At 68.4% G+C, this 57,671-nt stretch carries 14 protein-coding genes and 2 pseudogenes (1 of these 16 running past the window's edge); 6 read left to right on the top strand and 10 right to left on the bottom strand.

What is annotated here, in order from left to right:
* From JWN03_RS04630 to JWN03_RS04620, 3 genes are all read right to left on the bottom strand, one after another.
* Positions 1-26,281, bottom strand: part of the annotated coding region (locus JWN03_RS04630) for a non-ribosomal peptide synthase/polyketide synthase (protein ID WP_297610171.1) (this coding region is incomplete at its 3' end). Its footprint begins 7,924 nt before the window's first position; 26,281 of its 34,205 annotated nt are in view.
* A complete protein-coding gene (locus JWN03_RS04625) occupies positions 26,281-44,355 on the bottom strand; it encodes a non-ribosomal peptide synthase/polyketide synthase (protein WP_297610169.1) in 18,075 nt (6,024 codons plus the stop codon). The genes JWN03_RS04630 and JWN03_RS04625, both read right to left, overlap by 1 nt.
* Positions 44,356-44,869: 514 nt before the next feature.
* A complete protein-coding gene (locus JWN03_RS04620) occupies positions 44,870-46,219 on the bottom strand; it encodes a GAF domain-containing protein (protein WP_297610166.1) in 1,350 nt (449 codons plus the stop codon).
* Between the two features lie 167 nt (positions 46,220-46,386).
* Between JWN03_RS04620 and JWN03_RS04615 the strand changes: the two are divergent.
* Positions 46,387-47,278 (top strand): annotated as a pseudogene (locus JWN03_RS04615) (cytochrome P450).
* Positions 47,279-47,280: 2 nt separating this feature from the next.
* Here JWN03_RS04615 and mftF read toward each other — a convergent pair.
* Positions 47,281-48,681 carry a mycofactocin biosynthesis glycosyltransferase MftF gene (gene mftF / locus JWN03_RS04610; protein WP_297610163.1) on the bottom strand — a complete coding sequence of 467 codons (1,401 nt, stop codon included), beginning with the start codon at positions 48,679-48,681 and terminating at the stop codon, positions 47,281-47,283.
* A gap of 226 nt (positions 48,682-48,907) precedes the next feature.
* On the opposite strand from mftF, the gene mftR2 reads away from it, so the two are divergent.
* Both mftR2 and JWN03_RS04600 read left to right on the top strand, forming a co-directional pair.
* Positions 48,908-49,531, top strand: a complete 624-nt coding sequence (mftR2, locus tag JWN03_RS04605) for a mycofactocin system transcriptional regulator MftR2 (protein WP_297610160.1) — start codon at positions 48,908-48,910, stop codon at positions 49,529-49,531.
* 84 nt (positions 49,532-49,615) lie between these two features.
* Positions 49,616-50,671: a ferredoxin--NADP reductase gene (locus JWN03_RS04600; RefSeq protein ID WP_297610156.1), complete on the top strand. Its 1,056-nt coding sequence runs from the start codon at positions 49,616-49,618 to the stop codon at positions 50,669-50,671.
* Between the two features lie 79 nt (positions 50,672-50,750).
* Here the strand turns inward: JWN03_RS04600 and JWN03_RS04595 are convergent, their stop codons facing one another.
* Both JWN03_RS04595 and JWN03_RS04590 read right to left on the bottom strand, forming a co-directional pair.
* Positions 50,751-51,287: a transglycosylase SLT domain-containing protein gene (locus tag JWN03_RS04595; protein ID WP_297610154.1), complete on the bottom strand. Its 537-nt coding sequence runs from the start codon at positions 51,285-51,287 to the stop codon at positions 50,751-50,753.
* A 226-nt stretch (positions 51,288-51,513) separates the two neighbouring features.
* On the bottom strand, positions 51,514-52,251 hold the full coding sequence (locus JWN03_RS04590; protein ID WP_297610152.1) for a DNA alkylation repair protein: 738 nt from the start codon (positions 52,249-52,251) through the stop codon (positions 51,514-51,516).
* A 127-nt stretch (positions 52,252-52,378) separates the two neighbouring features.
* Here JWN03_RS04590 and JWN03_RS04585 point away from each other — a divergent pair, with 127 nt between their 5' ends.
* The gene (locus JWN03_RS04585) at positions 52,379-52,669 is read left to right on the top strand and encodes a DUF3761 domain-containing protein (RefSeq protein ID WP_297610149.1); all 291 of its coding nucleotides are present in this window, start codon (positions 52,379-52,381) and stop codon (positions 52,667-52,669) included.
* 25 nt (positions 52,670-52,694) lie between these two features.
* On the opposite strand, the gene JWN03_RS04580 is transcribed toward JWN03_RS04585, so the two are convergent.
* From JWN03_RS04580 to JWN03_RS04565, 4 genes are all read right to left on the bottom strand, one after another.
* Positions 52,695-53,630: a hypothetical protein gene (locus JWN03_RS04580; RefSeq protein WP_297610147.1), complete on the bottom strand. Its 936-nt coding sequence runs from the start codon at positions 53,628-53,630 to the stop codon at positions 52,695-52,697.
* A gap of 92 nt (positions 53,631-53,722) precedes the next feature.
* On the bottom strand, positions 53,723-54,940 hold the full coding sequence (locus tag JWN03_RS04575) for a lipase family protein (protein ID WP_297610144.1): 1,218 nt from the start codon (positions 54,938-54,940) through the stop codon (positions 53,723-53,725).
* 101 nt (positions 54,941-55,041) lie between these two features.
* A complete protein-coding gene (locus tag JWN03_RS04570) occupies positions 55,042-55,662 on the bottom strand; it encodes a TetR/AcrR family transcriptional regulator (RefSeq protein ID WP_297610174.1) in 621 nt (206 codons plus the stop codon).
* A 5-nt stretch (positions 55,663-55,667) separates the two neighbouring features.
* A complete protein-coding gene (locus tag JWN03_RS04565; RefSeq protein ID WP_297610141.1) occupies positions 55,668-56,021 on the bottom strand; it encodes an SPW repeat protein in 354 nt (117 codons plus the stop codon).
* A gap of 156 nt (positions 56,022-56,177) precedes the next feature.
* Between JWN03_RS04565 and JWN03_RS04560 the strand changes: the two genes are divergently transcribed.
* Together JWN03_RS04560 and JWN03_RS04555 are read left to right on the top strand one after the other, a co-directional pair.
* Positions 56,178-57,425 (top strand): NAD(P)/FAD-dependent oxidoreductase, encoded by a 1,248-nt coding sequence (locus tag JWN03_RS04560; protein ID WP_297610138.1) that lies wholly within the window; start codon positions 56,178-56,180, stop codon positions 57,423-57,425.
* 138 nt (positions 57,426-57,563) lie between these two features.
* Positions 57,564-57,671 (top strand): annotated as a pseudogene (locus tag JWN03_RS04555) (glutamate racemase); the annotation flags it as partial.

Here is a 57,671-nt window from a genome sequence, read left to right as displayed (position 1 = left end):
CGAAAAGGTCGGTGGCATAGGTGATCTCGACGGCCAGATGACCGTCCGCGTCGAGGTTCTCACCGATGGTGAAAAGCAGATCGAACTTCGACATGGTGTCGCCGGAGTCGACGGCCTCCATCACCAGACCCGGGACCGCGCGGGCGCCCGATTCCAGGTCCATATAGCTGAGGGCCACCGTGAACAGCGGATTCCGGCCCGGTGCGTGTTCGACGCCGAGTTCGGTCACCAAACGTTCGAAGGGCACCGTGGCATGCGCGAACGCGGCCAGGTCCACCTCCTTGGTCTGCGCGAGCAATTCGGCGAAGGTCCGGCTCGGAGCCGGAGTGGTGCGCAGCGGCAGGGTATTGACGAACATGCCGATCAGGTCGTCGAGCGCCGCGGCTTCGCGCCCGGCGACCGGGGTGCCGATTGCCACATCGTCGGAACCGGACATCCGGCCCAGCAGCACCGCCAGGGCCGCATGCAACACCATGAACGGAGTCGCGTTGTGCCGCTGCGCCAATGCGGTGATGCCCGCACCGATGCCGCCGCCGAAGCGGCCGCGGACGATGCCGCCGCGCATGGAGGCGATGGCCGGACGCGGATGATCCAGGGGCAGCGCAAGTTCGTCGGGCAGGTCCGCGAGTGCAGTACGCCAGTAGGAGATTTCACGATCGGCGTGCAGGGCCAGCACCTGTTGCTGCCACAGGGTGTAGTCGGCGTACTGGACCGGTAGCGGCTGCCACTGCGGCGCCGTGCCGATCACCCGCGCCAGGTAGGCCGCCACCAGATCGCGCAGCAGCGGGTTCATCGAAACACCGTCGCCGGCAATGTGATGCAGCACGATCACGAGCACATGGCTGGTGTCTGATTCGCGCAGCAGCAACGCGCGGACCGGGACCTCGGTGGTGACATCGAAACCGCGCGTGACGGTTTCGGCGAGCCGGCGCTCCAGCGGCCCGGTGAGCGACTCCACCTCCAACTGCATGGCGGTGTGCGGCGGCAGGATCACCTGGTGGCCGGCGCCCTCGGCATCGACCGGATAGACGGTGCGCAGCACCTCGTGCCGGGTCACCACATCGGTAAAGGCCAGTCGCATTGCGGCGTAATCGATCTCACCGACAATGCGGACCGCGATCGGAATATTGTGTGCGGCGGAATCCGGATCGAGCCGGTTCATCAGCCACATGGCCTGCTGCGGAGCGGAGAGCGGAATCCGGTCCGGGCGCGGGCCGGCGACGAGTGCGGGCAGTGCGGGAGTCGTGTCCTCGCCGCCGAGTCGCGCGGCCAGGGCGTGCACCGTGGCGGCCTCGAAGAGCAGGCGCACCGGAATGCGCTGTCCGAGGCGCTCGCCGATACGGGAGAGCACCCGGGTGGCGATGAGCGAATTACCGCCGAGCGCGAAGAAATCGTCGTCGAGGCCGGCCCGGTCGAGGCCGAGGACCTCGGCGAAGACCGCGGCCACGGCCTGTTCAGCGGCAGTGACGGGCGCCCGGTAGGCGGTGGCCTCGAACACCGGGGCCGGCAGCGCCGCGTGATCGAGCTTGCCATTGACGGTCAGCGGAATTCGGTCCACCGCCACAATGGCCGACGGGATCATGTACTCGGGCAGTCGCAGTGAGACGGCCTGGCGCAGCACGGCCGGATCGAGATCGCCGGTGGCGACCACGTAGCCGACGATGCGGTCCTCGTCGAGGGCCTCGTCGTGCCGCACGATGACGGCGGCCTCGCGAATACCGGCCTCGGCCAGCAGGGCCGCTTCGATCTCGCCGAGCTCGATGCGGAAGCCGTGCAGGTTCACCTGCTGGTCGGCGCGGCCGAGGTATTCCAGATCGCCGGTAGCCGTCCAGCGCGCGATGTCACCGGTGCGGTAGGCCAGGGATCCGGCAGGGCCGTACGGGTCGGCGACGAAGCGGACGGCGGTCAGGTCGGGACGGTTCAGGTAGCCGCGTGCCAACTGCCCACCGGATACATAGAGCTCGCCGGGCACACCCGCCGGAACGGGGCGCAGCCGCGAGTCCAGCACGCGCACCGTCAAACCGGGCAGAGCTCCGCCGATCACGCTGGCGGAACCGGTCTCGGCGGTGATCGGGCGGTACGAGACGTGCACCGTGGTCTCGGTGATGCCGTACATATTCACCAGCGCCGGAGTCTGCGGATGCCGGGCGAACCACGCCCGCAGGCGCTGCGGTTCGAGCGCCTCGCCACCGAAGATCACAGTGCGCAGTGCGAGGTCGTCGCCGGCCTCGGCATCGGCGGTGATGAGCTGATAGAAGGCCGACGGGGTCTGGCTGAGCACCGTGACCCGCTGCGCGGCAAGCAGTTCCCGGAATTGCTCGGGCGAGCGCGAGGTGAAGTAGTCGACCACCACCACGCTGCCGCCGTAGAGCAGGGCGCCCCACAGCTCCCACACCGAGAAGTCGAAGGCGTAGGAGTGGAACATGGTCCACACGTCCGACGTGCCGAATCCGAAGTGCTGCTGTGAATTGTCGAAGAGCCGCACCACATTCCGGTGCGGAATCACGACGCCCTTGGGGCGGCCGGTCGAACCCGAGGTGTAGATGACGTAGGCGGTATTGCCAGCGGCCAAGGGCGCCAGGCGATCCGCGTCGGCGATCGGTGCGGCATTATCGCCGTCGAGGTCCACGGTATCGAGATCCAGGACGAGGCCGTCGAACCAGTCGGCGGGCAGATCGGCCGCCGCGCTGCTGATCGCGCACACCGGGCGGGCGTGGTCGATCACGTACGCAATGCGATCGGCCGGGTAGTTGGGGTCGATGGGCAGATAACCGCCACCGGCCTTCACCACCGCCAGCAGCGCGACCACCAGATCAGCGGTGCGCGGAAGGGCCACGGCTACCAGTGATTCCGGGCCGACACCCGATGCGATCAGCCGGCGTGCGAGACGGTTGGACCTGACGTCCAGCTCGGCGTAGGTCAGGGTGACCGCACCGGCGCGTACCGCCACCGCCTGCGGATCGATCAGCGCGGCGGCGGCGAAGCGGTCCGCGAGAGTGCCGTTTCCGGCGATATCCACACCGGCACTGGACCATTCGTACAACGCCCGCTGCTGCTCCGCGCTGCTCAGCAGTTCGATATCGCCGACGATGACGGCGGGATCGGCCGTGATGGTGGTCAGCACCAGTTCCAGCCGGCGGGCCAGTACCTCGATGGAGGCGGCGTCGAAGAGATCGGTGGCGTAGGTGAAACGAATGGCGTCGTCCGCCACCGTCACCTGCAGATCGAATTTGCTGCTCTCGTAGTCGAAGTCGTAGCCGCCGACCTCGATGCCGGGCAGGCGCACGGTGATCGGGTCGAAGTTCTGCAGGGCCAGCACCACCTGGACGAGCGGGTGCCGGGCCGCCGAACGCGGCGGATCCAGCACCTCCACCAGGCGCTCGAACGGCACCTCGGCGTGATCGAAGGCTGCCAGATCGGTGGTCCGGGCCCGGCCGAGTACGGCGCTGAAGGGCTCCGATTCCGAAACCTGCAGTCGCAACACCAGGGTATTGACAAACATGCCGATCAGCGCGTCGAGGGCCGCCTCACCGCGACCGGCGACCGGTGCGCCGATGGCGATATCGCCGCTGCCCGAAAGGCGAGCCAGCAGTACCGCGAGGGCGGCGTGCAGCACCATGAATTCGGTGGCCTCGTGCCGGTCGGCGACCGCCGCGATACCGGCGCGCAGGGCCGGATCCAGCGGCACGACAAGCGCGCCCGCCGCATTGGAGGCGACCGGGGGGCGGGGCCGATCGGTCGGCAGTTCGAGCTGTGCGGGCAGCCCGCCGAGGGCTTCCCGCCAGTAGTTCAGCTGCTGTGCCGCAACCGATTCGGGATCGTCCTCACGGCCGAGCAGCTGTTGCTGCCAGAGCGCGTAATCGGCGTACTGCACAGTCAGCGGCTGCCACTGCGGCTCGGTGCCGGTGGTGCGCGCCAGGTAGGCCAGGGCAACGTCCTCGGCCAGCGGGGCCATGGAGAAACCGTCGGCGGAAATGTGGTGCACCACCAGGGCTAGCACATACTCCCGCTCGGACAGCGTGCCGACACCGATGCGCAGCGGCGCTTCCGAGGTCACGTCGAACGGTGTGGCCGCCAGCGCGGCCAGTTCGGCCGCGAGATCGGCGCCGGCGAAGCGGGTGACCGCAGGCATGAAGCCGCGCGGCAGTACCCGCTGGTAGCCGATGCCGTCCACCTCCGGGTACACCGTGCGCAGGGTCTCGTGCCGGTCGACCACATCGAGCAGGGCGGCGCTGAGGGCGGCGGTATCCACCTCGCCGGTGAGCCGCAGCACGATCGGGATGTTGTTGACCGTCTCCTGCGGATCGAACCGGTTCAGGAACCAGATGCGGCGCTGCGCCGGCGAGAGCGGCAGCAGATCCGGGCGCGCGGCCGCGACCAGGATCGGGCGCTCCGAGCCGCCCTGGCGCTGCGCGGCCCGGGCCGCCAGCGCGGTGACCGTGGGCGCCTCGAACAGCAGGCGCATCGGAATATCGGCGTCCAGGGCGGCACCGAGGCGGGCCACCAGGCGGGTGCCCATGAGCGAATTGCCGCCGAGGGCGAAGAAATCGTCGTCCGCGCCGACCCGCTCGATACCCAGCAGGTCCGCGATGATCTCGGCGACCGCTCGTTCGGCCGCCGTGGCGGGAGCCCGGTAGGAGGTGGCCTGGAACTCCGGTTCCGGCAGGGCCTTTCGATCCAGCTTGCCCGAGGAGTTGAGCGGGAAGGCGTCCAGCGCCACGAAGGCGGCGGGGACCATGTACGGCGGCAGCACATCGGCGAGCTGCGCGCGCACCTGATCCAGGGCCAGGTTCGCGCCCTGGTCGGAGACCAGGTAGGCGACCAGCTGATCGCCCAGCCGCTCGTGGCTGCGGGCCACCACTACCGCCTGGGTGACGGCATCCATGGCGATGAGGGCGGTTTCGATCTCGCCGAGTTCGATGCGCTGACCGCGCAGCTTCACCTGGAAGTCGGTGCGGCCGATGTACTCCAGGCGTTCGGAGCGCTCGCCGTCGGCCGCACGCCACACCACCAGGTCGCCGGTGCGGTACATACGCACACCGGGCTCGAAGGGGTTGGCCACGAAGCGATCCGAAGTCAGATCCGGTCGGCGCACATAGCCGCGGGCCAGTTGATCACCGGCCAGGTAGAGCTCGCCCGGTACCCCGGCCGGGACCGGACGCAGGCGCGAATCCAGCACGTACACCCGGCTGTTCCACTGCGGCAGGCCGATCGGGACGGTGCGGGCGTCGCGGCCTTCGGACGGCCAGTAGGTGATCGAGACCGCGGCCTCGGTGGGGCCGTACAGGTTGTGCACCCGCACCTTGTCGCCGAGCGTCAGCACCGAGGTCACGGTTTCCGGCGGCAGCGCCTCACCGATGACGAACACATCCCGCAGGGTCGGCAGGGTACCGGCGGCGGTCTGCGCAGCGAACACCGTCAACATCGAGGGCACGAAGTCGGTGACCGTCACTCCCTGGGCGGCAATGGTTTCCGCGATGTAGTCGGTGTCACGGTGACCGTCGTGCGTGGCGACCACCAGGGTCGAACCACTGCGCAGGGGCATGAAGTAGCCCCACAGCGACACGTCGAACGTGGTGGCTGTCTTCTGGAAGTACACATCCTCCGGGCCCATCGGGTACTCGGCGAGCATCCAGGTGGTCTGGTTGTGAATCGCGCCGTGCGAGACGGCCACGCCCTTGGGGCGGCCCGTCGAGCCGGAGGTGAAGATCGCGTACGCGGGGTTGTCCGCACGGACCGGGCGCAGCAGCTCGGCATCGGCGACCGGCGAGGCCGAGAAGCCCTCCAGCGCAAGCGTGTCCAGGAACAGCACCGGTGTGCCGTCGCTGACGGTCACCGCATCCGTGGTCGTCGACAGCACGCAGGCGGGCTGCGCGGTGTCGAGAATGTGGGCAATGCGCTCGGCCGGGTGATCGGGATCCAGCGGAACCCACGCGCCACCGGCGGTGACGATCGCGTACATGCCGACGACCAGATCGAGTGAGCGGCGAATAGCCAAGCCCACCAGGGATTCCGCGCCGACCCCCTGCGAAATCAGCAGGCGTGCCAGTTGATTGACCCGTGCGTCGAATTCGGCGTAGGTCAGCTGTGCGCCCTCGTAGCGGACCGCGACGGCATCCGGGTACTGCGCGACCGCACGCCGGTAGCCGTCGAGCAGCAGCTCGGGCGCGACCGGGTAGCGGGTCTCGTTCCAGTCCAGCAGCATTCGCGAGCGCTCGGAGTTTTCCAGCAGTTCGATCTCGCCCACGGGCACGGCCGGATCGGCGACCGCGGCGTGCAGAATGCGCGTGAACCGGTCGGCGAATTCCCGCATGGTGGCGGCGTCGAAGAGATCGGTGGCGTAGCGCAGGACCGCGTACAGCGCGGTACCGCCGTCCGCCGCACCCTCGGTCAGGGCCAGCGAGATGTCGAACTGGGCGGTCACGCTGTCCATCGGAAATGCCGCGACCTCGAGTCCGGGCAGCACAAGCACGCCGTCGTCGCGGTGCTCGAAGGTGAGCATCGCCTGCACGATGGGCGAGTATGCCTGCGAACGCACCGGATTCAGCTCGTCGACCAGGCGCTCGAACGGCAGGTCCGCATTGGCGAAGGCCCGCACATCGGTCTCGCGGACGGTGCCGAGCAGCTGGGCGAACGAGGCGTCCGGCGCGACCCGGGTGCGCAGCACCAGGGTATTGACGAACATGCCGACCAGCTCGTCGAGGGCCTGTTCGGAGCGACCCGCGATCGGGGTGCCGATGACGACGTCCTCGGTGCGCGCCAGGCGCGAGAGCAGGGCGGCATAGGCGGCGTGCACCACCATGAAGGTCGAAACACCCTGTCGCCGGGCCAGTTCCGCAATCGCGGCGGTGGCGTCGGCGGGGATTTCGAAGGCGTAGGCGGAACCGCGACCGCTGGCCACCGCCGGGCGGGGGCGATCGGCGGGCAGCTCCAGCAGCGGATCCAGCCCGGCCAGCTCATCGCGCCAGTGCACGATCTGCTTGCCCAGCACCGATTCCGGATCGGCGGCATCGCCGAGCACCTCGTGCTGCCAGAGCGTGAAGTCGGCGTACTGCACGGGCAACGGCGCCCACTGCGGGGCCTGGCCAGCCGAGCGAGCGGCGTAGGCGACCATCAGATCGCGAGCCAGCGGCGCGGTGGAGACACCGTCGGCGGCAATGTGGTGCGTCACCACAACCAGCGTGTACTCCGGAACCGACAGCTCCGGATCACCGGCGCGCAACGGCACCGTATTTGCTGCACGCAGCAGGGCGACTCGCACCGGCGCCTCGGTGCGCAAATCGAAACCGCGGTCCAGGAATTCGGCGACCGCGGCCGCCATATCGGTGGTGTCGAGCGCGGTGAGGTCCGGCAGGTTCAGCTCCGCGACGGAGTGCACGACCTGCCGCGGACCGTCGGCATCCTCCGGGAAGCGGGTGCGCAGCGACTCGTGCCGCTCGAGCACATCCAGGAAGGCGTCCCGCAGGGCGGGCACATCGAGATCGCCGAAGCGCGGGTCGACGGAGCGCAGCTTGATGGCGGACGGGATGTTGTAGACCGGTGATTCCGGATCCAGGCGATTGAGCAGCCACATGCGGGTCTGCGCCAGCGACAGCGGGATTCGCTCCGGACGCGGGCGCGGGGCCAGCGGCACGGTGGCCGCGCCCGGCCGGGTGGCACGGACGGCCAGCTCGGCGACGGTCGGTGCCTCGAACACCTCGCGGACGCTCAGCTCGCAGCCGAGCGCCGCATTGGTGCGGGCGACCAGGCGCATGGCCAGCAGCGAATTGCCGCCGCGGCCGAAGAAATCGTCGTCGGCGCCGATCGGGCCACTGCCGAGCAGATCGGCGATGACGGTGGCCAGCACCGCTTCCGCACCCTCGCGCGGCGCCCGATAGGGCACCGTGGCGGCGGTGAACTCGACCTGGGGCAGCGCCTTGCGGTCGAGCTTGCCGACAGTGGTGAGCGGCATGCGGTCCAGGACGACCAGATGTGCGGGCGTCATATAGGCGGGCAGCCGGGTGCGGGCCTGGGCCAGCACGGTCTCGGCGGTGAGCGGCGCGGGGGAATCCGGTGCGCCGGAGATGTATCCGACGAGGCAGTCGGTGCCGGCGCTGTCCTTGGCGAGCAGGACGGCGGCATTGGCGACACCGTCCGCGGCCAGCAGGGCCGCCTCGATCTCGCCGAGTTCGATGCGCTGGCCGCGCAGCTTCACCTGGAAGTCATTGCGGCCCAGGTACACCAGATCGCCATTGCGATTCCAGCGCACCAGATCGCCGGTGCGGTACATGCGGGTGCCGGGTACGCCGAACGGGTCCGCGACAAAGCGTTCCGCGCTGAGCGAGCCGCGACCCTGGTAGCCGCGGGCCAGCTGATCGCCGGCCAGATAGAGCTCACCCGTGACACCGGTCGGCACCGGACGGCAGCGGGCGTCGAGCACGTAGGCGCGGGTGTTCCAGTTCGGGCGGCCGATGGCGACCTCGAACTCCGGATCCGCGTCCGAGAACTCGTGGTAGATGGTGGAAATCGCCGCTTCGGTGGGGCCGTACGCATTGTGCACGGAACCGCCGACATGGGCACGCAGCTGGCCGAGCAGTTCGGCGGGCAGCGCCTCACCACCGGTGTGCAGGTGCCGGAAGGAACGCAGCGCGTCGCCCCTGCCCTCCGCTACCAGCGCGGCCAGCACGGACGGCACGTGTTCGGCGATGGTGACGCCGTACTCGCGCATGAGATCGGCCAGGTAGTCCAGATCCTGATGACCGCCGGGGCGCGGAATCACCAGCGGCGCACCGACGAGCGCGGGCAGGAAGCACTCCCACACCGAGACATCGAAGCTCAGCGGCGCGCGCTGCATGATGCGGTCCGCACCGGTGACCTCGTAGCGGGACTCGAGCCAGCGCAGCTGGTTCATGATCGCGCGGTGGCTGGTGGCCACACCCTTGGGCAGGCCGGTCGAGCCGGAGGTGAACAGAACGTAGGCGAGATTGTCCGGGCGCAGTCTGCCGAGCCGGTCGGCATCGGTGAGCGGGGCGGCGGACAGGTCCGACAGCGCTCCACCTCCCTGCGCTTCCAGCCCGTCTACCTCGACCACGCGCACGCTTTCGAGCTCGGGCAGCATCGCGCCGCCGACCGAGAGCACCAGGGTGGTGTTCGAGGTGTTCAGCACGTGCATCAGGCGATCGGCCGGATACGCCGGGTCGACCGGGACGTAGGCCGCGCCGGCCTGCACCACGGCGAACAGGGCGACGACCATATCGAAGGATCGCTGTGCGGTGACGCCGACGATGGCGTCCGGGCCGACGCCTTCCGAGATGAGGTGGCGCGCAAGACGATTCGCCCGGTCGGCCAGCTCCGCGTAGGTGCGGGTCTCGCCTTCGAAGATCAGGGCTACGGCGTCCGGGTCCTGCGCTGCCCGGGCATCGAGCAGATCGGCGAGCGTCCCGCGCCGCAGCGGGCGGGCGGTGGCATTGCGGTCCACCAGCAGCACGCCACGCTCGGTGGTCGACATGAGTTCGACATCACCGGTGGCGACGCGGGTATCGGCTACGAGCGCGCGCAGCACCCGCTCGTAGCCGGTCAGGAACTCGGCGGCGGTGGACTCGTCGAACAGATCCAGCGCGTAGATGAGCTGCACATCGAGACCAGCGGGCGTGCCGTCGGTTTCCGTGTTCTCCCACAGCGTCCAATCCACATCGAATTGCGCTGTGGTGACGTCGATTTCGATGGCTGCGATGACCAGCTGGTCCAGGTGGAAGTCGGGCCGGGCGGTGTTCTGCAGCGTCAGCGTCACCTGGGTGAGCGGCGAATGCGCCTGCGAGCGAACCGGATTCAGCGCATCGACCAGGGTTTCGAAGGGCACCGCGGCGTGATCGAAGGCGGCCACATCGGTATCGCGCACCAGCTCGAGCAGCTCGCCGAGCGGCGTATCGGGCCGCACCTCGGTGCGCAGTACCAGGGTATTGACGAACATGCCGACCAGCTCGTCGAGCGCCTCCTCACCACGACCCGCGACCGGAGTGCCGATGACGATATCGCTGGTACCGGACAGTCGTGCCAGCAGTACGGCCAGCGCGGCGTGCAGCACCATGAACAGGGTCACCCCCTGCGCGGCGACGAATTCCAGGACGGCGGCGTGCAATTCGGCGTCCAGGTGGCCGCTGACGGTGCCGCCGCGACCGGTCGCCACGGGCGGCCGCGGGCGATCCGCGGGCAGGGCGAGCAGATCCGGCATACCGGCCAGGCCGGCGGTCCAGAAGCGCAGCTGCTCGGCCAGTTCGGAATCCGGGTCCGCCACGCTGCCGAGCGTCGCGCGCTGCCAGATGGCGAAGTCGGCGTACTGCACCGGCAGGGCCGCCTGATCGGGCGCACTGCCCGCGGAGCGAGCCACGTAGGCGGCGGCCAGATCTCGGGTGAGCGGAGCCAGGGACCAGCCGTCGGAGGCGATGTGGTGCACCACGAACAGCACGACGTGCTCGTCTTCGGTCAGACGCAGCAGCCGGATCCGCAGCGGCACCTCCACCGTCACATCGAAGACGGTGTTCGCCACGGCATCCACCACCGTGGGCAGTTCGGCGGCGGTGACGGTTTCGGGCGCCAGATCCACCAGCCGGGTTCCGGCGGGCAGCACCAGCTGGGTGGCCTCGCCGTCGCGCTCCGGGTAGAGGGTGCGCAGGGTTTCGTGCCGTGCGATCAAATCCGCGACCGCGGCCTGCAGGGCGGGCACATTCAGCGTGCCGGTCAGGCGCAGCGCGAAGGGAATGTTGTAGGAGGTGGCGGCACTGCCCACGTCGAAACGATTGAGGAACCACATGCGTTGCTGGGCGATCGAGAGCGGGATGGCATCGCCGCGCTCCTGCGGGACGAGCGGCGCCACCGCCGGGGCGGCATTCGCGGCCAGGTCGGTGAGCCGCACAGCCAGGGCGCGCACGGTGGCGGCCTCGAAGATGGTGCGCAGCGGGACTTCCACGCCGATCAACTTGCCGAGACGGGCGGCCAGCTGGGTGGCGATGAGCGAGTTGCCGCCGAGCTTGAAGAACACATCGTCGGCGCCGACCGGCTCGTCGAGGCCGAGCAGCACGGTGAAGGTATCGGCGATCAGCTGCTCGGTCGCGGTGAGGGGAACCGTGACTTCCAGCGGGGTGAACACCGGTGCGGGCAGCGCGCCGCGGTCGAGCTTTCCGTGGGGGGTCACCGGCAGCTCGTCCATGACCACAATGGCGTCGGGAACCATATCGCCGCTGAGGAATTCGGCCAGTCGGTCGCGAAGCCCGAGGGAATCGAGCAGAACACCGGTGTCGGGTACTGCGTAACCGATGAGCCGATCACCGATCTGCTCTTCCGATCGCACCACCACAACGGCCCGGCTGACACCCGGGCAGCGCAGCAGCGCGGACTCGATCTCCCCGAGTTCGATCCGCAGACCGTGCAGCTTCACCTGGAAGTCGTTGCGGCCCAGGTATTCCAGTTCGCCGGCCGTGTTCCAGACAGCGAGGTCGCCGGTGCGGTACATGCGGGCGCTGTCACCGAAGGGGTTGGCCACGAATCGATCCGAGGTCAGATCGACTCGCGCGACGTAGCCGGTCGCGAGCTGATCACCCGCGAGATAGAGCTCACCCACGACGCCCACCGGAACCGGGTTCAGTCGCGAATCCAGCACGTACACCTGGGTATTGAAGACCGGCGCACCGATCGGCACCGAGGTGACGTCGGCAGCTGTCACCTCGTGGTAGGTGACATCGACGGCGGTTTCGGTCGGGCCGTACAGGTTGTGCAGCTCGGCGCCGGTGATCTCACGCAGGCGATGCGCGGGCTCGGGCAGGAGCACCTCACCGGAGGCGAAGACCATGCGCAGCTGTGTTTGATTTGCCTCCGCTTCGCTCCGGCGGGTCCGCGGCCCTGGAGTCTCGTTCTTCCCTCCCTCCGCTCCTCCGCTTCGCTCCCCCGCTCCACTCAGTCCAGAACGAGACGGGCCACGAACCATCAGGGTTTCCGCCGCCGCATCGAGAGCAGCGATGAAGGCCGAGAGCATGGACGGCACGAAGTGTGTGACCGTTACGCCTCGGCGGGCAATGAGTTCGGCCAGGTAGGCCGGGTCGCGGTGGCCGACCGGGTCGGCGAGGACGAGCTTCGCGCCGATCTGCAACGGCCAGAAGAACTCCCAGACCGACACGTCGAAGGTGGCCGGGGTCTTCTGCAATACGACGTCGGCGGCGGTCAGCCCATACTCGGACTGCATCCACACCAGCCGGTTGACGATCGCCGAATGCGGCACCGCCACACCCTTCGGGCGCCCGGTAGAGCCCGACGTGAAGATGACGTACGCGGTATTCGAATCCCGCAGCGGCGCGCGGCGATCGGTATTGTCCAGCGGTTCGCCGGAGTAGCCGGCCAGGTCGAGCAGGTCGATGCGGACCTGCGCGGTGTCGACGTCCAGATCCTCGCCGGAGGTCAGCACACACACCGGATCAGCGGTGGCGAGAATGTACTCGGTGCGCGCCGCCGGGTGCTCCGGATCCAGCGGCACGTATGCCCCGCCGGCGACGGTGACCGCGTACATGCCGACCACCAGATCGATGGAGCGCCGCATGCCCAGCGCCACCACGGATTCCGGCCCGACACCCTCGGCGATCAGCCAGCGGGCCAGGCGGTGCACCCGCCCGGCGAACTCACCGTAGGACAGAGCTCTCCCGCCGAATTCGAGAGCAGGTGCATCGGGGCTGGTCAGCACCTGTGCCTCGAAGAGCGAAACCAGCGTCGCGGCAGCGGAATTGCGCTCGGCGAAGACCGAATCCCAGTGCACGGCGGTGTCGTTCCAGTCGGTCACGACCAGTTCGCGTTCGGCGGCGTCGAGCAGTTCGATATCGCCGATCGATACCAACGGGTCGGCGGCGACGGCGGTGAGCAGCCGCACGAAGCGCCGGCCGAAGGCGGTGGCGAAATGATCGTCGAAAAGATCGGCGGCGTAGATGATTTCGGCCGCCATGCCCGCGTCTGCTTCCGACAGGGTCAGCTGCAGGTCGAACTTGGCCGACTGCTGGTCCAGGCCCACGCCGGAGACGGCGAGACCGGGCAGCTCCAGGGCGGGGACGCTCTGGTTCTGGAAGGTCAGCATGACCTGGAAGAGCGGATGCCGGGCCTGCGAGCGGGGCGGGTCGAGCACCTCGACCAGTCGTTCGAAGGGCACCTCCGCATAGGCGAAGGCCTGCAGGTCGTGCTCGCGCACCCGGGTCAGCAGGTCGGCGAAGGACTCACCGGGCCGCACCTGCGCGCGCAGCGCCAGCGTATTGACGAACATGCCGACCATATCGTCGACCGCGCGGTCACCGCGGCCCGCGACCGGGACGCCGACGGCAATGTCCGCGCCGCCGGAGAGTCGGGCGAGCAGGGCGGCGAAAGCACTGTGCACCACCATGAACAGCGTCGCTCCGTGCTGCTGCGCCACCCGATTCAGGTCGGCCAGCACCTCGGCGGGCAGTGCGAAAAGGTGTGCGCCGGCGCGGTAGGAGGCGACGGCCGGACGCGGCTGGGTGGTCAGCCGCAGCTCGTCCGGCAGCCCCGTCAGGGCCTGCGTCCAGTAGGCGAGCTGACGGGCGGCCAGCGATTCGGGATCGTCCTCGGAGCCCAGCACCTCTCGCTGCCACAGCGCATAGTCGGCGTACTGCACCGGCAGCGGATTCCACTGCGGCGCCCCGCCTTCGGTACGGGCGGCATAGGCGGTCATCAGATCGCGGGTCAGCGGACCCAGCGACCAGCCGTCACCGCTGATGTGGTGCAGCACGAACACCAGAATGTGTTCAGCTACCGCATTGCCGGCGTCCGCGAGGCGGAAAAGCGCCACGCGCATCGGAATCGCGGTGGTGAGATCGAATCCGACGGTGACCAGTTCGGAAATACGCTCGGCCAGTTCGACTTCCGTGACCGTGACCGGTTCCAGGCCCGGAAGACTCTGGCCGGTCGGAAGCACCACCTGGGTACTGCGGCCGTCGGCGGTGGCCGGGTAGATGGTGCGCAGCACCTCGTGCCGGTCCACCACATCACCGATGGCGCGGCGCAGGGCCGCCACCTCGAGATCGCCGGAAAGACGTACGGCCAGCGGAATATTATTGACCGCCGAATCCGGGTCGAGGCGGTTGAGGAACCACATGCGCTGCTGCGCCGGAGACAGCGGCAGCAGTTCGGGACGCGGACGCGCGACCAGCGGCGCACGGCCACCGGTGCCCGCCGCTTCCTCCGCGCGGGCGGCCAGCGCGGCTACGGTCGGCGCTTCGAAGAGCACGCGCACGCCGAGATCGGCGTGCAGTGCGGCTGCCAGGCGGGCGGTGACCTGGGTGGCGACCAGAGAATTGCCGCCCAGTTCGAAGAAGTCGTCATCGAGGCCGACGCGCTCGAGGCCGAGTACATCGGCGAAGGTGCCCGCCACGATCTCTTCGATCGGGGTGGTCGGCGCGCGGAAGACCTTGGCCTCGAAGACCGGTGCGGGCAGGGCATTTCGATCCAGCTTGCCCGAGATGTTCAGCGGGAAGGCATCCAGCACCACGAAGGCGGCCGGAATCATGTAGCCAGGCAGGGATTCCGCCAGCTGCGCTCGTACCTCGTCGATATCGACAATGTGTCCGGCGGCCGGAATCACGTACGCGGCAAGCTGATCACCGAGTCGCTCATCGGTGCGCAGCACCACGACGGCCTGGGCGATGGCGTCCTGTGCGGTGAGCGCCGTCTCGATCTCGCCCAGCTCGATGCGCTGACCGCGCAGCTTGACCTGGAAGTCGGTGCGGCCCAGATAATCCAGCTCGCCGGTGGCACTCCACTGCACCAGGTCACCGGTGCGGTACATGCGCTCGCCCGGGTGGAAGGGGTCCGCGACGAACCGATCGGCGGTGAGGTCGGCGCGGCGCAGGTAGCCGCGCGCCAGCTGCACGCCGGACAGGTACAGCTCACCCGGAACACCGAAGGGCGACGGATGTAAACGCGAATCCAGCACGTACACCCGGGTGTTCCAGACCGGGCGGCCCATGGGTACGAAATCGGCGTCGCCGAGCATGAATTCGCGGAAGGTGACCTCGACCGCGGCCTCGGTGGGGCCGTAGAGGTTGTGCACCCGCGCGCCGGTCAATTCCCACATGCGGCGGGCAGCCGCGGCGGGCAGCGCCTCACCGGAGCAGAACACGTGCCGCAGTGAATTGCACAGGGGCACGATTCCGTCCCGAGCTCGTGACCTGCCCAATTCGAGAGTGGCGACGAACACCGCCAGCATGGACGGGACGAAATGGGCGGAGGTGATGCCTTCGCGGCGAATCAGTTCCGACAGATAGACCGGATCGGTATGACCCTCGGGGCGGGCCAGCACCAGTCGTGCGCCGACCTGCAGCGGCCAGAAGAACTCGGGCACCGAGACATCGAAGGTGACCGGCGTCTTCTGCAGCAGTCGATCGTTCTCGTCGAGAGCGACATGCGCGTGCTGCAGCCAGCGCAGCCGGTTCACGATGGATGCGTGCGATACCGCTACGCCCTTGGGCCGGCCGGTGGAACCGGAGGTGAAGATGACGTAGGCGGTGTTGTCCGGGCGCAGCGGTGCGATGCGGTCCGCATCGCGCAGCGGCCCTGCGGCGTATTCGGATACGTCCAGCAGGTCGATTCGCAGCTGCCGCTCGACGCTCGGGTCCAGATCCGCGCCGGAGGTCAGCACGAACACCGGGCGGGCGGTATCGAGGACATGGCCGATGCGATCGGCCGGATGATCCGGATCCAGCGGCACATACGCCGCACCGGCCGCGACGACGGCGTACATGCCGACAACGAGGTCGATGGAGCGCCGCATGCCCAGTGCGACCAGGTGTTCCGGGCCGACACCCGCGGCGATCAGGTGCCGGGCCAGCCGGTGCACCCGCCCGGAGAACTCGGCGTAGGTCAGCTCCGCACGTGCTTCGCCCCGCTCGGGCGTGCCGTCGAATACCACCGCGGTCCGCAGCGGAGTGCGCACCGCCTGCTCCTCGAACAGCGACACCAGGGTGGCGGAATCGGCCCACTCGTGTGTGGTGGCATTCCAGACATCCAGCAGCAGCGCGTACTCGGCGGCATCGAGCAGTTCGATATCGCCGACGACGGACGACGGATCGGCGGCCACCGCATCCAGCATGCGGACCAGGCGCTCGGCCCACACCGCAATGGTGCCGGCGTCGAACATATCTGTGGCGTAGGTGAATTCGGCGACGAGGCCGCCGGTGGCATCGTCGGTCATATTCAATTGCAGATCGAACTTCGCGGTGGCGGCGTCGAAGGGCACCCCGCCCACCTCGAGGCCCGGCAGTGCGAACGAGGCGGTACCGGTGTTCTGGAAGGACAGCAGCACCTGGAACAGCGGGTGCCGGGCCTGCGACCGGGCCGGGCTGAGAATGTCGACCAGTCGCTCGAACGGCAGATCGGCGTGGCCGAAGGCGGCCAGATCGACGTCCTTGGTACGGGCCAGCAGGCCGGTGAAGCTCTCGGCCGCGTGGAGTTCGGTGCGCAATACCAGGGTATTGACGAACATGCCGATGGCCTCGTCGAGCAGGGCCTCACCACGACCGGCGACAACGGTGCCGATGGCGATATCGGCGGAGCCGGACAGCCGCGACAGCAGGGCCGCGAAGGCCGCGTGCACCACCATGAACCGGCTGGCGCCGTGGGTGCGGGCGAGGCGGTCGAGCGCCTCGGTCAGATCGGCCTCCAGCAGGAACCGGTGCACGGCACCGTGATTGGAGGCCACCGCCGGGCGCGGGCGATCGGACGGCAGATCGAGCTGTTCGGGCAGGCCGTCCAGGCCGCGGGTCCAGTAGTCGATCTGCTGTGCGATAGGCGAGCTCGGATCATCCTCGGAGCCGAGCACCTCGCGCTGCCACAGCGCGTAGTCGGCGTACTGCACCGGCAGCGGGTTCCACTGCGGCGCAGCGTCATTCGCGCGCGCCCCGTAGGCGGTCATGATCTCGCGGGCCAGCGGGGCCAGCGACCAGCCGTCGGCGGCAATGTGGTGCACCACGAAAACCAGGACGTGCGTCGGCTGTCCGGCGTCGGTGACGTGGAACAGGCCGGTACGCACCGGAGCCGCGGCGGTCACATCGAAACCCGCGGTGAGCAGCGGGATCAGCGCGGCCTCGAGGTCGCTCTCGGTGACGTCGACCGGAGCCAGACCCAGGCCGTCGGCAACCGGTCCGGACGGCAGGATGACCTGCACGCCTCGGCCCCGCGCGGTCTGGGGGTAGACGGTGCGCAATACCTCGTGGCGGTCGATGAGATCGCCGACGGCCAGCGCCAGTGCCTGGGCGTCGAGATCACCGGTGAGGCGGACCGCGAGCGGGATGTTGTTGACAGCCGAGGCGGTATCGAAGCGGTTGAGGAACCACATGCGCTGCTGCGCCAGGGACAGCGGAATCTCGTCCGGACGCTCCTGCGCCACCAATTCACGGCGACTGCCGGTACCCGCCTGCGCTTCCATGCGGGCAGCCAGCGCGGCGACGGTCGGGGCGTCGAACAACGTGCGCACCGGCACACGGGTATCGAGTGCCGCACCGAGCCGAGCGACGACCTGGGTCGCGATGAGCGAGTTGCCACCCAACTCGAAGAAGTCGTCCTCCGCACCGACCGGCGAGCGCGGGGAGGCGGAGCGATCGAGACCGAGCACCTCGGTGAACACCGCAGCCACGATCTCCTCGGCATGAGTTGCCGGAGCACGGAATTCGCGAGCAGCGAACTCCGGCTCGGGCAGCGCACGGCGATCGAGCTTGCCATTCGCACTCAGCGGGAAAGCATCCACGACCACGAACGCGGCCGGGACCATGTAGGACGGCAACTGCTCTGACAGATGGGCGCGCACGGCGTCCATATCCACCGAGTCTGCGGAGGGGACCACGTAACCGACCAGCTGATCGCCGATACGGGCGTCCGAACGCAGCACGACGACGGCCTGCGCGACCGACTCGTGTGCGGTGAGCGCCGATTCGATCTCGCCGAGCTCGATACGCAGACCGCGCAACTTCACCTGGAAGTCGGTGCGGCCCAGGTACTCCAGCTCACCTGCGGCGGACCAGCGCACCAGGTCACCGGTGCGGTACATGCGCTCACCCGGAGTGAACGGGTTCGCTACGAAGCGATCCGAGCTCAGATCCGCTCGCGCCACATAACCGCGCGCCAATTGCGCACCCGCGAGATAGAGCTCACCCGCCATACCCGGCGCGACCGGGTGCAGACGCGAATCCAGCACGTAAACCTGGGTATTGAAGACCGGACGACCGATCGGCACAGTGTCGATATCCGCGTCGACGACCTGGTGATAGGTCACGTCGACAGCGGCCTCGGTGGGGCCGTAGAGGTTGTGCAGCGCCGCACCGGTCACCGCGCGCAGCTGCTCAGCGGTGGTCGCGGGCAGCGCCTCACCGGAGGCGAAAACCAGCCGCAGGCTGGTGCATTCGACGGCAGTCGGCTCAGAAACGAACACGGCCATCATGGAGGGCACGAAGTGCGTGGTGGTAACGCCCTCTCCAGCAATGACTTCCGCCAGGTAGACCGGGTCACCATGGCCGTCGGGCTTGGCCACGACCAGGCGCGCACCTACCTGCAAGGGCCAGAAGAACTCCCAGACGGACACATCGAACGTGGCCGGAGTCTTCTGCAGCACAACATCGTCGGCGGTCAGGCCGTACTCGGACTGCATCCATACGAGCCGGTTGACGATGGCGGCATGGCTGACCGCCACACCCTTGGGACGACCGGTCGAACCGGAGGTGAAGATGACGTACGCGGTATTCGAAGGCCGCAGCGGCGCGAGGCGCTCCGCATCGTTCAGCGGCGCATCCGAGTACGCCGACAGATCGAGCGAATCGACCGCGAGTACCGAAACGCTCGGGTGGGTGAACCCATCGCGCTCGGTCGTCAGCACGCACACCGGGTTGGCGGTATCGAGTACGTAGGCAATGCGGTCCGCAGGCTGATCCAGGTCCAGCGGCACATACGCGCCACCGGCCTCGACCACCGCATACATGGCGACGATCAGGTCCAGCGACCGGCGAATTCCGAGCGCCACCAGGATCTCCGGGCCGACACCGGCCTCGATGAGCTTGCGCGCCAACTGATGTACGCGTCCGGCGAACTCGCCGTAGGACAGACCACTCCCCTCGAACGAGAGAGCGGTGGCGTCCGGAGTACGCACGGCCCGCGCCTCGAACAGCGCGACCAGAGTGTTCACGGCATCGCCGACTGTGGCCGACGACTGCGCGGCCGACGACTCCGCACCCGTCGCATCCTTCGTCATTCCGGCTTGCTTTCGGCCGGAATCCACACCTGCGGCAGCGAGATCCCGGCCAAAAGCATGCCGGGATGACGAGGCGGACATATGCCGGGCTGACGGGGCGGGAGCACCCTGGGCTGACGGGGCGGAAGCACCCTCGGATGGCAGTGCGGGCAGTTCGCCGAGGAACGCAGCTACGTCGAAGGCGGTGTTGTTCCACTGCGAGACGACCAGTGCGCGCTCGTCGTCGTCGAGCAGGTCGATATCTCCGAGGGCGCGATCCGGCTGTGCCGTAACGGCTTTCAGCAGGCGTTCGAAGCGCTGGGCGAAACTCGCCACGGCGGCGGCGTCGAACAGGTCGGTTGCGTAGATGAGTTCGGCGGTGATGCCGGACGGGGTGCCGCCGAAACCATTGCCGAACACGGTGTCTGCGGCGTTCTGCTCGGTGAGGACCAATTGCAGGTCGAACTTGGCGGTATCGAGTGGCAGGTCGACGCCGCTGACGGTCAGGCCGGGCAGTTCCGTTTCGGCGGGGCTGGTGTGCTGGAAGGACAGCATGACTTGGAACAGCGGGTGCCGGGCCTGCGAGCGGGCCGGGTTGAGGATCTCCACCAGGCGCTCGAACGGGAGGGTGGCATGCGCGAAGGCGGAGAGATCGGTTTCGCGGGTGCGGGAGAGCAGTTCGGTGAAGGTGTCGCCACCCTCGACCCGGGTGCGCAGCACCAGGGTATTGATGAACACGCCGATCAGATCGTCGAGATGCTGTTCGCCGCGGCCGGCGATCGGCGTGCCGACGGCGATATCCGCATCGCCCGACAGCCGGGACAGCAGCACCGACAGCACCGCGTGCATGAGCATGAAGACGGTGACGCCCTCGGCACGGGCCAAGGCCGTGGCCGCCCGGTGCAGGTCGGCATCGATGGTGAAACCGGTATGCCCACCCCGGTAGCTGGCCTCCTGCGGCCGGGGGTGACTGAGGGGAAGGTTCAGCTCTTCGGGCAGTTCGGCGAGAGTGTGCTGCCAGTAGGCGATTTCGCGGGAGAAGGTGGAGTCGGGGTCGTGTTCGTCGCCCAGCACGGCGCGCTGCCACAGCGCGTAGTCGGCGTACTGCACGGGCAGCGGGCTCCACTGCGGCGCTTCGCCGTTCGCTCGCGCCAGGTACGCCGCGCTCAGTTCGCGCACCAGCGGACCGAACGAGAAGCCGTCCGCCGCAATGTGATGCACCACGAAGACGACCGCAAACTCATCGGCGGCGACCTGGTAGAAGCGCACTCGGAGGGGCAGCTCACGGGAGACGTCGAAACCGCGCGCGGCGAATTCCGCCACCGCCGCGTCCAATTCGGACGCGGAGACCGGACGCACGATGAGATCGAGATCGATTTCCGTCATCGGCAGCACCACCTGGTGGCCACCGTCGCCGGATTCGGGGAACAGGGTGCGCAGCGATTCCTGACGCTGCACCACGTCCAGCACGGCGGCGCGCAGCGCATCCAGATCCACGCGGCCGCGCAGGCGGACCACGAAAGGCAGGTTGTATGTCGTTGCGGCGGTGTCGAACTGGTTGAGGAACCACATGCGCTGCTGCGCCGGGGACAGCGGCAGCAGTTCCGGCCGCGGCTGTGCGGCCAGCGGGGGCCGCTGGTCGGCGGGGTGTTCGGCGGTCGTGGCGCGGGCCGCGAGACCGGCCACGGTCGGGGACTCGAACAGGGCGCGCACCCCGATCCGGGCGCCGAAGGCCGCCGATACCCGGGCCACCACCAGGGTGGCGACCAGTGAGTTACCGCCCAGGGCGAAGAAGTCGTCGTCGACGCCGATGCGCTGCACACCGAGCACATCGGCGAAGATGCCGGCCACAATCTCTTCGGCCGGGGTGCGCGGAGCCCGGAAGCCCGCGTCGTCACCACCGAATACGGCTTCCGGCAAGGCCTTTCGATCCAGCTTGCCCGAGGAGTTCAGCGGGAACGCGTCCAGGGTCAGCACGGCGGCCGGGATCATGTAGGACGGCAGGTGGTCGGCGGCGGAGCGGATGAGCTCGGCGGTATCGACCGTCCGGCCCGGCGCGGGCACCACGTAGCCGACCAACTGCTGGCCGGTGGCGGTATCGGCGACCAGCACCACGGCCTGGCTCACCGCCGGATGGGCCAGCAGGACGGTCTCGATCTCACCGAGTTCGATGCGCTGGCCGCGGAACTTGACCTGGAAGTCGATGCGGCCCAGGTAGACCAGTTCGCCCTCGGCGGACCACTTGACCAGGTCGCCGGTGCGGTACATGCGCTCACCGGGAGTGAACGGATTGGCGACGAAGCGGTCGGAGCTCAGATCGACCCGGCCGACGTAACCGCGGGCCAGCTGCACGCCCGCCAGGTAGAGCTCACCGGCAACGCCGATCGGGGCCGGGCGCAGGCGCGAATCCAGTACGTAGACCTGCGAATTCCACTCGGGCTCGCCGATCGGGACCGTCGCGGTGTCGGTGTCGAGAGCTTCGCGGAAGGTGATGGACACCGCGGCCTCGGTGGGGCCGTACAGATTGTGCAGACCGGCGGCACTGACCGCACGGAAGGCCGCCACCGTCTCCGGCGGCAGCGCCTCGCCGATGACGAACACATCGCGCAGCGAATCGAGCTCGGCGCGCTGCGCGTGCATGGCGAAGACCGTCAGCATGGACGGCACGAAATCGGTGAGCGTAACACCGTGCCGGGCAATGGTTTCCGCCACATAGCGAGGGTCACGGTGCCCGTCTGGCGTGGCAAGCACCATGGTAGCGCCGGTGCGCAGCGGCAGGAAGTAGCCCCACAGCGAGACGTCGAAGGTGGTGGCGGTCTTCTGCAGGTACACGTCGGCACGGCTGATGCCGTATTCGGCCTGCATCCAGGCCAGCTGGTTGGCAATGGCGCGGTGAGTGACCGCGACGCCCTTGGGCTTGCCGGTGGAGCCGGAGGTGAACAGCACGTACGCGGGATGCTCCGGGTGCAGCGCGGCACGGCGGGCGCGATCGTCGATGCGGGTGGCCGGGTAACCGGAGAGCGCTCCACCTCCCTGCGCTTCCAGCTCGTCCACGTAAAGCAGTGGGACGTCGGCGGTTTCGGGCAGCGTCAAGCCGTCGGCGCGGGTGGTCAGCACGACGTGCGGGCGGGCGGTGCCGAGGATATGACCGATGCGCTCGGCCGGGTGGCTCGGATCGATGGGCACATAGGCGCCACCGGCGCGCAGTACCGCGTACATGGCGACAATGAGCTCGACCGAGCGGGCCATGCCCAGCACGACCTGCGATTCCGGGCCGACGCCGGACTCGATGAGCAGGCGGGCCAGCCGGTTTGCACGCTCGGACAGCTCGGCGTAGGTGAGCTCGGTGTCGCCGAAGATCAGCGCGGTGGCCTTCGGGGTCCGGCGCTCCTGGGCGTCGAAGCCCTCGTGCAGGAACAGGTCGGACGCCCGGTGGCCGCTGGCATTCCAGCTCGCGGTCACATAGTCGAATTCGCCGGCGTCCAGGAGTTCGATATCGCCCACCGGGCGATCGGCGGCCGCGGTGGCGGCGGTCAGCAGCCGGGTGAATTTGGCCGCGAACTCGTGCACGGCGGCGGCGTCGAACAGGTCGGTCGCGTAGGTGAAGGCTGCGCTGTACGCCTCACCGCGGTCCGAAATCGTCAGCTGCAGATCGAATTTGGCGACACCGGGATCGAAATCGAAAACCTCGGCGTCGACACCCGGCAGCAGCAGGCTCTGGTCGCCCAGGTTCTGCATGAACAGGGCCACTTGGAACAGCGGATGCCGGTTCTGCGCGCGGGCCGGGTTGAGCACCTCGACCAGTCGCTCGAACGGCACCTCGCGGTGCGCGAAGGCGCTCAGATCGCGCTGGCGGGCGTGCGCGACCAGGTCGGTGAAGGAGGCCGCGCCGTCCACGTCGGTGCGCAACACCAGGGTGTTGACGAACATGCCGATGAGGTCGTCCAGGGCGGCATCGCCGCGACCGGCGACCGGAATGCCGATGACGATATCGGCGGAGCCGGAGAGCCGGGCCAGCAGCGCGGCGAGCGCGGCGTGCAGCACCATGAACGGGGTCGCCTGGCCGGCGGCCGCGACCCGGTCGACGGCCGCGCGCAGCTCGGCGGCGATCTCGAATTCGATGGTGGCGCCGCGGTAGCTGGAGGCGGCGGGGCGGGCGTGATCCAGCGGAAGTTCCAGCTGGGCGGGCAGTTCCGCGAGTTCCCGTGCCCAGAACTCGAGCTGGCGGGCGACCAGCGAGTCCGGATCGGTCTCGTCGCCGAGCAGCGCCTGCTGCCACAGCGCGTAATCGGCGTACTGCACCGCGAGCGGGGCCCAGCCGGGCACCGCGCCGGCCTGCCGAGCGGTATAGGCGATGACCAGGTCACGGGCCAGCGGGCCCATGGACACACCATCACCGGCAATGTGGTGCAGCACCAGCACCAATACGTGGTCGGCCGGACCGACCCGAAGTAGTCGCATCCGCAACGGCACCTCGGCCGCGACGTCGAATCCCTGTGCTGCCGCATCGAATACGGCGGCGACAAGATCGTTCTCGGCGACCTCGACCGGGGCCAGATCAATAGCGAGGGATGGCAGCACCACCTGGGCGGGACCGGCCGGAGTCTGCGGGTAGTACGTGCGGAGCGATTCGTGCCGCTCGATCAGGTCGGAGACCGCGGCGGCCAGTGCCGGGACGTCCAGATCACCGCGCAGCCGGAGCGCGAACGGCATATTATCGACCGCCGACTGGTCGAAACCGTCTGCGGCCGTGCCGGATTCGCTGTGCGCGTAGCGGTTGAGGAACCAGATGCGCTGCTGGGCGGGCGAGAGCGGCACCTGGTCCGGGCGAGCGCCGGCGGCCAGCGCCGGGCGGTCGGCGTCGAATTCCGCCGGTCCGATCAGCGCGGCATCGGAATTGTGCTGCGCGACCGGATCTTCCGCGAGCAGGGCGAGCGCGGCGACGGTCGGGCGATCGAAGAAGTCGCGCACATCGAGGGTGATGCGCAGCGCCTCGGCGATCCGGGCGATGGCCCGGGTGGCAATGAGCGAATTGCCGCCCAGGGCGAAGAAATCGTCCTCGGCACCGACCCGCTCGATGCCGAGCAGATTCGCGAAGACGGCCGCCACGGCCACCTCCGCGGTGGTCTCCGGCTCGCGGTATTCGGCTGTGCTGTCGGTGAATTCGGGCTCGGGCAGGGCACGGCGGTCCAGCTTGCCGCTCTGGTTCACCGGGAACTCCGGCAGCACCATGAGCAGCGACGGCACCATGTACTCGGGCAGGCGCTCACGCGCCGCCGCCAGCACCGCCGTGGTCTCCAGCTCGCCGGCGGCGGGCACCACATAGCCGACCAGGTGATCGCCGCTCACGGTGCGATGCAGCAGTACGGCCGCCTGCGCCACGTGCTGGTGATCCAGCAGGGCCGCCTCGACCTCACCGAGTTCGATGCGCAGGCCGCGCAGCTTGACCTGGAAGTCGCTGCGGCCCAGGTACTCCAACTCGCTGGGGCCGCCGTCCACGGCGGGGGTCCAGCGCACCAGGTCACCGGTGCGGTACATGCGATCGCCCGGCGCACCCTCGGGATTGGCGACAAAACGCTCCGAGGTCAGCGCCGCGCGGGCGACATAGCCGCGGGCCAATTGCACACCGGCCAGGTACAGCTCGCCGACCACACCGGCCGGGACCGGCTCCAGATTCTCGTCGAGGACCAGCAGATCGGTGTCATCGGCGGCCGCGCCGATCGGCACCTGCACGGTATCGGCGGCGGTGACCTCGTGTGCCGTCACGTCGACGGCCGCTTCGGTCGGGCCGTACAGATTGTGCAGGGTGGCGCCGCTGACATCACGGAAGGCGGCGGCGGTCGCGGCGGGCAGCGCTTCGCCCGAGGCGAAAACCCCGCGCAGGGAATCGGATACGCCGTCGCGCGCGGCCTCGGTCACGAAGACCGACAACATGGAGGGCACGAAGTGCGCGATGGTGATGCCGTAGTCGGCGATGGTGCGTAGCAGGTACGCGGGATCGCGGTGGCCCTCCGGCTCGGCGATCACCAGGCGCGCGCCGACCTGCAGCGGCCAGAAGAACTCCCACACCGAGACATCGAAGGTGAAGGGCGTCTTCTGCAGTACGGCGTCGGCGGCGTGCAGCCGGTACATGCGCTGGCGCCAGCGCAGATTCGCGACGATCGCGCGGTGCGAGACGGCCACACCCTTGGGGCGTCCGGTGGAGCCCGAGGTGAAGATGACATAGGCGACGCTGTCCGCATGTGCCTGCGGCACATCGGGATCGGCGGCGGGCGAGGTTGCCGTACCCGTGGCGGTGCGCTCGAATTCGTCGATGCGCAGCACCGGGACGGCGATGTCGAAGTCCGGCTCATCGGCCGTAGTGGTCAGTACGACAGCGGGTTTCGCCACCGACAGCACGTACGACAGGCGCTCGGCCGGGTGGTCCGGGTCCAGTGGGACGTACGCGCCGCCCGCCTTCACGATGGCGTACATGCCGACCAGCAGCTCGAAGGAGCGGCGCACGGCCAGGCCGACCAGGACCTCCGGTCCGACGCCGGCGGTGAGCAGTCGGCGGGCCAGGACATTGGCGCGGGCATCGAATTCGGCGTAGGTCAGGCTCTCGCCGCCGAACTGCAGCGCCACCGCGTCGGGGGTCCGGCGCACCTGCTCCTCGAACAGCGAGGCCAGCGTCTCGATCGGCGCCAGCTGCGGCGACAGCACCGCGGCCGCCGCCGTGACGGCATCGTTCAGCAGGTCCTCGAGGACCGCGCTGAGCGCACCCTCCGCACCTTCCATGAGAGCGGGCAGCTGCCCGGAGATGACGACCTGGACCAGCGACTCCGGTTCCAGCGCACCACCCATGGCCTCGGCGAGCATGCCGAGTTCCGCGGCCAGCGCACCGTAGCCGACCGAAATATCCCCACCCCGCACCGCGATACGGTCCGGCTCCAAGGCCGCCACCGTCTCGATCAGATTCGGCAGATCGGCAAGACCGTAGGCGCTGCGCAGCGCCGCCTGGTTACCGAACCGGCTGACTGCGACCGACTCCACACCGGACATCAGAGGGCTCCTTCTGACAAAACCAACGCCTGCGCGTCGCCCGAGAGCGTCCGCAGGACTTGGGACAGGCCACCCGCACCGAGGGCGGCCAGGATGCCGGGTACCAAACCGGCCAATGCGACATTCACCAGTGCCTCCGGCTTCGCCGCCGCACCCATGGCACGGGCGACGGTGGCGATCTTGGCGGCTAGGTCGCGGTAGGTGACGCGGTATTCGCCGTGCGAGACGGCGATCGCGTCGGGAGCGAGCTCGGCGGCGGCGGCGATCAGCGCCGGGAGCTCGGCCGGTGGCACCGCGGCGGGCGCCTGCGGGGCGCCGGTGCCGGAGTGCACTGCCGCACCGGAGGACTCCGGTGCGACCGACCGTGCGGACTGCCCACTGCGAGGGCGTTCCGCATCGGTACGAATATCGATGGCGCGCACCGTGATCGCCGGATCGGCGGCGACGGTGCCCAGCACCCGCAGCATCCGTCCCGCCATCAGGCGAATGGTGGCGGCCTCGAAAATATCTGTGGCATAGGCGAACTGCATGCGCAGGCCGGTGATCCGGCCCTGTGCGTCGTAACGCTCCATACCGGTGAGCTGCAGATCGAACTTGGCTTCGGTCAGCTCGGGTTCCAGCACCTCGACCTCGAGGCCGGGTAGTGCCACCGCGGGGATGTTCATGTTCTGGAAGGTGAACATGACCTGGAACAGCGGGGTGTACGCGCTGGAGCGGGTGCGGCCGGAGGTGGACAGCACCGCCTCCACCACGCGCTCGAACGGAACCTCGGCATGGGCCAGGGCGGCCAGATCACGATCGCGGACCTGACGCAGTAGCTCGTGGAACGGGGCGCGGGCATCCACCTCGGTACGCAGCACCACGGTGTTCACGAACATGCCGATCAGATCGTCGAGGGCACGCTCGCCACGACCGGCGACGGGTGCGCCGACGGCGATATCGCGCAGGCCGGACAGCTTCGACAGCAGTACCGCGAACGCGCTGTGCACCATGCCGAACAACGTGCCGCCGTGCTCACGGGCCACCGCCGAGAGACGAGCGGTGAGCTCGGCCGAGACCTCGAAATCGACAGTCGCGCCGCGCATATCGCGGCGGGCCGGTCGGGGGCGGTCGGTCGGCAGCGGGAGTTGCTCCGGCACGCCGGACAGTTCGGCGGTCCAGAAGGCGAGCTGCTCGCTGAGCGGGCTCTGCGGATCGGTGTCCGCGCCGAGCACCGCACGCTGCCAGTCGCTGTAGTCGCCGTACTGAATGGCCAGCGGAGTCCACGCGGGAGCAGCGCCGCCGCGGCGACTCGTGTAGGCCTGCATCAGATCCCGGGTCATCGGAGCGACCGAGTAGCCGTCCGAGCTGATGTGGTGCATGACCACGACCAGGACGTGCTCGGTGGCCGAGACCCGCAGCAGTACGACGCGCACCGGCGGCTGCGCCGTGACATCGAAACCGGCGGCGATGATTTCGGCCATCTTCGCCGTGATTCCATTGGCGGGCACCGGAATCGGGGTCAGGTCGAGGTCCACCTCGTCCACGGTCAGTACGTGCTGTACCGCTTCGCCGTCGATCTCTGGGTAGCTGGTGCGCAGAATATCGTGGCGGCCCAGCAGATCCCGCAGAGCGGCGGTCAGCGCCTCGTGATCTAGCGTGCCGGTGAGGCGGATGGCGGCGGGCACGTTGTAGGCCGCCGAATCCGGATGCAGGCGGTTGACCACCCACATCCGCTGCTGCGAAAGCGACAGCGGCGCAGGGCCTACGGCATTGCGCCGGACCAGAGCGAGCCGGGCGGTGGCCGGGTCGGCCGTCTCCAGCCGCTGCGCCAGCGCGGCCACGCTCGGGGCATCGAATACCGCCGCGACCGGCACCCGCACTCCGAGATCCGCGCCGAGGCGGGCCGCGAGGCGGGTGGCCATGAGCGAATTGCCGCCCAGGGCGAAGAAATCGGCATCCAGACCGGCCACCGGATCGGCGTCGGCACTCGACACCAGGCCGATCACCTCGGCGAAGGCCGCGGCGACCAGGCACTCGACCCGGGTCACCGGGGCACGGTAGGCGGCGGCGGTGAAGCTGGGCTCGGGCAGCCGGGACCGATCGACCTTGCCGTTCGCATTGAGCGGCAAGGCTTCCAGCACCACCAGGGCGGCCGGAACCATGTACTTGGGGAGGTCGGCGGCGAGGCTCGCACGCAATCCGGCCGCCACCTCGTCGTAGCGGGCCGGGTCGGCGCCGGGCACGGCCGCGTAGGCGACCAGCCGGGCTCCGGAGTCGCCGGTGGTGCGGGCCACCGCGACCGCGGCGGTCACTCCGTCCTGACGGCGCAGCGCGGTCTCGACCTCACCGAGTTCGATGCGGAAGCCACCGATCTTCACCTGGAAATCGGCGCGATCGACGTACTCGAGAACACCGTCGCCGCGGCGGCGGACGATATCGCCGGTGCGGTAGAGCCGTCCTTCGCCGAAGGGGTTCGCGACGAACCGATCGGCGGTGAGCGCCGGGCGGCCGTGGTAGCCGCGGGCCAGCTGCGCGCCCGCGAGGTACAGCTCACCCGGTACGCCGATCAGCACCGGCTGCAGGCGGGCATCGAGCACATACGCGCCGCTGTTCCAGGCCGGAGCGCCGATCGGCACGGTCTGGGCGGGCTGCTCGACGACCTCGAAGGACGTGATCGAGACCGCGGCCTCGGTCGGGCCGTAGAGGTTGAACAGCCGGGCGGCGCCCGCGGGATGCTTGTCCAGGAAATCCACGGCGGTCGCGGCGGGCAACGCCTCGCCGATGGCCAGCACGGCCCGCATCGAGGCGGGCAGCGGACCCGTGGTGAGCAGCATGCCGAGCAGTGAGGGCACCGGATGCAGCACGGTGACGCCGTGCCGCTCCATGAGCTCGCGCAGGCGGTCCGGATCGCGCTCGTCGCCGGGCGCGGTCACCACCAGGCTGCCGCCGGTGGTCAGCAGGGACCAGAATTCCCAGACCGACAGGTCGAAGGTGGCAGGGGTCTTCAGTAGCGCACGATCGTTCGCACCGAGCTCGAAAGTGCTGCGCAGCCACTGCAACTGGTTGGCGATGGCGGAGTGCGGCACCGCGACGCCCTTGGGCGTGCCGGTGGAGCCGGAGGTGAAGATGACGTAGGCGGGATTGTGCGCGCGCAGCGGGCTGATCCGCTCCCCCGCGGTGATCGGTGCGGCCGAGAAGGCGGTGTCGTCCAGGCGATCCACCAGGTGCACCGGCAGGACGGTCTCGAACGGGACGCCGTCGGCGGCCGTGGTCAGCACGCACACCGGCGCGGCCGTATCCACAATGTGGGTGATGCGCTCGGCGGGGTGGTCCGGATCGATGGGCACATACGCGCCACCGGCCTTGACCACCGCGTACATGGCGACAACCAGGTCGATGGAGCGGCGCATGACCAGCGCCACGGTGCGCTCCGGGCCGACGCCGCCGGCCAGCAGCAGCCGCGCCAGCCGATTCACCCGGGCATCGAATTGCGCATAGCTGAGGGCGGTTTCGCCATCGGCGCTCAGCAGTGCGACGGCGTCCGGGGTGGCGGCGACCTGGCTGTCGACCAGGTCCACCAGGGTGACCTGGTCGACAGCGCGCTCGGTGGCGTTCCACTCGGTGAGCACCTGGCGGCGCAGGTCCCCGCCGAGCAGATCGATCGCGCCGATCACCGTTTCCGGCTCGGCGGCAATGGTTTCCAGCACTCGGCGCAGGGCCGCGCTGAATCGTGCTGCGGTCGCCTCGGTGAACAGGTCGGTGGCATAACCGAGGGTGAGATCCATTCCGGCGGGCACACCGGCCGGGCCGTAGTGGTCGACCGCGAACAGGTGCAGATCGAACTGCGCGATCGCATTGTCGAATTCGACCTCCGAGACCGACAGGCCGGGCAGCCGCAGCGTGGCCCGCTCATGGTTCTGGAAGGACAGGCCGACCTGGAACAGCGGGTGCCGGGCAGTCGAGCGCTGCGGGTTCAGCACCTCCACCAGGCGCTCGAACGGGACGTCGGCGTGCGCGAAGGCGGCGATATCGGCCGTGCGGACCCGGTTCAGCAGCGCCGAGAACGGTTCGGCGGCAACGATTTCGGTGCGCAGCACCAGCGTGTTCACGAACATGCCGATGAGGTCGTCCAGCGCCGCCTCGCCACGACCGGCGATCGGGGTGCCGACGGCGATATCGGCCGTGCCGGACAGCCGGGCCAGCAGGGCCGAGAACGCGGCGTGCACCACCATGAACAGCGTCGCGCCGTGACCGCGGCCGAGCTGGGCGAGGCGGGCGTGCAGTTCGGCATCGACGGGAACGGTGAGGTGCTTGCCGCGCAGGCTCTGCCGGGCCGGGCGCGGGTGATCGGTGGGCAGATCCAGCTGATCCGGCAGTCCGGCGAGGGTGTCCCGCCAGAACGAGATCTGCTGTGTCGACAGCGATTCGGCATCGTCCTCGGCGCCGAGCAGCGCACGCTGCCAGAGCGCGTAGTCCGCGTACTGCACCGCCATCGGCGACCACACCGGCGCCTGACCCGCCAGATGCGTGCCATAGGCGTGCATGAGGTCACGGACGAACGGCACCACCGAGGAGCCGTCGGCCGAAATATGGTGCAGCGCACCGGCGAAGACGTATTCGGTGCGACGGGCGTCGGTAATGCGGAACAGGCGCAGCCGCACCGGCACCTCGGAGGTGACGTCGAAGGCGGCGGCCAGCTCCAGAATGCGCTGCGGCAGTTCGGCTTCGGTGGAGTCGATCGGCTGCAGGGCCTGCACGGCCCGCTCGGCGGGCAGGATCACCTGTACCGGACCCGCGGCGGTCTCCGGGTAGACGGTGCGCAGGGTCTCGTGGCGGGCGACGACGGCCGCGACTGCGGCTTGCATGGCGGCCACATCCAGTTCGCCGGTCAGGCGCAGCGCCAGCGGAATGGTGTACGCGATCGAATTGCCGTCGAAGCGGTTCAGGAACCACATGCGCTGCTGCGCCGGTGAGAGCGGCAGCTGCTCCGGGCGTACGCCGGCGACCAGTGCTGGGCGCACAACCGAAGCGGCCGCGGTACTTACGCGGGCAGCCAAATCGCCGACCCGGGACGCCTCGAACAGCAGCCGCACCCCGACGGTCGCGCCGAGCAGGCCGCCGATCCGGGCGGCCGCCTTGGCGGCCAGCAGCGAACTGCCGCCGAGCTCGAAGAAGTCGTCGTCCAGGCCGATCGCTCCGCCTCCCCGCGCTTGCTCGACACCGAGCAGGTCGGCGAAGACGTCCGCGATGGTCTTCTCGGCGGGAGTGGCGGGCGCGCGGAAGACCTTGGCCGCGAACACCGGCGCGGGCAGCGCGCGGCGATCCAGCTTGCCGGAAGCATTGAGCGGGAGGGCATCCAGCACAACGAAGGCGGCGGGCACCATATAGCTGGGCAGGGCGGCGGACAGGGCGGCCCGCACCTCGTCGACATCGATGGTCGCGGCGGCGGCGACCAGGTAGGCGACCAGCTGATCGCCGAGACGATCGTCCGAGCGGACCACGACCACGGCCTGGGCGATGGAATCCCGTGCAGTGAGCGCGAACTCGATCTCACCGAGCTCGATGCGCAGACCGCGCAGCTTCACCTGGAAGTCGGTGCGGCCCAGGTACTCCAGCTCGCCCGCAGTACCCGATTCGCCGCTCGCGGCGGTGGTCCACTTGACCAGGTCACCGGTGCGGTACATGCGGGCCCCGGGGGCGTACGGGTTGGCGACGAAGCGATCCGCGGACAGGTCTGTGCGGTCGAGGTAGCCGCGGGCCAGCTGATCGCCCGCCAGATACAGCTCACCCGGGATACCGGGCGCGACGGGGTGCAGGCGCGAATCCAGCACGTACAGCTGGGTATTCCACACTGGGCGCCCGATCGGGACGGACGCGATATCGGCATCTACGACCTGGTGGTGGGTGACGTCGACCGAGGCCTCCGTCGGGCCGTAGAGGTTGTGCAGTGCGGCACCGGTAAGTGCCCGCAGCTGCTGGGCGGTACTCGCGGGCAACGTCTCACCGGAGGCGAAAACCTGCCGCAGGCGCAATCCCCCGTCATCCCGGCGTGCTTGTGGCCGGGATCCAGCGGTGGATCCCGGCCAAAAACGTGCCGGGACGACGGGGGTGGACGTCGCGGTGGAGATATCGCTGAGGGCTGCGACGAAGAGCGACAGCATCGAGGGCACGAAATGGGCTGTGGTGATGCCTTCTTCAGCGATGATTCGCGCCAGGTAGGCCGGATCGCGATGGCCGTCCGGCTTGGCGACGACCAGGCGAGCGCCGGTCTGCAAGGGCCAGAAAAACTCCCAGACCGAGACGTCGAAGGTGGCCGGGGTCTTCTGCAGCACAGCGTCATCCGCGCCGATCGGGTACTCGCTCTGCATCCACAGCAGACGGTTCACGATCGCGGCGTGCTCCACGGCCACACCCTTGGGGCGGCCGGTCGAGCCGGAGGTGAAGATGACGTAGGCGGTGTGCGACGGCCGCAGCGGGACACGGCGTTCCGCATCGGCGACCGGCGTAGCGCGGTAGCCGGTGAGGTCCAGGGCGTCCACGGCGAGCACCGGAGCGATGTCCTCGGTGCGGAAATCGTCGCCGGTGGTGGTCAGGATGACCACCGGGCGAGCGGTGTCCAGCACGTATTCGATGCGGTCGGCGGGCTGGTCGGGGTCCAGTGGCACGTACGCGCCACCGGCCTCCAGCACCGCGTACATGGCGACAACCAGATCGACGGAGCGGCGGATGGCCAGTGCGACAGGCGCTTCCGCTCCCACACCCGCGTCGATGAGCTTGCGGGCCAGGCGGTGTACGCGGTTCGCCAGCTCGGCGTAGGTCAGGGTTGTTCCCTCGAAGGCGACCGCGATCGCCTCGGGGGTGGTCCGCACCTGCGCCTCGAACAGCGAAACCAGGGTAGCGGCAGCGCCTTCCGGTAGTTCGAGTTCGCGAGTGGTGGCATTCCATTCGGTCAGCACCCGGGCCCGCTCGTCGGCGCGCAGCAGGTCGATATCGCCGACCGCGCCGGTGCAGTCGGCGGCTACCGCCGCCAGCACCTGCTCGAAGCGGCGCGACAGCAGGGCAATGCTGTCGGCGTCGAAAAGATCGCGGGTGTAGGTGATTTCGATATCCAGGCCACCGGTGTGCCCGCCGTCGGAGCAGGTCTCGGTGACGGTGAACTGCAGATCGAACTTGGCGACGCCCGACTCGATCTGCGCCGACGCGGCCAGCAGCTCCGGCAGTACCAGGGTGGGCAGCGGGAAGTTCTGAAAGGTCAGCGCGACCTGGAACAGCGGATGCCGGTTCTGTGCCCGCGCGGGAGCGAGCACCTCCACCAGGCGTTCGAACGGCACATCGGCGTGCGAGAGCGCCGCGATGTCACCGGCGCGAACGCCGGCCAGCAGGGTGTCGAAGCCGGCGCCCGGATCGACCTCGGTGCGCAGCACGAGCGTATTCACGAACATGCCGACCAGACCGTCCAGGGCCTGCTCACCACGGCCGGCGACCGGTGTGCCGATGGCGATGTCCGAGGTGCCGGACAGCCGGGCCAGCAGTACTGCCAGCGCGGCGTGCACCGTGCTGAACAGCGTGCTGTCCAGCTTCTGGGCCAGCGCGGCGAGCTCGGCGTGCAGGTCGGCGTCGACCGTGCTGCGGTGGGTGCCGCCGCGCTGCGTCGATACCGCCGGGCGCGGGCGGTCCGCGGGCAGGTCCAGCTGTTCGGGCAGGCCGGAGAGCTGGGTGCGCCAGTAGTCCAGCTGCCGAGCCGATTCCGAGTCCGGATCGGCGTCCGAGCCCAGCACCTCGTGCTGCCAGAGGGCGTAGTCGGCGTACTGCACGGGCAGCGGCTGCCAAGCCGGAGCCGCGCCGTCGTGGCGGGCGGTGTACGCGGTCATGAGGTCGGTGGCGAGCGGGCCGAGCGAATAGCCGTCGGCGCTGATGTGGTGCAGCACCAGGGCCAGCACGTGATCGGTCTCGGACACCGTGAACAGTGCTGCGCGCAGCGGGGTTTCGACGGTCAGATCGAAGCCGCGGGTGGCGGCGGCGACCAGCCGGGCATCCACCTCGGACTCGTCGATGCGCTCGGTGGTCAGTGCCGGAAGGCTCTCCGCGACAGTGCGAATCACCTGTTCCGGTCCGTTCGGACCGTCCGGGTACACGGTGCGCAGAGTCTCGTGCCGCTGCACCAGATCGGCGAGCGCACCCGCCAGCGCGGCGGTATCGAGCGCACCGGAGAAGCGGATGACCAGCGGAATATTATCCGCTGCCGCACCGGGACCGGAGGTCTCCTCGACGGCCCAGTAGCGGTTCAGGAACCACATGCGCTGCTGCGCCGGCGCCAGCGGCAGCCGGTGCGGGCGGGTCCGCCGGGTCAGCGCGAGCCGCGCACCCGCGCCGGAGAGCTCGTGCGCATACGCGGCAAGCGCTGCCACGCTGCGGGTTTCGAAGAGCGCGCGCACCGGGATCTCGCAGTCGAGAGCCACGCCGAGGCGGGCGACCGCCCGGGCCGCCAGCAGCGAGCTGCCACCCAGCGCGAAGAAATCGTCGGCCACACCGACTCGCTCGATGCCCAGCAGTTCGGCGAAGACCCGCGCCACCGCCACCTCGGCGGGGGTGGCGGGCGCGCGGTAGGCCGCGGTCTCGAAGATCGGGGCGGGCAGGGCGGCGCGATCCAGCTTGCCGTTGACGGTCAACGGGATTCGGTCGACGACCACCAGGGCGGCGGGCACCATGTGCTCGGGCAGCCGCCGGGCCACCGCCTGGCGCAGGACCACGGTATCGATCGCGGAATCGGTCACCACGTAGCCGACGATCCGGCCCTCGGCGACGGTGTCGTCGTGGCGCACCATGACCGCCGCCGCACGCACCTGCGGCTCGTCCAGCAGCGCGGCCTCGATCTCGCCGAGCTCCACCCGGAAGCCGTGCAGGTTCACCTGCTGATCGGCGCGGCCCAGGTACTCCAGCTCACCCTGGGTGGTCCAGCGGGCGAGATCACCGGTGCGGTAGGCCGATTCGCCGGGCGCGCCGAACGGGTCGGCCACGAAGCGGGCCGCCGACAGCGCCGGGCGGGCCAGGTAGCCGCGGGCGAGTTGCCCACCGGAGACATAGATTTCGCCGGGGGCGCCGACCGGAACCGGGCGCAGTCGCGAATCCAGCACGCGCACGGTCAGTCCCGGTAGGGCGCCACCGATGGCACTGGCGGAACCGGTTTCGGCGGTGATGAACCGATGCGACACGTGCACCGTGGTCTCGGTGATGCCGTACATATTCACCAGCGCGGGGGTCTGCGGATGACGGGCGAACCAGTCGCGCAGGCGCGCCGGTTCCAGCGCCTCGCCACCGAAGATCACCCAGCGCAGGGCCAGATCGTCGCGGTCGTGCGCCTGATCGGCGGCGATCAGCTGGTAGAAGGCCGACGGGGTCTGGTTCAGCACCGTAACCCGCTGCGCGGCAAGCAGTTCCCGGAACTGCTGCGGCGAGCGCGAGGTGAAGTAGTCGATCACCACGACGCTGCCGCCGGACAGCAGCGGCGCCCACAGCTCCCATACGGTGAAGTCGAAGGCATAGGAGTGGAACATGGTCCACACATCCGACGGCCCGAATTCGAAGAGGCGCCGCGTATTGTCCAGCAGCCGCACCACATTCCGGTGCGGGATCAGCACGCCCTTGGGGCGGCCGGTCGAGCCGGAGGTGTAGATGACGTACGCGACATTGCCCGGGTCCAGGGGCGCGCGGCGATCCTGATCGGTGATCGGCGCGGCGGCGAAGCCGGCCAGATCCACGGTGTCCAGATCGATGAGCGGACCGCCGAACCAGCCTGCGGGCAGATTCGCGGCGGCGCTGGTGATGGCGCACACCGGGCGGGCATCGTCGAGCACGTACTCGATGCGATCCGCCGGGTAGTTCGGATCGATGGGCAGATAGCCGCCACCGGACTTGAGCACCGCGAGCAGGGCGACAACCAGCTCCTCGGTGCGCGGAAGCGCCACCGCCACCAGCGATTCCGGACCGACGCCGGCGGCGATGAGCCGGCGCGCGAGCCGGTTGGCGCGGGCATCGAGGTCACCGTAGGTGAGGGTGATATCCCCGGAGCGAACCGCGGGGGCCTGCGGATCGATCAGGGCCGCCAGCGCGAAACGTGCTGCGAGCGTGTCGTCTTCGGAGCTGTCCGCACCGGTGGCCGACCACTCGTGCAGTACCCGCCGCCGCTCACCGGCGTCGAGCACCTCGATATCGCCGACCGCGATACCGGCATCCGCCGTCACCGCCGCGAGCACCTGCTCGAACCGGCGCGTCAGCACCGCAATGCCGTCGGCCTCGAAAATATCGGTGGCATAGGTGAATACGGCCGCGAGGCCGCCGTCGGCGCTGTCGGCCAGCGTCAGCTGCAGATCAAATTTGGCGGTGTGGGTGTCGATATCGAGCCGCGACACCTGCAACCCGTCCAGTTCCAGGGCGGCGGTGGTGGTGTTCTGCAGGTCCAGCACCACCTGGAAGAGCGGATGCAGGCCCGGCGTGCGGACCGGATTCAGCGCCTCCACCAGACGCTCGAACGGCACATCGGCATGGGCGAAGGCGCGCAGGTCCACATCGCGCACGGACGCGACAAGATCGGTGAAGGAGCGCCGCGGCGCGACCTCGGTGCGCAGTGCGAGGGTATTGACGAACATGCCGACCAGACCGTCCAGGGCCTGCTCACCACGCCCGGCCACCGGGGTGCCGATCGAAATATCGGACTGCCCGGAGGTTTTCGCCAGCAGCGCGGCGAAGGCGGCGTGCAGCACCATGAACAGCGAGGCGTGCGACTGCTCGGCGATCTCCCGCAGCCGGGTGTGCAGTCCGGCGTCCAGGGTGAACTCGTACCGGGCGCCGCGGCCGGAGGCGGTGGCGGGGCGCGGCCGATCGGTCGGCAGCACCAGCTCGGGGGCCAGCCCCGACAGCTCGTCGCGCCAGAAGCGCAACTGCTGTGCCAGTACCGATTCCGCGTCCTCGGCCGCGCCGAGCAGCTCACGCTGCCACAGCGCGTAATCGGCGTACTGCACCGGCAGCGGGGTCCAGCGCGGCGCGGTTCCGGCGCGGCGCGCGGAGTAGGCGGCCATCAGGTCGAGGGTCAGCGGCGCGATGGACCAGCCATCGGCGACAATGTGGTGCACCGCGAAAACGAGCACGTGCTCGATCTCGCCGGCGGACGAGGCGCGCAGCAGGGTCAGCCGCAGCGGCGCTTCGTCGCCGATCGCGAACGGGGTGGTGGCAAGCACGCGAATGCGCTCGTCGAGAGCAGCCGGATCGACCGCCTCGGCGATCAAGTCGACAGCGGACTCGGCGATCGGCAGCACCCGCTGGTAGCCCACACCGTCCACCGCCGGGTAGACGGTGCGCAGCGTCTCGTGCCGTTCGATCACATCGGTGAGGGCCGCTGCCAGCGCCACGCGATCCAGGGGTCCAGTGAGCTCGATGGCGGCGACCAGATTGTCGGCCACCGAATCGGTGTCGAAGCGATTGAGGAACCACAGGCGCTGCTGCGCGTAGGACAGCGGCACCAGCTCCGGCCGCTCCCCCGCCACCAGCGGCGGGCGGCCGCCGGTACCGGCGAATTCGGCCAGCGCGGAAGCGAGTTCGGCGACCGTCCGGGCGTCGAAGATCAGGCGCACGGGTACCCGGGCGTTCAGGGCCGCACCGAGCCGGGCCGTCAGCCGGGTCGCGATGAGCGAATTGCCGCCCAGTTCGAAGAAGTCGTCGTCCGCGCCGATCGGCGTGGTCAGGCCGAGCACCTCGGTGAAGGCGGCGCCGACCAGACGCTCCGCCGAGGAGCCGAGCGCCCGGAACTCGCGCGCCGCGAACTCCGGCGCCGGGAGGGCACGGGGGTTCAGCTTGCCGTTCGGGGTCATCGGCAGCTCGTCGAGCACCATGAACGCGGTGGGCACCATATGCGGGGCCAGGCGGCCCTGCAGGCTCGCCCGCACCGTCTCGGCCGACACCCCGGCCGTGGCATCGGCCGGGACCAGATAGGCCACCAGCTGATCACCGCGGGCGGCATCGCTGTGCACCACGACCACGGCCTGGCGCACCTGCTCCTGCTCGGCCAGCACCGCCTCGATCTCACCGAGTTCGATGCGGTAGCCGCGCACCTTCACCTGGGAGTCATTGCGGCCCATGTACATCACGGTGCCGTCGGCATTCCAGCGCACCAGATCACCGGTGCGGTACATGCGCTGACCGGGCGCCCACGGGCAGGCCACGAAGCGGTTCGCGGTCAGGTCCGGGCGGCCGTGGTAACCGCGCGCCAATTGCGCACCGGCGACGTACAACTCACCGGTCGCGCCCACCGGCACCGGCTGCAGCGCGCTGTCGAGCACCCATTCCCGCACACCGCGGATCGGACGGCCGACGGTGACGGGCTCGCCGGCCCGCAGCGGCTCGGACATATTGACCACGACGGTGGTTTCGGTCGGGCCGTAGGCATCGATGATGATCCGGCCGGCCGCAATCCAGCGCCGCACCAGTTCCGCCGGAACGGCTTCGCCGCCGACCGCGATCGACTGCACATCGGGCAGCGTCGCCGGATCGAGCGAGGCCGCGGCCGAGGGGGTCATGCCCAGATGGGTCACCCGCTGCGCCCGGGCGAAGTCGGCCAGTTCCACGCCGGCCGTGACACCGGCCGGCGCGATCACCATGGTGGCGCCGGAATTCACCGCGAGCAGCAGTTCCATGACCGAGATGTCGAACGAGGGCGAGCCGACGCTCAGCACTCGCGCGCCCGGATGCCCGAAGTAGTGCGCGGTCTGCTCGGCCGCCAGGCTCACCAGTGCCGCATGCGTGACGAGCACACCCTTGGGCAGACCGGTCGAACCCGAGGTGTAGATGGTGTAGGCGACGTGCTGCGCGTGCAGCGGCCGCACCCGATCCGCATCGCCGATCGGAGTGTCAGCGAAAGCGCCACAGGCACTGCGGAATTCGGAATCGTCGAGCAGCAGCCACGGGAGCACGGCGGGCATGGCGGCGTGCGCGGCCACGGTGGTCAGGCCCAGCACCGCCCGCGAATCGGTCACCATATGGGTGATGCGCTCGACCGGATAGCCCGGATCCACCGGCACCCAGCCCGCACCGGACTTGATCACGGCCCAGACGGCCGTCACCTGCTCCAGTGAACGTGGCACACCCACGGCGATCAGATCGTCCGGTCCCACCCCGCGGTTGATGAGCAGCCGCGCCAAACGTGATGACGCAGCATCGAGTTCGCCGTAGGTCAGGGCGCGACGTTCGTCGCAAATGGCAATATTGTCGGGATCAGCCTCGACGGCTTCCTCGAGCACACTGGGCAGTAGCCCGGTGGCTGCTACCGCACCACCGGAGCGCGTGGCGAGGTCGGTGTACTCCGGCTCGGAGAGCAGGGGGAGCTCGGCGACAACGGTCGCGGGAGCGGTGGCGGCGACCTCGAGCAGGCGCAGGAAGCGGCCTGCGAGAACGGAAATGGAGGCGGGGTCGAAGAGATCCGTGGCGAAAGAGAATTCCGCGTGAATCCCCGCCGGTGCCGGACCTTCCCCGGGACCGGCACCGGCGAAGCTTTCGGTGACCGCGATCGATAGGTCGAACTTAGCCACTCCGGTATCCAGCGTACCCGCCGTAGCAAGCAATCCGGGCAGTTCGACACCGATATTCCCGACGCCGGTGAAAGACAGCGATACCTGGAAGACCGGATGACGGGCCTGCGAGCGCGCCGGATTCAGGACCTCGACCAGCTGCTCGAACGGCACATCGGCGTGTGCGAAGGCAGCCAAATCGGATTCCCGTACGGCGCCTAGGAATTCGGTGAAGGGCACGCGCGTGTCGAGCTGCGTGCGGAGCGGCAGGGTGCCGACGAACATACCAATCAGTTCGTCAAGTTCGCGTTCCCCGCGACCGCCGACCGGGGTGCCGATAACGATGTCGTTCTCGCCGGAAAGCCGCGACAGCAGCACCGCGACCACGGCGTGGACGAGCATGAAGGTCGAAACACCATGCTGCTGAGCCGTTTCCAGCAGCTTTACATGGAGACCGGCCGGTATCTCGAACTGGTGCACACCACCACGGCCACTGGCCACGGCCGGCCGCGGCCGATCCGACGGCAGATCCAGCTGTTCCGGAGCGCCCGCCAGGGTCTCGGTCCAGAACGACAACTGCTGTGCCAGCAGCGAATGCGGATCGGCGGCATCGCCCAGCCGCTCACGCTGCCACAGTGCGTAATCCGCGTACTGCAGCGCCAGCGGCGTCCAGCCCGGCGCATGCCCGGCGCGGCGAGCGGTGTAGGCGCTCACCAAATCCCGTGCCAGCACCGGCAGCGACAACCCATCGGCGGCAATGTGATGCAGCACGACGGCCAGCGCGTGATCGTTAGCGGCCTGGTTGCCCTCCTCCGCCGCATGCCCTTCCGCACCCACCTCGAAAAGGCGGGCGCGGAAGGGGATCTCGTTTTCCAGGTCGAATCCGCGCTCCGCAAAACCACGCAATTCGGCATCCAGGTCCGCCGCCGCGATCGGCTCGACGGACACGATCAGGTCGGTGCCGACGATCAGGCCCGCACCCAGCGATTCGAAATCCGCCATCCCGACATCCGGCAGCGACAATTCCGCAAACGACTCCAGCACCGCGAACGGGGACAGCACCGCCGCCGGCAGCACCCGCTGGCACGGACCGGCCACGGTCTGCGGGAAGACGGTGCGCAGCACCTCGTGCCGCGCCACCACATCCGCGACCGCACCGCGCAATGCCGCCACATCCAGGTCGCCGCGCAGGCGCAGCGCGAACGGCATGTTGTAGTCGGCGCTCGCGGTATCGAAGCGGTTCAGGAACCAGATGCGCTGCTGCGCGGGCGACAGCGGCAGCACCTCCGGCCGCTCCCGCACGGCCAATTCCGGTACCGACGTACGGAATTCGGCATCGTCGTCGAGGAACTGGCGCTCCACCAGAGCCGCCAGCGCGGCCACCGTGGGCGCGCCGAAGATCTCGCGCAAACCGATCCGGCAACCCAGATCGCCGCTCAGCCGCGCCGCCACCCGGGTGGCGATCAGGCTGTTGCCGCCCAGGGTGAAGAAGTCGTCGTCCAGGCCGATGCTCTCGCGCTCCAGCACCTCACCGAAGACACGCGCCACCGAACGCTCCACCACAGATTCCGGGGCGCGGTAAAGAACCACCGTACGTTCCGGATCGGGCAGGGCCCGGCGATCCAGCTTGCCGGACGAGTTCAGCGGCAAGGCCTCGAGCCGCACGAAGACGGCGGGAACCATGTACGCGGGCAGCGCCCGGGCCGCCGCGGCCCGCAACTGTGCGATAGGCAGCACCTCCGGCTCGACCGGCACCACATACGCGACCAACTGCTCCTCGCGCACCAGCACCACCGCCTGGCGCACCGAATCGATTGCCGCCAAGACGGTTTCGATCTCACCGAGTTCGATCCGCAGGCCGCGCAGCTTCACCTGGAAGTCGGTGCGGTCCAGGTAGCGCAGTTCGCCCTCCGGCGTCCAGCACACCAGATCGCCGGTGCGGTACATCAATTCACCGGGGCGGCCGAGCTCCTCGGGTCCGGCGAACGGATCCGCGAGGAACCGTTCGGCCGTCAACCCCGGTCGCGCCACGTAGCCCCGGGCGAGCTGAACCCCCGACAGATACAGCTCACCCGGGGTCCCCACGGGGACCGGCCGTAGACGTGAATCGAGCACGTACAGCCGGGTATTGGACACCGGGGCGCCGATCGGCACACCGTCGATGTCCAAGTCTGTGACCTCGTGGAAGGTGACGTCGACCGCCGCCTCCGTAGGGCCGTAGAGATTGTGCAGCCGCGCACCGGTCAGCGCGCGCAGCCGCTGCGCCGTCGCGGCGGGCAGCGCCTCGCCGGAGGCGAAGACCAGGCGCAGCCGCATGCTGCGCGCGGAGGCCGCGACCAGCTCGCCGACGAAGACCGACAGCATGGCGGGCACGAAGTGAGCGACCGTCACGCCTTCGTCGGTGACGGCCTGCGCCAGATACGCCGGATCACGATGCCCGTCCGGCGTCGCGACCACCAGCCTCGCGCCGATCTGCAAGGGCCAGAACAACTCCCACACCGACACATCGAAGGTGGCCGGCGTCTTGTGCAGCACCACATCGCTCGCGGTGAGGTTGTACTCGGACTGCATCCAGACCAGGCGGTTGACGATGGACGCGTGGCTGACCGCCACACCCTTCGGCAGACCCGTGGAACCGGAGGTGAAGATGACGTACGCGGTGTTCGAAGGATGCAGCGGCGCAACCAGTTCCGACGGCGCGAGCGGTGCGTCGGAGTACCCGGCGAGCACCAGTTCGTCCAGGCACAGCACCGGGGCGTCGAATTCGGCCGCGGGCCGATCCACGGTGCTGGTCAGCACGACCGCCGGTCGCGCGGTGGCCAGGATGTGGCCGGTGCGCTCGGCCGGATGATCCGGATCCAGCGGCACGTACGCCGCGCCCGCCGCCTGCACGGCGTAGAGCGCCGTCACCAGCTCGGGCGAGCGGCGCAGATGCAGCGCCACCATGGTCTCCGGACCGACGCCCAGTGAAATGAGATGGCGGGCAAGGCGATTCACGCGGCCCGACAGTTCGGCGTAGGTGAGCTCGGCGGCCGGTTCCCCGGCGTACCGCAGCGCCACCGCGTCCGGCGTCCGCGCCACCTGCGCGGTGAACATCGACACCAGCGTGGCCTCGGCAGCCACCGGACGGCGGGTGTCGTTCCAGATCCGCAGGCTCACTTCGCGTTCCAGCTCGGTGATCACCGGGACGGCGGCGAGCGGCGCGGCGGGATCCAGCTCCAGCAGCCGCTCCAGGAATGTGGTGAAACGCGCATGATGCCGGCTGAGTTCGTCGGTGCTGTAGAGGTTCGGATTGGCCTCCAGCTCCAGCGTCACCTTGCCCGCATCGGCGTAGTACATCTGCAGGCCCAAATCCTCGAGCGGACCCGAGCTGACCATATGAAAGCGCGCGGGGGCGCCGTCGATCGAGAGGGTGACGTCGAACATCATCAGGTTGACCTGGGGACCGAACAGCGCACGCCGGGTCTGCTGCCCGTCCCGATCGACGTCCTTGCGAATGTCCTCGGCCCGGTAGCGCTGACGGCGCACCGCGGCGGACAGTTCGGTCCGGGCGCCGGCCAGCAGATCGGCCCAGGTGGCCGCTGGGCCGATCGCCAGCCGCAGCGGCACGATATTGGAGAGCATGCCGCCGGAGCGCCGGGTCATATCGTCGGTGCGCGCCGTCACCGGCAGGCTGATCGCGACTTCGTCCCGATCGATGAGGCGGGCCAGGTACGCGCCGAAGGCGGCGACCACAACGGCGGCGAACTTCACCCCGTGCGCGGCCGCGACCTCGTGCATCCGATCCAGCACCCGCGGCGGCAACAGCCGGCCGAGACGCAGATTGGTGGCCGCGGCCGGGGCCGTGCGCCGGTTGAGAGTGGTGGCCTCCAGGCCGCGCACCCGGCCGGCCCAGTACTCGCGGTCCTCGAGGAAGCGCTCGCTGTCGCGGTAGTCCTGTTCGCCGGCGACCAGCTCGCGCAGGGAACCGGGCTCGATGTCGGACGGTTCCACGCCGCTCATCAGCGCGTTGTACCGCTCGGTCATGCGCATCATGGTGGTGAGCGCGCCGAAACCGTCGATCACGATGTGGTGCGCACGCAGGTACCAGAGGTGGTGATCGTCGGAAACCCGCAGTACCGCGCTCGCGAAGAGGCTGCCGTTGAGCAGATCCACCGGAGCGGTGTAGTCGGCGCGCATCCACGCTTCGGCGGCGGCCAGCGGATCGGCGGCCCCGCGCAAGTCGACCAGGGGGACCTCGAACCGATTCGCGAGATCGACGAACTGCCGTGGCTGCCCGTCGATCTCGACCAGGCGCACCACGAGGGATTCGAATTCGTGGATGGCGGCATTGATCGCCTGCTCGAGCACCGGCGCCTCGAGCGGCCCGCGCACGTCCACGTAATTCACGACATTGAGCGGAACCTCGGGATCGAGGAGCTGTGCGTACCAGAGGCCGAGCTGCCCGGGCGTGAGGGGAAACGGCTCCGATGCGGGGGGACTACCTACTCCGCGATCGCTACCGGCTCCGACTCCACCCAACTCCGTACCCTGCACCGAAGCCTCCTCGCTATGCCGAATTGCTATGTGGCCGAACGCTTTCGGGCATCGCGAAATAGACCTGGGGCGCCGTTGAGTTACCGGCGTCCAGGTCGCGGAAAACCGCATTGCCCTGGGTGATTCGACGAATGCGCGGCGTCGGGGGTGACGCTCGTGCGCGTGATCCAACTAGTGCTCGAACCGGCCGGGTTGCCCGTGTGCCTCGGCCGGGGATGCGGTTGCCTCCGGGTCATCCGCATCTGGGGTGTACTGCTCTGTCGATCTCCTCCAACTTCACTACGAACGCTGCTCACCCGGCTCTGGTGAGCGATGCCCTGTCGCCTGCATCACATGGATGCCCTCCATGCATTGCGAAGACTAGGCGGAATCGTAATAAAACGGAACTTTTTCCCCGAAAAAAGTTGGACGAGCGTCTAGTTGGTTCCGGAGATTACGCGGAGACCGCAGAAAATGTGGGTGCGACCACATGACGAAGCCGCGCTGTGACCGAGCGCACTTCCGGTTGCGAAGACTATGAGTCGAAACGTTGCAACTGCGTTGCATCGACGCCCATGCGCCGATCGAGCACCCGGATTTTCGCCTCGATCTGCGCATACAGCGGAGAATCTCGGTCGACGGTCGATCGATACACCGCCCAGGCGGCCGAATCGTCGCGCCCTTCGGCGCCCGCAGTCCATCGGCTCAAGACCGAAGCTTCACCGGAACGCAACACAGCGGTCCGCAAACGCACCCGCAATTCATCGCGAATGTCTATAACTCCAGGAGCGTTCGAACGCGGCAGCGCCGGGCCCGCGTAGAGCCGCACCGCCGTATCCACGTCCCCGGAATCGAGGGCGGCCCGCAGCGCCTCCACATCCGTGGCGATCGGCACCCGCAACCGATACGGGCGGGAACCGAAGACATTGGGGCCCACCACCGACCGCAACCGCGACATGGCGGCCCGAATCGTGGCGTTGTCCAGATCGGCGTCATCGAGCAGCAGCGCCAGATGATCGGCCGACAAACCCTCCGGATGCTCGGCCAGCAGCAGCAGAATCTCGGCATGCCGCTGCGACAGCGGCACCCGCTCACCCGCCACCGTCAACTGCGGCTGACCCAGACCGAGGACCTCCAGGCCCAAACGCTCCGGAATCGGCGCATCCGCGCTGCGGCGGTCATGGCCGGAACGGACCGCGGCCAGCAGCAGATCCATCTCCGCAGCCGTCGCCGCCGCCTTCACCAGGGCCAGAATCTCCGGCCGCGCCACCCGCACGCCGCCGGCGATCATCAGCACACCGACCAGGCGGCCGTCCGGATCATGAACGGGCGCAGCGGCTCCGGTGATCTGATGCATGCGCTGCAGGAAATGCTCCGGGCCGTGAATCCACGCCGCCCGGCCGGTGCGCACCACCAGACCCACGGCATTGGTACCCACCCGGCGCTCGCTCAGGTCATTGCCCTCGCGCAAACCGGCTTCGGCCGCAGCCTGCACCCGATCAGGATTGCCGTGCACCGAAAGCACCCGGCCGAACTGATCGGCGACCACCACCATGAGTCCCGTACTGGTGGCATCGCGCAGCAGCAACTTGTCCACCAGCGGCATGACAGCCGCGATGGGATGTGCGACGCGATAGCGCTCCAGATCGGTTCCGCGTAGCCCGCGGCCGTCATTGTCATCCAGAGGATCGACACCGCCGCGAAGCGTGCGCAACCACGATTCGAGAACCATGGGGCGTAATAGGCCGGGCAGCTGATTGAGCTGTTCGCCGCCCACACTGAGATATCCGTGGGCTTGAGCGGCATAGGCTTCGAGCGCACCCAACTGGGTGCCCGGCTCGGCACCGTGCTGCGGGCTACTCCCACCTGCGAGATTGCTGACCATTTGCCTTTCTTTCTGTCCCCGAAGAGTACCGGCGGGGTCCGACGCCGAAGTACGAAGCTGGTCGTTTGTCCCGCAGGTCACACCGGAAACCGAACCCCGCAAAATGTGAGCCCCGTCTAATTGCGGATGCGCCACGGACTCGGCGGCAGCCGTGTAAGCCTGAGCGCGTGGACAATATCGACCTGACCGCACTGGACCGATTCGCGTGCGGATTTCCACACGAACTCTTCGACCGGCTCAGGACGAACGCGCCGGTCTGGTGGCATCCACCGACCCGGCACACCCCGGATGGCGAAGGGTTCTGGGTACTGAGCCGGTACGCCGATATCGTCGTCGCCGCGGCCGGCGATGCGGTGACCTTTTCCTCGCAGGGCGGCGGAAACCGTTCCGGCGGCCTCGCGTACCGAGCAGGCGATAGCCGAGACCCGCGCCTACGGCGCACAGTTGCTGGCGGCCAAGCGGATCGCACCCGCCGAGGATCTGATGTCGCTGGCCGCACACGCCACCATCGACGGGCAGCCGCTCTCGGATATGGAGCAGGCCATGCTCTTCAGCCTGCTGATCGCGGCGGGCAGCGAGACCACGCGGAACTCGATCGCACTCGGCATGGCGGCACTGATCGAACGGCCCGAGGTCTGGCGGCGGCTGCGGGAAGATCGGACGCTCGTGGACGGCGCAGTGGAGGAGATGCTGCGGTGGGCCTCCTCGACGCCGTACAACCGGCGCACCGCCACCCGCGACCACACCCTGGGCGGGCAGCGAATCCGGGCCGGGGACAAGGTGACACTGTGGTGGGCCTCGGCCAATCGGGATGCGGAGGTCCTCACCGATCCGCACCGATTCGATATCGACCGGCGGCCCAATCCGCATCTGGCCTTCGGGCGCGGCGGGCACTTCTGCCTCGGTTCGGCACTGGCACGCATGGAGATGCGGGTGGTCTTCACCGCGCTGCTGGATCAGGTGGGCACGGTGGAACTCACCGGCCCCATCGAACACACCCGCAGCAACAAGCACACCGGCGTCCGGCACATGCCGGTGCGCTTGACCGCGGTCGGCTGAATTCAGTTGGGCGGCAGGGTCGGTCGCAGGGCGGCGCCGTCCCGCAGTTTGGCCGCACCCCACCACAGGCCGGTGCCGTAGGCGACATCCTCGAGGCGTTTGCACAGCACATAGCGGGTCGGGTCGAGACTTCCGGCCTCACGATGAATGAACCAGTCGGCCAGGCCGTCGGCCACCGCGATGGTCACCGCGAGGTGCCGGATGCGGCGCGAGAACAGCATGCCCAACAGCGTCACCGGCCAATAGTGGCGGCACATCGAGGAAGCCATCCGCCACATACCGCCGGAGAAACCGCGCGCCATATATATGGCGGCCACCCGCGTCGGATTGTCGAGTTCGGCGAAGACCCGGCGCAGCCGGAACAGCGTCGCGACCAGGGTGAGCGTGCCACCGATGGCGCCCCAGCGAGTGAGGCTGCCGAACAGCAGCGCCGCCACCGCCGTCCAGATCGGAATCGACAGCGGCGCGGCCATTCCCGCATGCCGCTGCCCCAGCGGAGCGACCCCGGTGCCATGGGTGACCTTGTGCGCGAACCATTTACGCAGCGATACCGGATTGCTGTGCGCGACCCGCGCGGCCGGCTCGTAGCGCAGCCGCCACCCGGCGCGATCCAGCCGCCAGCACAGGTCGATATCGCCACCGGCCGCCATGGATTCGTCGAAGCCACCCTCCCCCAGCAGCACGAGCCGGCGCACCAGCAGCGCGGTGCTCGGCACATACGGCACCGGGCCGTGCGCCTGCACCGCCGACTCGCGGCGGCCGCGATGCAGCGAACCGCGGGTGTGCTCATAGCGGGCCAGCAGGGTGGAATCCGGATCCATGGCCAGGATGCGCGGCGCGACCAGGGCCACCTTCGGATCACTGAAGTGCCCGAGCATGACCTCCAGCCAGCCGGTGCGTGGCACTACATCCGGATCCAGGAAGGCCACGAATTCGGTCGCGGCGCAGCGTAATCCGAAATTGCGGGCGGCGGCGGTGCCGTGCCGCCGATCCCGGCGCAGCACCGTCACCCGGCAGCGATTGCCCGGTGACCGCGGAATCTGCACAGGGCGATCGGAGCCGTCGTCGACCACGATCACCGTGTACCCGCGCAAGGCCGACAGCAGCCGCGTGAGACTGTCCGGATCATTGTGGACCGGCACGATGACGGTCACGTCCTCCAGCGAAGGCAACAGCCGCGGACGCGGATTCGCCACTCCGGAGTCGAGCAGACGTCTGGCAACCCGAGCTGAGTTCGGGTCGGTCACCTCGAGGTACCCGTCACCGATCATGGCCGCAGCCTCCGGCGCTAGGCGGAGCAACCTGTTCGGCGAGCCGCCGACCAGGAACCTTCCACCGGAGTAAGTGCGCACCCTGGGATCGATCCGCACCCCGAAACCATCGGGAAGGCGATCTTGGCGCATTCCAGGAATGCTAAGTCAGCCAACGGGTAGCAATCATGATTGGCGCGCCGCTCCTCTCCGGTTAGTCCGGTAAGTCCGCGCACCGAGTACGCAGCCGGACCGCTGGCACACCCGGCGCTCTAGACTGCTGGGGAGAAAAAATCAGCAGGTGAACAGGCAGGGGACGGAAATCCGAACCCGCTGTGCCCACCGAAGATACGGTCGAGGTGGTATGGGAGTCGGACGGATGCAGACAAGCGGGGGCGGAAGTAACACACTCTCGGAAGCCGAGATCGTCGAAGCCGCACTGCGGGTGGTCCGTCAGGACGGAGTGGAGAAACTTTCCATGCGCCGGCTCTCCCGCGAACTCGGCGTCTCACCGATGGCCCCGTATTACTACGTCGCCGACAAACGCGAGCTACTCGACCTCGTCGCCACCGCCGCACTCACCGGAGTACGCAAGCCGCCACCGGAATTCGGACCGTGGCAAATGCGGCTGCGCGACCTCATCGATCAGATCGACGACAAATTGCGGCGGCACCCGGGACTCGGCGATGTGCTGATCGAGCAGATGCTCGGCAAACAACTCGATCTCATCGCCGCCGTGATGGAGATCCTGTTCGACGCGGGATTCGACGACCGCAATGTGCTCGCCTCGTATGCGACCATCCACACCTACCTCTTCGGGCGCAGCAAGGTGAATCCGCGGGATCGCGGGGCGCTGCAGGATCGGGCGCTGCCGGAGGCGGTGGAGCGGGCCATGAAGCATCTGCCGGACCTGCGTGGGAAATACTCCTACGACTTCTCCATGGATGTGCTGATCGCCGGACTGGAGGCTCAGCTTGTCCGGCAGCGAGAGAGCCACGTATAGTCAAACTAGAACACGTTCTAGTTTGGGCTAGTATTTGGGCACACAGGGCCGGACAGCACACCGCGCCGGGTTCGAGAGGACACTATGACCACCGTCGACGTACCGCACAGCTCCCGATCAGCCGTGCTGCGGGTCTCTGCGGTCATCAATGAGACGGCCGATTCCTGTTCGCTGGTATTCGACATCCCCGAGGACCTCCGCGAGCGCTTCAGCTACCTGCCGGGGCAGTTCCTGACCCTGCGCATCCCCAGCGACCGCACCGGTTCCGTGGCCCGCTGCTACTCGCTCGCCAGCTCGCCGCACACCGACGACAAGCCCAAGGTGACGATCAAGCGCACCATCGACGGCTACGCGTCGAACTGGGTGTGCGACAACCTGATCGCGGGCAGCGAGATCGAGGTGCTGCCACCGTCGGGCGCCTTCACGCCGAAGAACCTCGACGAGGATCTGCTGCTGTTCGCGGCCGGGTCCGGCATCACACCGGTCATGTCGATCCTGAAATCCGCACTCGCGCGGGGCAATGGGCGAATTGTTGTGGTCTACGCCAATCGCGACCACAACTCGGTGATCTTCGCGAGCGAGCTACGCGAACTCGCCGGCAAGCATCCACAGCGGCTCGTGGTCATCCACTGGCTCGAACCCCTGCAGGGGCTGCCGTCCGTCGACGCGCTCGCCACCCTCACCGCGCCCTACACCGGGTACGAGGCCTTCATGTGCGGGCCCAAGCCGTTCATGGACTGCGTGCACGATGCGCTCGCACAGGCCGGGGTGCCGCGCAATCGCACACACGCCGAGGTCTTCAACTCGCTCTCCGGTGACCCGTTCGCCGATGTGGCGCCGACCGAGGTCACCGCGGAGGAGGCCGCCGACGCGGCCACCGTCGAGGTCGAACTCGACGGCGAGACACACGAACTCGTCTGGCCGCGCAGCCAGACACTGGTGGACATCATGCTGTCCAAGGGCATCGATGTGCCCTACTCCTGCCTCGAGGGCGAGTGCGGATCCTGTGCCTGCACGGTGCTCGACGGCGAGGTGGAGATGGCGAACTCCGAAATCCTGGACCCCGAGGACATTGCCAACGGGTACATCCTGGGCTGCCAGGCGCGACCGGTGACCGATCACCTCAAGATCCAGTTCTAGAACCCGAATACGAAGCGGCCGTTGCGTTCTGGCGTAACGGCCGTTGTCGTTGACAGGCCCAGTGCCGACAGGTCCGGTGTCAGTAGGCCGAGAAGACGTTGGAGATGGAGCCGTAGCGGTGCGCGGCGTAGTTGCAGGCGGCCGAGATGTTCGCGACCGGATCGTAGATATCCCAGGACGTGCCGTCGACGTGGTACGCCTGGAAGGTCGGATCGATGACCTGCAGCAGGCCCTTGGACGGGATGCCGGCCGCGGCATTCGAGTCGTACAGGTTGATCGCCTGCGGATTACCGCCGGACTCCCGCTGGATATTGCGGAAGATGCTGTCGTAATCGCCGGGGATGCCGCGCTGACCCATGATGTACAGGGCGTTCTTGATCCAGCCGTCCAGATTGTTCTCGAAGACCGGCGGCAGTAGGTCCGAATACGGCGCGGGGAGCGTCTGGACGAACTGGCGGACCGCGTCCTGCTGCGGCTGCGGCAGGTTCTCGGCGTACTGCTGGGCCTGCTCAGCGGGCTGCTGCAGCTCCGGCGGCACACCGGGCACCTCCGCGGCGGCCTGGACGGGCACTACCGCGAGGGCGGCGAGGATGGCGAGGGGAAACAGTTTTCGCAATGCAATGACCCTGCTGACTTGTGTTGTGAACGCCGCCCGCCGGATGCGTCTCGCGCTGCGGGGAGATTCCGCACGTGTATCGAGTACGCCTGGCTATAACCGAACGTGCGGTCTGTTCCTGACAAGTCACAGAATGGTTGCGCTAGGTGAACGTAAACTTAACCCCAGATGAACAAATGGTGCGGAGACTCGAGGTTCCGCTCACAAGGACCGGCATCAGCGCTGATCAGCGCAGGGATCTATAGTGCGCCCGCTGGTCCGCCAGGAGGTGTTCTGTGGCGTAGCTCAAAGCTGTCCGGCCCATCGCGGCCGCATGCGCATCGAGAAAACCGGTGAGAATCGCCCGATCCACCCGCTTGCCGATCTCCCGGAGCATCCAGCCGACGGCCTTCTGAATCAGATCGCGCTGATCCGCGAGCAGCCGCTCGCACAACTCGATCGTCGTGCCGGCCTCGCCCGCCTTGATGAATGCGAAAGACGACAGCAGCGCCACCCGTCGCTGCCACAGTGATTCCTGCTCCGCCAACTCGAACAGCAACTCGCGCGGTCGCTCCAGCAACCACGGCCCGACAATGAACTCCGCCGAAGCGTCCACCAGATCCCAGTTGTTCACCCGGCCCCGCCGCACCGCGGCCAGATACAACTCGACGATCCGCTGCTGCCGGGCGATATCCGCGCCCCGCTTGCGCATGGCCCGCGCCATCTCCCCATTCAAAATCACCAACCCCGCCAGCCGATGCTCGTGCACCGCACTGTCGAGCAACACATCGATCTCCGAAAGCGGCAACCCGGCGAACGGCTTCACCACCGCCCGCGTCTTCGGCACCCGCACCCCGATGAATACATCCCCCGCGCCGTACTCCCCCGGCCCGGTCTTGAAGAAGCGCTGTAAGTGCACCGCATCCGCGGCATCGGCGACTTTCAGCAATTCGGCCTGTACCGCCGCAGCCGTCAATTCCCGCATCACACCATGATCCAACACCCCACCGACACGAACTCGCACCCACGCCCGACGCCGTAATAGCCGCCCAGGGGATCGCGATAACCAGGTATAAGTGCGCAGCCTGCACGCAAACATCCTTGGAGCGAATATGCGACTCCACCTTACAAAACGGCACCCGCTCGGCGTACTGGTCGCAGCCCTCGGCACACTCGCGCTGATCGGAGGCGGCTCAACCGCCGCGACGGCCGCGACCGCCGTCGCCGCCACCTGCGGCCCAGGCGATTACGTCAACTCCAGTGGAGATTGCATCCACGACCCAGCCGGCGCACCCGGGGCGCCGCCCGGAGCCACCGCCCAATGCGGCGACGGCACTTACTCATTCAGCCAGCACCGCGATGGCACCTGCTCCGACCACAGCGGCGTCCAACGCTGGCTGTGAGAGGCGCGCTGAACGGCACTCGGCTTCAAGCGGTTTCAGCCGCGGCCTGTAACAGCACCTCGCCGAATTTGCGCATATGTTCGGGGCCGCCGTACCAGGCGGCAATCAAATCGACTGCGGCGGCGCGGGTGCGGCGGGCCGCCTGGGTCAAATCGGAAACGACGCCTTCGGCTTCTGCGGCCTGCGCGGCTACATCGAGATCATGACTGGCGACCAGCAGACTCATGATGTGGTGCAGATCGATATTAGGGGCGTCCTCGGCGCGGAATTCACGGGCCCTGGCGGCATCGGGTCTCGGGGACGGTTCGGCGAGTTCGGGTTCCGGGGCGGCACGGCGATGCGAAGGCTCTGGCGCGGCACGGCGCGGGCCGGAGTCGAGATCCGGCGCAGCACGACGCGGGCCCGAATCGAGATCCGGCGCAGCACGACGCGGAGAGGAGTCGAAATCCGGTACGGCACGATGCGGCGCCGAATCGAAATCGGTGGGCAGGCGGCGGACCGGCGAATCCACCTCGGTCGCCGAGCGGTGCGCGGACATATCGAAATCCGGGGTGCTCAGGCGTGGAACGGAATCGAGATCAGGGGCGGCACGGCGGGGAACCGACTCGAGCTCCGAGGTACTCAGCCGCGGCGTGGAATCCAGATCCGGCGCGGCACGGCGCGGCGAGGCGTCGAGATCGGCCGGCCACTGCGGGACCGCGTCCAGATTCTGCACCGACCGGCGCACCGGCGAATCCACCTCCGGGGCGCTGCGGCGGGTCACCGGCGCGGACCACTGCACCGGCTGTTCCGGCTGGTCCAGGCTGGTACGGCCGAGCGTGGCGTGATTACCGGTGTCGACGCCGGTCAGCACCGGGTTCTGCGAAATGCCCGGATCGGCGGTATCCGGGTGAGTGAGGCGGTAGCTCTCCTGACGCGAGTTCAGGGACGAGCCCAGCCCAGTGGTGAAATCGGCATCCATGGGCGACATTCTTACCGTGCCACCCCACCCTGTGCGAGTCGGGTCACAGCGAAAGCGATTCACGAGCAACGGTATTGGGGCATTTACACCGTTCAGCAGTTGGACGGTGCGGGTTCACCCCGAAAACGGGCATCCAGCCAGGCCAGAGCGGACGGCATACCGAGGACCGCGGCGGACAGGTGTTCCGGAGATCCGTTCATATCCATGTCCAGCGTCACACCCGCCGCACAGTAGCGGCGATCGGTATTGACAATGGCATCCACCGGGATCAGCGGATCACTGGGCGAATGCCACTCGAACACCGGCATATTCGGGATGCCGTCGTAGAGCTCCAGACTGTTCTCCTCCAGCACTCCCCGCACCGCCGGATCATCGATCATCGAAGTGCTGGCTGCGAATTCGCCGGCGCTGTGACCCGCACCGACGGCCATGATTTCATTGGTGCAGCCATTGGCCATCGCATTGCGCGCCGCCAGGCCTCGCTGATTCATCTGCGTACTGATCGGCAGCCGATCCGGATACTCCCGCTCCAAGCCGATCGCCGCCGCCATCGCCAGCCCGAACGCCGGATGCGGTTGCAGGCCCAGCGAATTCACCATCTTCAGCAGGCTCATCGGGACACCGCCCTCGGCCGCACCCGTGATCCGCAATTCGGGCGCATAAGTCGAAGCCATGGCCGCCGCCCAGGCCGTCGCCATACCGCCGCCGGAATATCCGGCCATCGCCACCGGGCTGTTCGCCGCCTGCAGCCCCGGCAGCCGCTGCACCGCACGAATACCGTCCAGGGTGATCTGACCACCCAATTTGGCTGCGCCATAGGCGACATTCGGTCCCAGATGGTCGGGCAGGGCCACCGACCAGCCGCGCCGCAGCGCCACATTCAGGGCGACGGATTCCTTCACGAAGAGATCCGGGTCCGTCGTATACAACACCCGCGACACCGCACACTGGACGCCCAGGCCGTTGATGATGTGCTGATAGGACAGCACCGGGCCGTCCGGGCGATGCTCACGCGGCGTCAGCACCGTGGTGACGGCGGCGATCGGCGCGCCCTCGGAGCTGGTGGAGCGGAACTTGATCATGGTGACGGTGGTGTCCGGAAAGTAGGGCAGCGGCGGCATGACTCGCGAATCCAGGACATCGCCGGGGCGGTGACTCGCCATATCCGCGGGCTGCGCATAGAACGGGTCCGGATCCGCGATGGGATAGCTGGGCTCCGCCGAAGCCGCCGGGGCAACGGCCACGATCACCAACCCCACGGTGATCACACCGCAGTAGCCGACTATGCGTGGCAACCATTTGGCCCTCATCAGTTCCTCCACGACAGATTGCAGTACCCGCACCGGATTACATCCCGAAACGAGTGTCGTGTGGATTGCTTTCAGAGTGTGCAGCGACACGCCAGCAAACATCAGCCCAGGTGGGTCATCCCCGCCGCGACCACCTGCGCCACATTGAAGATCTCGTCGCCGGTCGGCATCGGCACACCGTCGAGGGCATGCAACCGATCCGTACTGGCAATCGCGAACATGGCCGAAACCCAGGCCGCCGCACAGGCACGCAGGGTGCCCGGCTGCACCGGACCCGGCGCGCTGGCCTGCAGCACCCGCGCGGTCACATCCAGCAGCTGATCACGCATGCGGCGCAACTGTTTACGCACATCCGGATGGGTATCGGCCTCACGCCACATGATGACGCGCAAGACCGAGGAGTGATTGTCGCGCAGATTCAGCGCGGCATCCAGATTCACCAGACTCTTCGCCGGATCACCCGGTGCGACAACAGATTCGATGTCGTCGATGGGATCGGCGGGGACGCGTTCGGCCATGAGCGCCGACAGAATCGCATCCTTGGTCGGAAAGTAGTAGAAGACAAGGCCTTTGGGGACGTCGGCCCCGGCGGCAATGGCAGCCGTCGGGGTCGCGTCGAATCCCTGTGCCGCGAACAATTTCTCCGCGGCATTGAGAATGAGCTGACGGGCGTCGCCGTCGAGTCTCCGGGTCCGGCGACGCCCCGCTCCGGGTCGATGCATCTGCATCAGTGATGCGTCACCGTATGCAGCCGACCCGACACCGCCGGCACTGCCGCGAGTCCGATCACCGCGGTCAGCGCACCGGCCACCCACGCGGTCCACGAGGCACCGGTGTAATCATGGAAATTCATCACCCACGGGGAGATGAACAGCAGCGCGCCGAGCACGACCATCGCGTATTGAGCGGTGCCGGTAAGTGCGTTGGCGAGATGGCCGAGACCAGTGAGGGCGATGAGTACGCCGAGCACGATCAGGGTCCACATAGCGCGGTCACTATGGGCAACCCAGAGGGAAGACAGAGCGGTGTACGCGCCGAGTACGACGGCCACCGCATCCTGGGTGCGGCTCTCGGTGAACATGGGGTGCCTCCTTCAAGGCTGAGAATATGTCCTACTTACCGGTTTAGTCCTGATTGACCGCCCGATCAATAAATACTCGGCTACGATTCAGCAGCTGATCGGATGTGGTGCGTGACACAGCGTCAAGGCCCCTCCGGAACCGATATGGTGTGCGATATGTCGCACTCGGTAGAACACGTTCTAATTGTTGGCGCGGGACTGGCCGGCCTGCGGACCGCCGAGGAGCTGCGACGCGCAGGTTACGAAGGGGAAATCACCCTCCTCGGCGACGAAGACCGCGCACCCTACGACCGCCCGCCGCTGTCCAAACAGTTCGTCCGCGGCGAGACCGACGACACCGCCCTGCGGCCCTCCGAATTCTTCCAGGAAAACCGCATCGACCTGCGGCTCGGCGTGGCCGCCACCGGCGTCGACACCGGCGCCCGGCAGGTGACGCTCAGCGACGGCAGCACGCTCGGCTACGACCGGCTCGTCATCGCCACCGGACTGCGGCCCCGGCGCATTCCCAGCTTCCCGCAGGCCCGCGGCGTGCACGTACTGCGCACCCACGACGACGCCGCCGGACTGCGCGAGCACCTCGGCACCGCACAGCGCGCCGTCGTCATCGGGGCCGGATTCATCGGCTGCGAACTCACCGCAAGCTTCCGGGAGCGCGGCGTCGACGTCGTCCTCGTCGAACCGCAGCCCACTCCCCTGGCCGCGGCCCTCGGCGAACAGATCGGCGCACTGGTGGCGCGCATGCACCTCGAAGAAGGCGTGGACGTGCGCTGCGGGGTCGGCGTCGAGTCGCTGCTCACCACGGCGACCGATGACGACTCGAATAGCGTTTCGGCCCAGACGAACACCGACAACAGCGCGCTCGAGGACGCGGCCGTACGCGGCGTCCGCCTCAGCGACGGCAGCGTCGTCGAGGCCGACCTGGTGGTGGTCGGCGTCGGCTCGGTGCCGGTCACCGATTGGCTCGCCGGCTCCGATATCCCGCTGGCAGCGCCGGCCGACGGCGGTGGCGTACTCACCGATGAGGTCGGCCGCACCGGCGTGGACGGCGTCTGGGCCCTCGGCGATGTGGCCGCCTGGCGGCTGGGCACCGGACGCAACAGGCGGGTCGAGCACTGGACCAATGCGGGCGAGCAGGCGCAATTGCTCGCAGGCGCCCTGCTCGGCGTGAATCATCCTGCCGCCGTGCATGTTCCGTATGTGTGGAGCGATCAGTACAACGTGAAGATCCAGGTGCTCGGCAACCCCGGTCTCGCCGACGAAGTCCGGATCATCGAGGACCAGGGCCGCAAATTCCTCGCCCACCTCTTCCGCGCGGGCACCCTCGTCGCCGTTGTCGGCGCCGGTATGACCGGCAAGGTGATGAAGATGCGCGCACAGCTCGCCGGAGCCCAGCCGGTCGCCTGAGCCCCTTCTCGAGCCGGGAGGACCGGCCGGCAGCCGACACTTCCACGGAGCGCGGATCCGCCCTGTTCGGCGGCTCATTCCTGCCATTGGGCGGACACAGTTCGCGATCGAGGCAGGACGTTCACTACCGTGACAGGTGTGATCGTCGCGCTCATAGACTCCGGACTGGGGATGCTGCCCACGGGGGCGTGGTTGCGGAAACTGCGGCCCGATATCGATCTGCTGCTGATGATGGACCCCGACGGC

The organism is Nocardia sp. (assembly GCF_025465275.1).
Taxonomy (GTDB): Bacteria; Actinomycetota; Actinomycetes; order Mycobacteriales; family Mycobacteriaceae; genus Nocardia.
This window is presented reverse-complemented; position numbering and strand designations above follow the sequence as displayed.

Excerpts from the sequence above, each read along its gene's own strand:
- JWN03_RS04620 (WP_297610166.1), bottom strand. The coding sequence starts at position 46,219 with ATGGTCAGCAATCTCGCAGGTGGGAGTAGCCCGCAGCACGGTGCCGAG.
- mftF (WP_297610163.1), bottom strand. The coding sequence starts at position 48,681 with ATGCGCCAAGATCGCCTTCCCGATGGTTTCGGGGTGCGGATCGATCCC.
- mftR2 (WP_297610160.1), top strand. The coding sequence starts at position 48,908 with ATGCAGACAAGCGGGGGCGGAAGTAACACACTCTCGGAAGCCGAGATC.
- JWN03_RS04600 (WP_297610156.1), top strand. The coding sequence starts at position 49,616 with ATGACCACCGTCGACGTACCGCACAGCTCCCGATCAGCCGTGCTGCGG.
- JWN03_RS04590 (WP_297610152.1), bottom strand. The coding sequence starts at position 52,251 with ATGCGGGAATTGACGGCTGCGGCGGTACAGGCCGAATTGCTGAAAGTC.
- JWN03_RS04585 (WP_297610149.1), top strand. The coding sequence starts at position 52,379 with ATGCGACTCCACCTTACAAAACGGCACCCGCTCGGCGTACTGGTCGCA.
- JWN03_RS04580 (WP_297610147.1), bottom strand. The coding sequence starts at position 53,630 with ATGGATGCCGATTTCACCACTGGGCTGGGCTCGTCCCTGAACTCGCGT.
- JWN03_RS04575 (WP_297610144.1), bottom strand. The coding sequence starts at position 54,940 with ATGAGGGCCAAATGGTTGCCACGCATAGTCGGCTACTGCGGTGTGATC.
- JWN03_RS04570 (WP_297610174.1), bottom strand. The coding sequence starts at position 55,662 with ATGCATCGACCCGGAGCGGGGCGTCGCCGGACCCGGAGACTCGACGGC.
- JWN03_RS04565 (WP_297610141.1), bottom strand. The coding sequence starts at position 56,021 with ATGTTCACCGAGAGCCGCACCCAGGATGCGGTGGCCGTCGTACTCGGC.
- JWN03_RS04560 (WP_297610138.1), top strand. The coding sequence starts at position 56,178 with ATGTCGCACTCGGTAGAACACGTTCTAATTGTTGGCGCGGGACTGGCC.